At 45.1% G+C, this 57,671-nt stretch carries 53 protein-coding genes and 1 riboswitch (2 of these 54 running past the window's edge); of the genes, 11 read left to right on the forward strand and 42 right to left on the reverse strand.

The window, feature by feature from the left end; genetic code table 11:
- Positions 1-936: the 3' portion of a sugar porter family MFS transporter gene (locus tag MY7_RS17285; protein ID WP_007614880.1), read on the forward strand. The gene continues 453 nt to the left of window position 1, outside the view; 936 of the gene's 1,389 nt are visible here — the last part of the coding sequence; its start codon lies off the left edge, out of view; its stop codon occupies positions 934-936.
- A 42-nt stretch (positions 937-978) separates the two neighbouring features.
- Here the strand turns inward: MY7_RS17285 and htpG are convergent, their stop codons facing one another.
- Complete coding sequence (gene htpG / locus MY7_RS17290; protein WP_007614881.1) at positions 979-2,859, reverse strand: molecular chaperone HtpG; 1,881 nt, start codon at positions 2,857-2,859, stop codon at positions 979-981.
- 171 nt (positions 2,860-3,030) lie between these two features.
- The gene (locus tag MY7_RS19965) at positions 3,031-3,279 is read right to left on the reverse strand and encodes a hypothetical protein (RefSeq protein WP_007614882.1); all 249 of its coding nucleotides are present in this window, start codon (positions 3,277-3,279) and stop codon (positions 3,031-3,033) included.
- Positions 3,280-3,407: 128 nt separating this feature from the next.
- Between MY7_RS19965 and MY7_RS17300 the strand changes: the two genes are divergently transcribed.
- Entirely contained in the window at positions 3,408-4,229 is an 822-nt protein-coding gene (locus MY7_RS17300) for an SDR family oxidoreductase (protein ID WP_014419300.1), read from the forward strand.
- Between the two features lie 56 nt (positions 4,230-4,285).
- Here MY7_RS17300 and MY7_RS17305 read toward each other — a convergent pair whose 3' ends face one another.
- The 4 genes from MY7_RS17305 to MY7_RS17325 form a co-directional block, all read right to left on the reverse strand.
- Positions 4,286-4,885: a response regulator transcription factor gene (locus tag MY7_RS17305; RefSeq protein WP_007614886.1), complete on the reverse strand. Its 600-nt coding sequence runs from the start codon at positions 4,883-4,885 to the stop codon at positions 4,286-4,288.
- Positions 4,882-6,018 (reverse strand): sensor histidine kinase, encoded by a 1,137-nt coding sequence (locus MY7_RS17310; RefSeq protein ID WP_007614888.1) that lies wholly within the window; start codon positions 6,016-6,018, stop codon positions 4,882-4,884. The genes MY7_RS17305 and MY7_RS17310 overlap by 4 nt, the downstream gene beginning before the upstream one ends.
- Before the next feature lie 118 nt (positions 6,019-6,136).
- On the reverse strand, positions 6,137-7,186 hold the full coding sequence (locus tag MY7_RS17315) for a fatty acid desaturase (RefSeq protein ID WP_029325771.1): 1,050 nt from the start codon (positions 7,184-7,186) through the stop codon (positions 6,137-6,139).
- A gap of 245 nt (positions 7,187-7,431) precedes the next feature.
- Positions 7,432-8,589 (reverse strand): TetR/AcrR family transcriptional regulator, encoded by a 1,158-nt coding sequence (locus tag MY7_RS17325; RefSeq protein ID WP_007614892.1) that lies wholly within the window; start codon positions 8,587-8,589, stop codon positions 7,432-7,434.
- A 141-nt stretch (positions 8,590-8,730) separates the two neighbouring features.
- Between MY7_RS17325 and MY7_RS17330 the strand changes: the two genes are divergently transcribed.
- On the forward strand, positions 8,731-10,068 hold the full coding sequence (locus MY7_RS17330) for an aldehyde dehydrogenase family protein (protein WP_007614893.1): 1,338 nt from the start codon (positions 8,731-8,733) through the stop codon (positions 10,066-10,068).
- A 40-nt stretch (positions 10,069-10,108) separates the two neighbouring features.
- Here MY7_RS17330 and MY7_RS17335 read toward each other — a convergent pair whose 3' ends face one another.
- Positions 10,109-11,353 (reverse strand): outer membrane protein assembly factor BamB family protein, encoded by a 1,245-nt coding sequence (locus MY7_RS17335; protein ID WP_007614894.1) that lies wholly within the window; start codon positions 11,351-11,353, stop codon positions 10,109-10,111.
- A gap of 103 nt (positions 11,354-11,456) precedes the next feature.
- Positions 11,457-11,876, reverse strand: a complete 420-nt coding sequence (locus tag MY7_RS17340; RefSeq protein WP_007614895.1) for a DUF5391 family protein — start codon at positions 11,874-11,876, stop codon at positions 11,457-11,459.
- Between the two features lie 142 nt (positions 11,877-12,018).
- Here MY7_RS17340 and MY7_RS17345 point away from each other — a divergent pair, with 142 nt between their 5' ends.
- From MY7_RS17345 to MY7_RS17355, 3 genes are all read left to right on the forward strand, one after another.
- Positions 12,019-12,330, forward strand: a complete 312-nt coding sequence (locus tag MY7_RS17345) for an ArsR/SmtB family transcription factor (protein WP_007407855.1) — start codon at positions 12,019-12,021, stop codon at positions 12,328-12,330.
- A gap of 78 nt (positions 12,331-12,408) precedes the next feature.
- Complete coding sequence (locus tag MY7_RS17350) at positions 12,409-13,575, forward strand: MFS transporter (RefSeq protein WP_007614896.1); 1,167 nt, start codon at positions 12,409-12,411, stop codon at positions 13,573-13,575.
- A 69-nt stretch (positions 13,576-13,644) separates the two neighbouring features.
- Positions 13,645-14,100, forward strand: a complete 456-nt coding sequence (locus MY7_RS17355) for an RDD family protein (RefSeq protein WP_004393190.1) — start codon at positions 13,645-13,647, stop codon at positions 14,098-14,100.
- A 36-nt stretch (positions 14,101-14,136) separates the two neighbouring features.
- On the opposite strand, the gene MY7_RS17360 is transcribed toward MY7_RS17355, so the two are convergent.
- Positions 14,137-14,823 (reverse strand): VOC family protein, encoded by a 687-nt coding sequence (locus MY7_RS17360; RefSeq protein ID WP_029325773.1) that lies wholly within the window; start codon positions 14,821-14,823, stop codon positions 14,137-14,139.
- A gap of 298 nt (positions 14,824-15,121) precedes the next feature.
- Here MY7_RS17360 and ahpC point away from each other — a divergent pair, with 298 nt between their 5' ends.
- Complete coding sequence (gene ahpC / locus MY7_RS17365) at positions 15,122-15,685, forward strand: alkyl hydroperoxide reductase subunit C (RefSeq protein WP_004393188.1); 564 nt, start codon at positions 15,122-15,124, stop codon at positions 15,683-15,685.
- Between the two features lie 13 nt (positions 15,686-15,698).
- The gene (ahpF, locus tag MY7_RS17370; protein ID WP_007614902.1) at positions 15,699-17,228 is read left to right on the forward strand and encodes an alkyl hydroperoxide reductase subunit F; all 1,530 of its coding nucleotides are present in this window, start codon (positions 15,699-15,701) and stop codon (positions 17,226-17,228) included.
- A 91-nt stretch (positions 17,229-17,319) separates the two neighbouring features.
- Here ahpF and MY7_RS17375 read toward each other — a convergent pair whose 3' ends face one another.
- Positions 17,320-18,666, reverse strand: coding sequence for an amino acid permease (locus tag MY7_RS17375; RefSeq protein ID WP_007614904.1), 1,347 nt, complete (start codon positions 18,664-18,666; stop codon positions 17,320-17,322).
- A gap of 145 nt (positions 18,667-18,811) precedes the next feature.
- A riboswitch (glycine riboswitch) is annotated at positions 18,812-18,892 on the reverse strand.
- A 298-nt stretch (positions 18,893-19,190) separates the two neighbouring features.
- Here MY7_RS17375 and fbp point away from each other — a divergent pair.
- Positions 19,191-21,116 carry a fructose-1,6-bisphosphatase gene (gene fbp / locus MY7_RS17380; RefSeq protein ID WP_007614905.1) on the forward strand — a complete coding sequence of 642 codons (1,926 nt, stop codon included), beginning with the start codon at positions 19,191-19,193 and terminating at the stop codon, positions 21,114-21,116.
- A gap of 53 nt (positions 21,117-21,169) precedes the next feature.
- Here the strand turns inward: fbp and MY7_RS17385 are convergent, their stop codons facing one another.
- The 14 genes from MY7_RS17385 to MY7_RS17445 all read right to left on the reverse strand — a co-directional run bounded on the left by MY7_RS17385 (position 21,170) and on the right by MY7_RS17445 (position 37,477).
- Positions 21,170-21,634 carry a (2Fe-2S)-binding protein gene (locus MY7_RS17385; protein WP_007614907.1) on the reverse strand — a complete coding sequence of 155 codons (465 nt, stop codon included), beginning with the start codon at positions 21,632-21,634 and terminating at the stop codon, positions 21,170-21,172.
- Entirely contained in the window at positions 21,627-22,469 is an 843-nt protein-coding gene (locus MY7_RS17390; RefSeq protein ID WP_007614908.1) for an FAD binding domain-containing protein, read from the reverse strand. The genes MY7_RS17385 and MY7_RS17390 overlap by 8 nt, the downstream gene beginning before the upstream one ends.
- Entirely contained in the window at positions 22,456-24,786 is a 2,331-nt protein-coding gene (locus MY7_RS17395) for a xanthine dehydrogenase family protein molybdopterin-binding subunit (protein WP_029325774.1), read from the reverse strand. Before MY7_RS17395 ends, MY7_RS17390 begins: the two co-directional genes overlap by 14 nt.
- A 5-nt stretch (positions 24,787-24,791) precedes the next feature.
- The gene (locus MY7_RS17400) at positions 24,792-25,412 is read right to left on the reverse strand and encodes an NTP transferase domain-containing protein (protein ID WP_007614913.1); all 621 of its coding nucleotides are present in this window, start codon (positions 25,410-25,412) and stop codon (positions 24,792-24,794) included.
- Entirely contained in the window at positions 25,409-26,425 is a 1,017-nt protein-coding gene (locus MY7_RS17405) for an XdhC family protein (protein WP_007614915.1), read from the reverse strand. Before MY7_RS17405 ends, MY7_RS17400 begins: the two co-directional genes overlap by 4 nt.
- Before the next feature lie 69 nt (positions 26,426-26,494).
- Entirely contained in the window at positions 26,495-27,511 is a 1,017-nt protein-coding gene (locus MY7_RS17410; RefSeq protein ID WP_007614917.1) for an FUSC family protein, read from the reverse strand.
- 969 nt (positions 27,512-28,480) lie between these two features.
- The gene (locus MY7_RS17415) at positions 28,481-29,725 is read right to left on the reverse strand and encodes a DNA cytosine methyltransferase (protein ID WP_007614926.1); all 1,245 of its coding nucleotides are present in this window, start codon (positions 29,723-29,725) and stop codon (positions 28,481-28,483) included.
- A 10-nt stretch (positions 29,726-29,735) separates the two neighbouring features.
- Positions 29,736-30,869, reverse strand: coding sequence for a DNA cytosine methyltransferase (locus MY7_RS17420; RefSeq protein WP_007614927.1), 1,134 nt, complete (start codon positions 30,867-30,869; stop codon positions 29,736-29,738).
- 475 nt (positions 30,870-31,344) lie between these two features.
- On the reverse strand, positions 31,345-32,652 hold the full coding sequence (locus tag MY7_RS18910; protein WP_007614929.1) for an HNH endonuclease: 1,308 nt from the start codon (positions 32,650-32,652) through the stop codon (positions 31,345-31,347).
- A 1,599-nt stretch (positions 32,653-34,251) separates the two neighbouring features.
- A complete protein-coding gene (gene rlmH, locus MY7_RS17430; protein WP_007614932.1) occupies positions 34,252-34,731 on the reverse strand; it encodes a 23S rRNA (pseudouridine(1915)-N(3))-methyltransferase RlmH in 480 nt (159 codons plus the stop codon).
- Between the two features lie 80 nt (positions 34,732-34,811).
- Positions 34,812-34,982 carry a CxxH/CxxC protein gene (locus MY7_RS19430; protein WP_004393147.1) on the reverse strand — a complete coding sequence of 57 codons (171 nt, stop codon included), beginning with the start codon at positions 34,980-34,982 and terminating at the stop codon, positions 34,812-34,814.
- 153 nt (positions 34,983-35,135) lie between these two features.
- A complete protein-coding gene (locus MY7_RS20055; protein WP_007614934.1) occupies positions 35,136-35,264 on the reverse strand; it encodes a hypothetical protein in 129 nt (42 codons plus the stop codon).
- A 289-nt stretch (positions 35,265-35,553) separates the two neighbouring features.
- A complete protein-coding gene (locus MY7_RS17440) occupies positions 35,554-36,717 on the reverse strand; it encodes a hypothetical protein (RefSeq protein ID WP_007614936.1) in 1,164 nt (387 codons plus the stop codon).
- A gap of 10 nt (positions 36,718-36,727) precedes the next feature.
- Positions 36,728-37,477, reverse strand: a complete 750-nt coding sequence (locus MY7_RS17445) for a YiiX/YebB-like N1pC/P60 family cysteine hydrolase (protein WP_007614938.1) — start codon at positions 37,475-37,477, stop codon at positions 36,728-36,730.
- 182 nt (positions 37,478-37,659) lie between these two features.
- Here MY7_RS17445 and MY7_RS17450 point away from each other — a divergent pair, with 182 nt between their 5' ends.
- A complete protein-coding gene (locus MY7_RS17450) occupies positions 37,660-38,640 on the forward strand; it encodes an aldo/keto reductase (protein WP_007614942.1) in 981 nt (326 codons plus the stop codon).
- Between the two features lie 29 nt (positions 38,641-38,669).
- On the opposite strand, the gene MY7_RS17455 is transcribed toward MY7_RS17450, so the two are convergent.
- The 8 genes from MY7_RS17455 to MY7_RS17485 form a co-directional block, all read right to left on the reverse strand.
- Positions 38,670-39,143, reverse strand: a complete 474-nt coding sequence (locus tag MY7_RS17455; RefSeq protein ID WP_007614944.1) for a GNAT family N-acetyltransferase — start codon at positions 39,141-39,143, stop codon at positions 38,670-38,672.
- Positions 39,144-39,190: 47 nt separating this feature from the next.
- A complete protein-coding gene (locus MY7_RS20060) occupies positions 39,191-39,325 on the reverse strand; it encodes a hypothetical protein (RefSeq protein WP_007407881.1) in 135 nt (44 codons plus the stop codon).
- Positions 39,312-40,427 carry a response regulator aspartate phosphatase gene (locus MY7_RS17460; RefSeq protein WP_007614945.1) on the reverse strand — a complete coding sequence of 372 codons (1,116 nt, stop codon included), beginning with the start codon at positions 40,425-40,427 and terminating at the stop codon, positions 39,312-39,314. Before MY7_RS17460 ends, MY7_RS20060 begins: the two co-directional genes overlap by 14 nt.
- 130 nt (positions 40,428-40,557) lie before the next feature.
- Positions 40,558-41,448, reverse strand: a complete 891-nt coding sequence (rocF, locus tag MY7_RS17465) for an arginase (protein WP_007407883.1) — start codon at positions 41,446-41,448, stop codon at positions 40,558-40,560.
- Positions 41,449-41,521: 73 nt separating this feature from the next.
- A complete protein-coding gene (locus tag MY7_RS17470; protein ID WP_029325776.1) occupies positions 41,522-42,922 on the reverse strand; it encodes an amino acid permease in 1,401 nt (466 codons plus the stop codon).
- A 223-nt stretch (positions 42,923-43,145) separates the two neighbouring features.
- Positions 43,146-44,351 (reverse strand): ornithine--oxo-acid transaminase, encoded by a 1,206-nt coding sequence (locus tag MY7_RS17475; protein WP_004393130.1) that lies wholly within the window; start codon positions 44,349-44,351, stop codon positions 43,146-43,148.
- A 229-nt stretch (positions 44,352-44,580) separates the two neighbouring features.
- On the reverse strand, positions 44,581-45,216 hold the full coding sequence (locus MY7_RS17480; protein WP_007614949.1) for an SdpI family protein: 636 nt from the start codon (positions 45,214-45,216) through the stop codon (positions 44,581-44,583).
- The gene (locus tag MY7_RS17485; protein ID WP_015240946.1) at positions 45,213-45,500 is read right to left on the reverse strand and encodes an autorepressor SdpR family transcription factor; all 288 of its coding nucleotides are present in this window, start codon (positions 45,498-45,500) and stop codon (positions 45,213-45,215) included. Before MY7_RS17485 ends, MY7_RS17480 begins: the two co-directional genes overlap by 4 nt.
- Before the next feature lie 174 nt (positions 45,501-45,674).
- Here MY7_RS17485 and MY7_RS17490 point away from each other — a divergent pair, with 174 nt between their 5' ends.
- Complete coding sequence (locus MY7_RS17490) at positions 45,675-47,090, forward strand: sigma-54 interaction domain-containing protein (protein WP_007614954.1); 1,416 nt, start codon at positions 45,675-45,677, stop codon at positions 47,088-47,090.
- Positions 47,091-47,131: 41 nt separating this feature from the next.
- Here the strand turns inward: MY7_RS17490 and MY7_RS17495 are convergent, their stop codons facing one another.
- The 10 genes from MY7_RS17495 to MY7_RS17540 all read right to left on the reverse strand — a co-directional run.
- Positions 47,132-47,851 carry a cupin-like domain-containing protein gene (locus MY7_RS17495; RefSeq protein ID WP_007407887.1) on the reverse strand — a complete coding sequence of 240 codons (720 nt, stop codon included), beginning with the start codon at positions 47,849-47,851 and terminating at the stop codon, positions 47,132-47,134.
- Between the two features lie 13 nt (positions 47,852-47,864).
- Complete coding sequence (locus MY7_RS17500; protein ID WP_007614956.1) at positions 47,865-49,490, reverse strand: ABC-F family ATP-binding cassette domain-containing protein; 1,626 nt, start codon at positions 49,488-49,490, stop codon at positions 47,865-47,867.
- A gap of 27 nt (positions 49,491-49,517) precedes the next feature.
- On the reverse strand, positions 49,518-50,708 hold the full coding sequence (locus MY7_RS17505) for an MFS transporter (RefSeq protein ID WP_029325778.1): 1,191 nt from the start codon (positions 50,706-50,708) through the stop codon (positions 49,518-49,520).
- 18 nt (positions 50,709-50,726) lie between these two features.
- The gene (locus tag MY7_RS17510) at positions 50,727-52,049 is read right to left on the reverse strand and encodes a hypothetical protein (RefSeq protein ID WP_007614959.1); all 1,323 of its coding nucleotides are present in this window, start codon (positions 52,047-52,049) and stop codon (positions 50,727-50,729) included.
- Positions 52,046-53,053 (reverse strand): ThiF family adenylyltransferase, encoded by a 1,008-nt coding sequence (locus MY7_RS17515; RefSeq protein ID WP_007614961.1) that lies wholly within the window; start codon positions 53,051-53,053, stop codon positions 52,046-52,048. Before MY7_RS17515 ends, MY7_RS17510 begins: the two co-directional genes overlap by 4 nt.
- Positions 53,054-53,284: 231 nt before the next feature.
- Entirely contained in the window at positions 53,285-54,703 is a 1,419-nt protein-coding gene (locus tag MY7_RS17520) for a sensor histidine kinase (protein ID WP_007614964.1), read from the reverse strand.
- On the reverse strand, positions 54,700-54,912 hold the full coding sequence (locus MY7_RS20195; protein WP_029325780.1) for a winged helix-turn-helix domain-containing protein: 213 nt from the start codon (positions 54,910-54,912) through the stop codon (positions 54,700-54,702). The genes MY7_RS17520 and MY7_RS20195 overlap by 4 nt, the downstream gene beginning before the upstream one ends.
- 526 nt (positions 54,913-55,438) lie before the next feature.
- A complete protein-coding gene (locus tag MY7_RS17530; RefSeq protein WP_007614967.1) occupies positions 55,439-56,635 on the reverse strand; it encodes a S1C family serine protease in 1,197 nt (398 codons plus the stop codon).
- Between the two features lie 86 nt (positions 56,636-56,721).
- Positions 56,722-57,516: an MBL fold metallo-hydrolase gene (locus MY7_RS17535; protein ID WP_007614969.1), complete on the reverse strand. Its 795-nt coding sequence runs from the start codon at positions 57,514-57,516 to the stop codon at positions 56,722-56,724.
- 14 nt (positions 57,517-57,530) lie between these two features.
- On the reverse strand, positions 57,531-57,671 hold the 3' end of the coding sequence (locus MY7_RS17540; protein ID WP_007614971.1) for a two-component system regulatory protein YycI. It continues 699 nt past the right edge of the window; the window shows 141 of its 840 coding nt (coding positions 700-840); its start codon lies off the right edge, out of view; the stop codon is at positions 57,531-57,533.

The raw sequence follows: 57,671 nt of genomic DNA on the forward strand, positions 1-57,671 counted from the left end.
GTGAATTACATATTCACCCCGTTTGAAGCTTGGCGCTGGATGGTCGGTCTCGCCGCAGTACCGGCGGCGCTTTTATTAATCGGAATCGCGTTTATGCCGGAATCTCCGAGATGGCTCGTCAAACGCGGCCGTGAGAAGGAAGCCAGACAAGTCATGGAAATGACTCACGACAAAGAGGATATCGCCGTTGAATTGGCGGAAATGAAACAAGGTGAAGCCGAGAAAAAAGAATCTACACTCGGCTTGCTGAAAGCCAAATGGATCCGCCCTATGCTGCTGATCGGGATCGGCCTTGCCATCTTCCAGCAGGCGGTTGGTATCAACACGGTGATTTACTATGCGCCGACCATCTTTACAAAGGCCGGACTCGGCACTTCGGCGTCCGTTCTCGGCACGATGGGCATCGGTGTCTTAAACGTCATCATGTGTATCACCGCCATGATCTTAATTGACCGGATCGGCCGGAAAAAACTGCTGATGTGGGGAAGTGTCGGCATTACCTTGAGCCTGGCGTCACTATCAGCCATTCTCCTTCTGGCCGGCCTGTCAGCTTCAACGGCATGGCTGACCGTGCTGTTTCTCGGCATCTATATCGTTTTCTACCAGGCGACATGGGGTCCCGTCGTATGGGTTCTGATGCCGGAGCTGTTCCCGTCAAACGCACGCGGAGCCGCAACCGGATTTACGACATTGATTCTGTCGGCAACAAACCTGGTCGTTTCACTGGTATTCCCGCTTATGCTAAGCGCCATGGGCATCGGCTGGGTGTTCGGAATATTCTCAGTCATCTGCCTCTCATCTTTCTTCTTTGCCGCTTACATCGTTCCTGAAACGAAGGGCAGAAGTTTAGAAGAAATCGAAACGCACTTGAAAAAACGGTTCTCCTTAAAGAAGCGCAGCAAACAAAATCAAATTCTTAAACAGCGCACGCTGTAATAAAAAAAGGAATCGCCCCCGCCGGGCGATTCCTTTTTGGCGTCATACCATAACTTTGCAGATGTCATTCGTAAATTCGACCGGATCATGGATCGGCAGCCCTTCAATCAGAAGTGCCTGATTGTACAGCAGGTTTGTGTATAATGCAAGCTTTTCCCGATCTTGTCCGTGGGCGTTCTTTAACGTCTCAAACACTTCGTGATTCGGGTTGATTTCCAGCACTTTTTCCGCTTTGACCTGCTGGCTGTCAGGCATGGCGTTTAACACTTTCTCCATTTCGATCGTCACTTCGCCGTCTGTCGCAAAGCAGACCGGATGGGATTTTAAACGTTTCGATGCTCTGACGTTCTTTACTTTATCCGCAAGAATCTCTTTCATGCTTTCGAACAGGTCTTTATATTCGTTCTCTTCGGCTTCAGTCTGCTTTTCATCCTCATCACTGTCGATGCCTAAGTCGGCGCTGGATACGGATTTGAACTCTTTTTCCTCATAGCTTGTCAGCATTTTGATCGCGAATTCATCAATATCTTCCGTGAAATATAAAATCTCGTAGCCTTTGTCCGCCACCATTTCAGTTTGCGGCAGCTTTTCAATCCGCTCATATGAATCGCCGGACGCGTAATAGATATATTTTTGATCCTCAGGCATTCTGGACACATATTCGTCCAGAGTGACGAGCTTTTTCTCCTTAGATGAATAGAAGAGAAGCAGATCTTTTAATACGTCTTTATTCGCGCCGAAATCATTATAGACGCCGAATTTCAGCTGTCTGCCAAAAGATTCATAGAAAGATTCGTATTTTTCCCTTTTGTTCTTCAGCAGGCTCTTCAGCTCTGCTTTGATTTTTTTATTGATGTTTTTCGCAATCAGCTTCAGCTGGCGGTCGTGCTGCAGCATCTCTCTGGAAATGTTCAGCGACAGATCCTCAGAATCCACCATGCCTTTTACAAAGCTGAAATGGTCCGGAAGCAGGTCGGCACATTTGTTCATGATCAGCACGCCGTTGGAATACAGCTCCAATCCTTTTTCGAATTCCTTCGTATAATAGTCAAACGGCATGTTTTCCGGAATAAACAAAATTGAATTGTAGCGCACCGCTCCATCGACGCTGATATGCACATGGGTCAGCGGTTTATCAAAACCGTAATGCTTCTCGGCGTAAAAAGCCTCGTAATCCTCATCCGTCAGCTCGCTTTTATTTTTTCTCCAGATCGGCACCATGCTGTTGACCGTCTGTTCTTCCTGAACTTCTTCAAATTCGTTCTCGCTGCCCTCTTTCGGCTTGTTGACCGTCTCTTCCATTTTGATCGGGTAGCGGATAAAATCAGAGTACTTTTTCACGATCGCTTTGATGCGGTAGTTTTCTAAAAACTCATCATAGCTTTCATCTTCTGTGTTTTCTTTTATTTTCAAGGTGATTTCCGTTCCGACGGTTTCCTTGTCACACGGCGCGATCGTGTAGCCGGCAGCCCCTTCCGACTCCCATACATACGCCTCGTCACTGCCGAGCGCCTTACTTTTCACCGTGACTTTATCAGCCACCATAAACGCCGCATAAAATCCGACACCGAACTGGCCGATAATGTCATGGCCGTCTTTCGAGTCATTTTCTTGCTTGAAAGCGAGTGAACCGCTTTTCGCAATCGTGCCGAGATGCTGTTCAAGCTCGTCTTTTGTCATCCCGATACCGGTGTCTGTGACGGTGAGCGTTCTCGCTTCTTTGTCCGCCGTCACTTTTATGTAGTAATTGTCTTGATCAAACGTTAATGAATCATCGGTTAACGCCTTGTAATAGATTTTGTCAATCGCATCGCTCGCGTTGGAAATTAACTCGCGGAGAAAAATTTCCTTCTGCGTGTAAATGGAGTTAATCATCATGTCCAGCAATCGCTTGGATTCTGCTTTAAACTTTTTTTTCCGCACTTCAGATCTCTCCTTTAATTATGCTTTGATGTTATGTAAAATCTTTTCAGCATCTATTTATCATATACAGTGACAATTGTCAACTAGGGTTGACAGATGCATATATTGTAAATTTAACATGTTAATGGATTCATTTCACTCATTTTATTAATAAAAAAGAGAGAATGTTGATCATCCTCTCCTCTCTGCTTCTTTCCGGCGGCCGAATTCCTTCTTCATCCATATGTATGACGGGTAGAAAAACAAACTAAATAAGATAAGAGAACCTAAGTTTCGCAAAGACTCATGCAAAACATTTCTTACAGTGAGAGGAAATATGATGTCCTGAAATAGAATAGAGATAACGGTGTAAATCACAAATCCCATAGGAACAATGGCATAACAATAAAACGCTATCTCCTTCTTATGCTGTATCTTCAAAATATGTAAACCTCCCAATGATATATATACATAATATTAACATATTTAATAGGTATTTAGAAACAGGCCTCCATATGTTTATCCCCCTATTCAGCGGGAACAGATATAAAAAAAGGAGGAATCGCAATATGGGAAGATTAACAGACAAAACCGCAATCATCACAGGGGCCGCGACAGGCATCGGACAAGCGACGGCACGGGTTTTCGCCGATGAAGGCGCCCGCGTGATCTGCGGTGACATCAATGAAAGCGAACTGAATGAAACCGTCAGCGCCATCAGAAAAAACGGCGGGGAAGCAGAAGCCTTTCACCTTGATGTATCAGACGAAGAAAACGTAAAGTCTTTTGCGGACGGCATTCAGCGAAAGTACGGAACAATTGATATTCTGTTTAACAATGCCGGTGTTGACCAAGAGGGCGGAAAAGTCCATGAATACCCGGTCGACCTGTTTGACCGGATCATCGCCGTCGATCTGCGCGGCACATTTCTGTGCAGCAAATACCTGATTCCGCTCATGCTCGAAAAAGGAGGCTCCATCATCAACACCTCCTCCATGTCCGGCCGGGCCGCAGACCTTGACCGCTCCGGCTATAACGCCGCAAAAGGCGGAATCACGAACCTGACGAGAGCGATGGCCATTGATTACGCCAGAAGCGGAATCCGCGTCAATTCCTTATCGCCGGGGACGATTGAAACGCCGCTCATTGATAAATTGGCAGGCACGACAGAAGACGAAATGGGCGAAGCGTTCCGTGAAGCCAACAAATGGATCACGCCGCTCGGCCGGCTCGGAAAACCGGAAGAAATGGCAGCCGTCGCGCTCTTCCTCGCTTCAGACGACAGCTCTTACGTCACGGGAGAAGACATCACCGCAGACGGCGGCATCATGGCATACACTTGGCCGGGAAAAATGCTGATTGATAAGAAGTGGAAGGAAGAGACGGAGTAACGGTGAAAAAGAAACAAGCCAGTGCAAAAACACTGGCTGAACAAGCTGAGGGCGGGTTACTTAAACCAGCCCTTTTCCTTTGATCGGGTAATGGCTTCAATTCGATTTTTCACTTCTAATTTATCAAGGATCATCGAAACGTAATTGCGGACTGTGCCGCTTTTGATGCTGAGGGCGTTTGCGATTTCTTTCGTGTTTTTTCCGTCTGCCACAAGCTCGAGCACCTCTTTTTCCCGTTCGGTCAGCGGGTTTTCTTCACTATAGATGTCCTCCATTAATTCAGGTGCGTAGACGCGTCTTCCTTTCATGACGCTGCGGATGGCGCTGACGAGCTCATCGCTCGGGCTGTCCTTGAGCATGTACCCGCTGACGCCTGCTTTTAGCGCCCGCTGAAAATAGCCGGAGCGGGCAAAGGTCGTCAAAATGATGATTTTCACACCGCTGTCCTTGAGCTCTTCTGCCGCTTCAAGACCTGATTTCCCGGGCATTTCGATATCCATCAGACAGATGTCGGGCGCATGTTTTTCCACGAAATCGATGGCATCCTGGCCGCTTGTGCCTTGGCCGACAACCGTCATATCCTCTTCTAAATTCAACAATGAACCGAGTGCGCCGAGCAGCATTTGCTGATCCTCGGCAATGAAGATGTTGATCATCTGCTACCATCCTTTTCTTTTGATTTTGAATCATTCGGGATTCTCATGGTCAGCTTTGTTCCGGCGGCTGTATCGATGGCTAAACTGCCGTTTGCGAATTCAAGACGTTCCCTCATTCCAAGCAGGCCGTGCCCCTTTGAAAAAAAGCGGTCTTCTTTGCATTGAAAGCTGCCGTCATCTTCCACCGTAATGACAACCTCTTTCCAAAGCTGCTGAATGGTGATGCGGCATACTTTGGCGCCGCTGTGTTTCACGACATTGGTGACGGCTTCTTTAATGCACATGCTGACGATGTTTTCGTTCAGCAAAGAGATATGTTTTGGCGCTTCTTTTTCTTCATACACAAATTCAATTCCTGCCGCTTCAAGAATTTGCCGAACATTGCCGAGCTCATCCTTCAATCGGATGCCTTTCATCGATGAGACGATCTTTCTGACCTCATTTAAGGAGGTGCGGGCCGTCTGCTGTACGCTTTTCAGCTCAGTGCGGGCCTGTTCGGGGTCCTTGTAAATCAGCTTTCGGGCGAGGTCGCTTTTCAGTCCGATTAAGGAGAGCTTTTGTCCAAGTGTATCGTGAAGGTCCCGGGCGATTCGCTGCCTTTCTTCCAGCTTCACAAGATCGGCGATTCGCTCATTTGCATATTCTAATTTCTCTTCAAGGCGCTCCCGTGCCTTTCTGCTTCGAATGCTGAGCGGGAGCAGGATGGCACTGATCAGTGTAATGACGATAAACGGAATTTGTGTCAAAAACCACTCTTTTTTCAGAACAAGGCTGAAGTTGACGGCAACCGCCGCACTGATAATATGAATGTAATATAAGATGTAAAATGGAACTTTGTCTCGGATATGGCCGATGAAGTAGGCGATAAAGAAGGCGAAATAAATATAACTGAACAGCATGGCTGAGCCGGTCGAAATGCCGATCAGAAGAAGCGCCCATAAGTAAAGCGGCCAGCCTTTTGCAACAAATGCAAAGCGGTATGCACCAAAGAAAACAAGTGTGAAAATGATCCCGGCCACGATGACAAAGGTAGAAGAGCTTTTAAAAATAAAATAAAAAGGCAAGATGAAAAAAATCGTCCATATATAAGGAGAAATCCCATTCAGTTTTTGAAATTTAAAATACTTCTTCATCTTTGTTCCACCTTCTGCTGCTTGTGTCTACCATCACTTTATCAAAACACCGCCTTCATTGCATCCTCACGCATGAAGAGAAGGCTCTTTCTGATAAGAGAAAGAGCCGCGCGTTATATCAGGCATTTTTCTTTAAAGGTTCTTTCGGCACCGGTTGGGGCGCCGGTTTTTTCCGCGCCTCCCGAAAGGTGACAAATTGCTTTTCGTCCTCATCCCACAAACGGAATTTCATGGATTCAAGACTTGTTTTAAGCGTAATGGTCGGTACGTTTTTTAAAGGCTCGTGCCCCTCATGAGCGGCTTCCAGCTTGTAGTTCGGCACTTTCGGGCTTAAGTGGTGGACATGATGGTAGCCGATATTGCCCGTCAGCCATTGCAAAAGCTTCGGAAGCTTGTAAAAGGAGCTTCCTTCTACCGCGGCCTGCACATAATCCCAATGCTCATCTGCTTCAAAATAAGAATCCTCAAACGTGTGCTGAACATAAAAGAGCCAGACGCCGATTGACCCCGAAATAAGGAAAATCGGACCCTGAACAAGCAAAAAGTTTTCCCAGCCGAAAAGCAGGCACGTCGCAGCAGCCAATAAGACAATCGCCGCGTTCGTGAAATAGGTGTTCCAGCGCTCCTTGCGGCGGGCGCCTTTTACATTGAAACGGTTTTTAATCAGAAATACGTAAATCGGTCCGAGAATAAACATAATAAACGGATTGCGATAAAGTCTGTAGCGTACTTTTGTCCAGGCTGAGGCTTCGTTGTATTCCTTGACGGTCATCATCCAAATATCGCCGGTTCCCCGTTTATCTAAGTTACTGCTTGTCGCATGATGAATGGAGTGGCTGCGTTGCCATTGAAGGAACGGAAACAGTGTCAGCACACCTGAAATAAACCCGAACAGCCGGTTCAGCTTCTTTTGTTTGAAAAAGGATTGATGGCAGCAGTCGTGGAAAATAATAAAGATTCTTGTCAAAAATCCCGCTGCTATAACAGTAAAGGCGAGGGTCAGAAGATAGGAGACATTGAGGCTGAAGTAAGCAAGAAACCAAAGGGCAAAAAACGGCACAAACGTGTTGAAAAGCTGATTGACACTATGCTTTGTATCGGCACCGGAAAATGCAGCAACCTGCTTTTTTAAAGATGCTTGTTTTTGAGTTGCGGTGTGATTGGTCATGAATGTCATATCCCCTTTTTTTTATTATGATTCCAAGTATACCGAGGCGCCAGACGCTTTTGTAGTAGCAGCCATCATGCCCCGAATATGACATTTGTCATGTTTGGCGGCAGAATGCTGATCAGGCGGCATATGGAAGGTATCTTTTTTAAGGGATAAAGCCAGACACTTCATATCGGCACTTCTCAAAGAAAACAGCAAAAAAGAACCCGGCCTGTTTTCGGCCGAGTTCTTTTTCATCATCCTCACAGCAAAATCACCCGATACTTCTTTACATCCAAAAACTGCAGAAACTCCCGGGCCAGCATGTCCGGCGCGTGGTCTTTTCCTTCATGAAGACGATATTGAATCAAACCGACGAGCATGGACGCGACATAGTATGCATAGAGCTTTTTGCCCGCCTGAATGTGCAGAGGCTGATGAAGATAAAACGATTGCAGCGCCCTGAACATTTCCGGGATGACGTCAGGCACTCCGGAACCCTCTCTCAAAAAATGGACGAGCGGCAGGCCGTCCGACAGTGCCGAAAAGAGACGGACGAGCGCGGCTTCCGCTTCTTCCATGGAGCAATCGGCTGGCTCTCCTTTTACCGTCAATAATCCGATCAGATCCCGGCATGATTGATGGATGATCGTTTTCAGCAATGCTTCTTTGTTGGCGTAATGGTCATAAAAAGTGGCACGGCGGAGGTTGCTTTGACGGGCAATATCGGAAATCGTGATCGCCGCGTACTCTTTTTTTTCCGCCATTAAGCCGATCATGGCTTCTTGCAAGGCCTGCCTCGTTCGGGTCACCCGGCGGTCGGCGGGCTTTTTTTCTTCTTGTTCCGGCACCCGGCGGCCGAACAGCCAGTAAAACCGTTTTTGAGAAATCAAATCCCACACCTGTCCGCTGATCGCTTCCGGGGATGCCCCGGGCTCCTCATTCAGCCAGTACAACACAATGGCATATGTGTATAACGCGCGGTAATGAATGTACATATCCTGTTCAGTCGGTGAGAAATCCGCATTGACCGGTGACAGCAGCACATCATGCCGGAACACATCTTTTAAAAAAGCATGAAAGTGAAAATACGGCATTTTATGACGGTCCATCATCGTTTGAAAAAACTCCCGATGCCGGTCAACAAAAGACAGGGTCGGATGCACTTTTTGCCATCCGCCATGTAAATGAAGCACATCTTTATTCTTCAGCGAATCATAAAGCGCTTCGCTCAGTCCGTCTTTCATTTCTTCCTCTATATCCTCTAAAATCGCATATTTATCCTCGTAATAAAGGTACAGTGTCCCCCGGCTCACATGCGCCCGTTCGGCGATGTCCTTCATGGTCACACGGCGGATATCCCGCTCTCCAAGCATGGCCAAAAGCGCTTGTTTGATGTCAGTTGTCACAGAATCCGGCATAAGAGACACTCCTTTCATTAGACAGATCACCGCAATTTGTACGGTAACGTATAGATGCGTTTACGCTGTCTTTGCCGCAAAAACACATCACATTATAATAGGCCCTGAAGAAACAAAAAAGCAACCAGAGGAGGAAGACCGATGGATCAGCATATAAAAGCAGACATCAAACGCGTCTTTGAGCTTCAGAAAAAAAATCAAAAAACGCTGCGTGCTTCAACAGCCGGGCAGCGCAGAGAAAAGCTTCAGCGCTTTTTAGATGCCGTCACCGCACATGAAGAAGAAATCATCGAGGCGATCAGACGGGACGTCCGCAAGCCTTATCATGAGGTGAAAAGAGCGGAAACGCAGGGAACGATCAAGGCGATTAAAGATAATATGAACAATCTCGACACCTGGATGGCGCCGAAACGCGTCGGCTCATCCGTCAGCCCCGACGCTGACGGCGTATTAATGTATGAGCCAAAAGGCGTCACCTTAATTCTCGGCCCATGGAATTATCCGTTTATGCTGACGATGGCTCCGCTTGCGGCTGCCATTGCGGCCGGCAACAGCGCGATTGTGAAGCTGTCTGATTTTACGATGGAGACGAGCCATATCGCCGCGACAGTTATTCGCGAGGCATTTCACGAAGAAGAAGTCGCCATTTTTGAAGGTGAGGTCGATGTCGCGACAGAACTGCTCGACCAGCCGTTTGACCACATTTTCTTCACCGGAAGCACGAATGTCGGTAAAATCGTCATGACGGCAGCCGCGAAGCACTTGTCGTCCGTCACGCTTGAGCTTGGCGGAAAAAGCCCGACGATCATCGACAGCGGCTATGATTTGATGGACGCGGCGAAAAAAATCGCTGTCGGAAAATTTGTCAATGCGGGGCAAACATGTATCGCACCTGACTATCTCCTTATGAAGAAAGAAGTGCAGAGCACCTTTACAGATCTCCTGCAAACCATTGTCAATGCAGGTTTTATGGAGGATGATCATACGGTTGACCGCAATAAATTCACGCAGATTGTCAACGACCGCAACTTTAACCGTGTCAAAGCTCTGTATGATGATGCCATTGAAAAAGGGGCGAAAACGGCGTTCGGCGGCGTATTCGATGCGCATGACCGCACGATTTCTCCGACCGTGCTGACAAACGTCACGCCTGATATGAAGATCATGCAGGAAGAAATCTTCGCACCGATTCTGCCGATTATGAATTACGAAGATATCAGTGAAGCCGTTGATTACATCACTGAACGGGACAAGCCGCTTGCCTTGTATGTATTCAGCCATAATCAGGAGCTGATCGATTATGTTCTGCAGCATACGACGTCCGGCAATGCTTCTGTCAATGATGTCGTCGTTCATTTCACTGACGTCAACCTTCCGTTCGGCGGTGTCAATACGAGCGGGATCGGTTCATATCACGGTGTGTACGGCTTTAAAGAATTCTCTCATGAAAAAGGCGTATTTATTCAAGCCTCTAAATAAAAAAAGAATCCGCGCAGATGACGCGGATTCTTTTTTTATATTAATTTGCCCCGAATGCGAGCAGTTTCGTATAAGTGCCGACATAGAGCGTGCCGTCTTCAGCCAGAACCGGGGAGGAAATGACATTGCTGTCTGTTTGATAGCGCCATTTTTCATTACCGTCAGCGTCAACCGCATAGACATTTTTATCGTCAGAACCGAAGTACACATTGCCGTCCGCATCAATCAGCGGCGCCGTTCTCACAGGCCCGTCCGTATAGAAAGACCAGTTCATATTGCCGGTTTTGCTGATGGAAAACAGCTCCCCGCTTCCGGAACCGATATACACATTGCCGTTATGGTCGATCGCTAATGAAGAGCTGGAGAAACCGTTTAATGGGAACGTCCACTTTACAGCACCCGTTGATGTATAGGCGTATAAGTTGCCGTCCTGGTTTCCGGCGTAAACGGTGCCGTCTCTATCAATAACCGGATAGCCTTTAAACCCGTTGGACGTCGTTTTTGACCATTTCACTTGGCCCGTTCCGGAATTGATCGCGTAAAAGATATTATTGTACGTTGCCGTATACAGCGTGCCGTTTGATGCTAACACGGGAGCGGAGCCGACCACGCCGTTTGTTTTAAACTTCCACTTTTGCGTCCATGTCGAAGGCGACGTCGGTTTAATCGCATAGATATAGTTATCCAGCGTCGACACATACAGCGTGCCGTCAGAGCCGATAGCCGCATCGGAACTAGGCGCTCCGCTCAGCGGAACCGATGTTAAAATGTTTCCGGTTTCTTTGTCGATGAAATATAGTTTTTTATCGTGAGAAGGAAGATAAATGACACCGTTTGTTCCGAGCACCGGAGTCAGCGTATAGGTCGTCCCGAGGTTTTCCGTCACCCATTTCACAGTACCGTCCGGATGATACGCCGTCAGCTTCCCGTCTTTTGATTGAATAAATACGGTGCCGTCTCCGTCAACCGCGGCTCCCGCACCGTTTTGAGGATTGGCCGGAACATTCTTTTCCCATTTTAATGCGCCATCGGCAGTGCTTGCAAACCGGCTTTCTCTTGACCAGTTGAACATCGTCGGAGACATCGCCTGCGCGTCATACCGTCCCGCCAAGAAACCGGATGCCGCATGATTTTGTTTAAATACCGTTTCCGCGGCTTGAGCAGCCGCCGGATGCAGCCATTTTGCCCCCGGCAGATCAGTAACCGCTCCCACAGATAAAGCCGCAGCAACCGCAGCGCCGGCCGCCAATGTTTTCACTCGCAATGAAGCTGTCTTTTTTTTCAATGTCAGTTCCTCCCGTTTCTATTAAAAGCTGCTATACCACTTTGATCATACCATAATTAACCTATGAAATATTTGTATTTTCGGTAGATTTATAGAACAAATGTCACATAGCCTGCTGATGCTTCGGGGATGATCGAAACGCGGCAATATACCACACCACATTGACGATAAAAGCCGCGCCTGACCAAACGAAAAGGCCGTAATAAAGAGACAGCTCCTGCCCTAAGGAAATTGCGGTCAATAACGTCACCAACAAGACAGCCGCGCAAATGATAAGCCCGATTCCGCAAAAAACGGCCATGATGATTTTCATGACACGAATACCGAGAATATACAAAATGAGCGGGACCGCATATATCACAAGGATCTGGCCGACGGCGGCCCACATGCCCGCGGAATTAAAACGATTCGCGTTCGGCCCCGTTTCCGCAAGCGGAGAAAGCGAGACGAGGACCGGCAATAAACAAAACAGCAGAGCGGAAAGCAAGGTCACCGCAACCGCACCTTTTTTCTTTTGATTCATGTGAATATCCTCCTGACAATAACCCGGCTTTTTTACCGGTAATCTGATAATATGTTATATTTTAGCACGATTTTTACTTAATTTGAGAATGTTTTGTTAAAAACGAATTTACAAATCCAGAAAAATAGATATAATAAACGTTATGGAACCAATATTGATTCATAAAGCGCTATCTAACAAAACACGAAGTGATATTATGACGTGGCTTAAACACCCGGAGGACCATTTTGATGAAAGACCTTATCTTGATCAGGGACTCAGTTTCCGCACCGGAATTTGCGTCGGTGATATTCAGGCAAAGTCGGGGCTTGCGCAGTCCGTCATCTCCAGCTACCTGCTGACCATGCAAAAAGCCGGCCTGCTGGAATCCGAACGAATCGGAAAATGGACCTATTACAGAAGGAATGAAAAACAAATTAAAGCCTTTGCTGACTATGTTCAGCACCAGCTATAACCATGAAAGGAGGGCTTTTTTTGTTCTAACATATCTATTTTTCTGTATATGTAGTTATAAAAGGAGGCATACATAACAATGAAACAAAGCAGTTCCATCTTCATTCTGTTTTTGGCATTAGGGGTTTTCGGAATTATCACGACCGAAATGGGCATTATCGGCGTTCTTCCGCAAGTGGCGGACAGATTTCATATTTCTGCTTCAAAAGCGGGGTGGCTTGTCAGTATTTTCGCGTTCATCGTTGCTGTGTCGGGACCGTTTTTGACCTTGCTTGCTTCAGGTATAAACCGGAAATACATTCTGCTTTTGGCGGTGCTGATGTTTGCCGTTTCAAATGCGGTCTACGCGTATACGGCGCATTTCAGTGTCATGCTGGCGTTTCGGATCATTCCGGCTTTATGCCACCCGGTGTTCTTTTCTGTATCGCTTGCGGCCGCGGCCCGGCTTGTCCCCGCCGGCCAATCCGGAAAAGCCGTAACGAAAGTCTTTTCAGGCATCACCGCCGGCTTTGCGTTCGGCGTGCCTTTCACGTCTTATCTGGCGGATCGTCTCTCCCTTGAAGCCGCCTTCTTATTCGGCGCTATCATCAGTATCATCGCGTTCACGGGCATTCTTCTCTTTTTGCCATCCATGCCGGTCACAGAAAACATGTCTTTCAGAAGCCAGCTCGGCATCCTTCGCAAACCGGCTTTGTGGCTCAATATCGCTGCCGTCACCTGTCTCTTTGCGGCCATGTTTTCTGTCTACAGCTATTTTGCGGAGTACCTCGGACGGGTGTCCCATATGAATGGTACATGGGTCAGCTTCATGCTGATGGGCTTCGGAGTGATTATGATAGCCGGGAATTTCGTCTTCGGCGCTTTGTTATATAAAAATATGAAGAAGACCGTCATCCTGTTTCCGCTTCTTTATACAGCCGCCTACTTGCTCATATACGGGTTTGGGACGTCTTTCGCGCCGATGGCCGTCCTCGTCTTTATATGGGGCGCCGTTCATTCCGGCGGTCTCATTGTCAGCCAGACATGGCTTACTGCGGAAGCAAAGGAGGCGCCCGAATTCGGCAACAGCCTGTTTGTCTCCTTTTCCAACCTCGGCATCACCATCGGAACGGCGGCGGGCGGCTGGTTTATTTCACATTTGGGAGTACATCAGCTGATGTGGTGCGGCATCATATTTGCCCTTCTGGCTTTCGGGCTGATCATGGGACGCTTGGCATGGGGAAAGAGGCTGCTCGCAGAAGCTTAAGCTCCGTTGCAAAATCCGGAATGATTACGTATAATATTCCAGATTAAAGCAAGGGAGAGAAAAAGATACATGGAAAGACCGGCAGGATTTTGGATTCGGTTTCTGGCTTACGTCATTGATCAAATCATCATAGGAATTCCGATTTTTATCATTCAATTTATGGTCTCTTTTTTATTTGCGGCAGGCGTTGCGGCGGCTGACCCCTTCATGACCGAAAATCAGTTTAACATCTCTTTTCTGGTGTTCGGCGTCATCCCGATTCTTGTGAGCTCTTTTGTGATCAGTATCTTATATTTCAGCCTGCTCACGGCCTCAAAGATGCAGGGGACCCTGGGAAAAGCATTGCTCGGCCTTAAGGTCGTCAATGAAGATGGCGGACGGATTTCCATCGGCCAGGCCTTCGGACGCGCTTTCGCATATATCATATCTAAGCTCATTCTTTATATCGGATTCATCATGGGCGCCTTCGGAGAGAAAAAAACGCTGCACGACATCATGTGCAGCACCCGTGTTGTCTATAAATAATGTCTCCAAGTCCGGGCCTTTTGAGCCCGGGCTTTTTTATGACGGCTGTGCCCGCCTGATGTCAATGCCGCCCTTTCCGTCAGCCTCAATGCGGATCGTCCCGTTCACAATGACAGACAGCGGATGGAACTCCGCATGCTGATCAGAAAAAATCCAGCGGCGGCCGCTCGGCCCTAAAAGCAAAAACGCCCCATCATTGTAATCACCCATAAAATGAAACCCGTTTTCCCTAAGAGGCGCATGCTTTCTCACCGGAATGCCGAAACGCTGCAGCTCCCTCCCGGTTGATACGACCTCGGCAGCCGTCAGATTCACCTCGCCGATATTCAGAACGGACTCAATCGAAAAACGTTCCGCGCTTGGCGGCGATGTTTCTCTCGCGATGAATTCCGCCAGATTGTTGGACGGATCTTTGAAATAAATGGAACGCGCCTGGATATGAGAGAAATACACCTCATCCTCCCCATCTTCCGTTTGAAAAACGACTTTATCCTTTATCCACGCCTTCGCCTCATCAAAACGATTATTCGGAATGTTAAACGCGAAATGATACGTCGGATGAGAGTGAGAATCGGCGCGCCTGAATTCCAACTCACTTTCTCCCGCCTTGATAGTAAACGAATCACCGGACTCATCAATTAAAGAAAAACCTAACACCCGTTCATAGAAGTGTTTCGTCTCCTCCAACGCACAACTGTACAAAGTAATGTTATTTATTTGCATGATCATACCCCCTTTGGTTTATACTGCCATATAGAAGGGTTGATTCCTACTGTTTCGATTCACCAATTGAGAATCTCCCGCCCGCCCGGTGCTAAACAGGACAAACAGCGCCAAACCGCTTATACCAGGCGTTTTTAAACGTCTAAAGCAAAAAAAGCAGAAAATAATACCCCATATAGCTTGACAAAAAATAAATGTTATTTAATAATCTATATATAATTAGAATTATTATTGAAAGATAAAGTGAATGCTTTGTCTTTTTAATATATTTCAAATCACATTTCAGGAGGAAGATATTATGTCTTTAATCGGAAAAGAAGTACTGCCATTCGAAGCAAAAGCTTTCAAAAACGGTGAATTCATCGATGTAACAAACGAAGATTTGAAAGGTCAATGGAGCGTTTTCTGCTTCTACCCAGCGGATTTCTCTTTCGTTTGCCCGACTGAACTTGAAGATCTTCAAGGACAATACGCTGCACTGAAAGAATTAGGTGTTGAAGTATACTCTGTTTCCACAGATACTCACTTCGTACACAAAGGCTGGCATGACAGCTCTGAAAAAATCGGTAAAATCACTTACGCAATGATCGGGGACCCATCTCAAACGATCTCCCGCAACTTCGACGTTCTTGACGAAGAAACTGGTCTTGCTGACCGCGGAACATTCATTATCGATCCTGATGGCGTCATCCAAACAGTTGAAATCAATGCAGGCGGTATCGGCCGTGACGCAAGCAACCTAGTAAACAAAGTAAAAGCGGCTCAATACGTTCGTCAAAACCCAGGTGAAGTCTGCCCGGCTAAATGGGAAGAAGGCGGCGAAACACTTACACCTAGCCTTGATTTGGTAGGTAAAATCTAAGGAGTGCATTCCATTGGTACTTGATGCAAATATCAAAGCACAATTAAATCAATACATGCAGCTAATTGAGAACGACATTGTTCTCAAAGTAAGCGCCGGTGACGATGACACTTCTAAGGACATGCTGGCTCTCGTTGACGAGCTGGCTTCCATGTCATCTAAAATTTCAGTTGAAAAAACTGAATTAAACAGAACACCGAGCTTCAGCGTTAATCGTACCGGAGAAGACACAGGCGTTACATTCGCCGGTGTTCCTCTCGGCCACGAATTTACATCATTAGTGCTGGCATTGCTTCAAGTCAGCGGCAGAGCGCCTAAGGCTGATCAAAAGGTCATTGACCAGATTAAGAACATCAGCGGAGAATACCGCTTCGAGTCTTATATCAGCCTGACGTGCCACAACTGCCCTGATGTCGTCCAAGCATTAAACATGATGAGCGTGCTCAACCCGAATATCACTCATACAATGATTGACGGCGCGGCATTCAAAGAAGAAGTAGAAAGCAAAAACATCATGGCTGTTCCGACTGTTTTCTTAAACGGTGAATCTTTCGGAAGCGGCCGTATGACCATCGAAGAGATTCTCGCAAAAATGGGCAGCGGCGCAGATGCGTCTGAGTTTGCCGACAAAGAGCCGTTTGACGTTCTTGTTGTCGGCGGCGGACCTGCCGGCGCAAGCGCGGCGATCTACACGGCGCGTAAAGGCATCCGCACCGGTGTCGTCGCTGAACGCTTCGGCGGCCAGGTACTCGACACCATGAGCATCGAAAACTTCATCAGCGTCAAAGCGACTGAAGGACCGAAGCTCGCCGCAAGCCTTGAAGAGCACGTGAAAGATTATGATATTGACGTCATGAACCTTCAGCGCGCGAAACGTCTTGAGAAAAAAGATCTGTTCGAACTTGAACTTGAAAACGGCGCTGTACTGAAAAGTAAAACAGTGATCCTTTCAACAGGTGCCCGCTGGCGCAATGTCAACGTACCTGGTGAGCAAGAGTTCAAAAACAAAGGTGTCGCTTACTGCCCGCACTGTGACGGACCATTGTTTGAAGGTAAAGACGTAGCGGTTATCGGCGGCGGAAACTCCGGAATCGAAGCGGCGATTGACCTTGCAGGTATCGTCAATCACGTGACTGTGCTGGAGTTCGCGCCTGAACTGAAAGCAGACGAAGTCCTGCAAAAACGTCTTTACAGCCTGCCAAACGTCACTGTGCACAAAAATGCACAAACGAAAGAAATCACAGGCGACCAAAACGTAAACGGCATTACGTTCGTTGACCGTGAAACAGGCGAAGAAAAACACGTTGAACTTCAAGGTGTATTCGTCCAAATCGGTCTCGTGCCTAATACAGAATGGTTAGACGAAACTGTCGAACGCAACCGCATCGGCGAAATCATCGTCGATAAGAGCGGCGCGACAAGCGTTCCCGGCCTATTTGCCGCAGGGGACTGCACAGACGGCCCGTACAACCAAATCATTATCTCCATGGGATCAGGTGCAACTGCCGCTTTAGGCGCATTTGATTATTTGATCCGGAATTAATGTAAAAAGCGCTATCCTGCTTACACGGCAGGATAGCGCTTTTTTTATATTAAAACGGCATACTGCATGGCAGTACACCGTCTGAAGCAATTCAATCTGTCTTTCTCCCTCTCGCCCGATAGATGAGAAATAATCCAATAAACCACAGCGGCGTCAGCAGCAAAGCCGGGCGCGTCGCATCCGCAAACAGCATAATCACCAGAATGACGGCAAACAGCGCCAGCACGGCGTAATTGATAAACGGCGCAAACGGCGCCTTGAAAGACGAGCTTGCATGTAAGTCCGGACGGGTTTTCCTGTATCTGATATGACAGACCAGAATCACGCCCCACACCCAAATGAAACAAATCGCGCTGATGGTTGTCACGATGCCAAAAGCCGCTTCCGGTATCAATTTGCTTAAAAGAGCGCCAGCTGACAGCACAATAACCGATATCCATAATGCGCGGCTCGGCACATGATTTTTATTCAGCTTCGCAAAACTTGCAGGCGCTTGTTTCGTTTTGCTTAAGTTATACAAAATCCGGCTTGTTGAAAACATCCCGCTGTTACAAGCAGAAGCGGCAGAGGTTAATACGACAAAATTAATGATTCCCGCGGCTAACGGGATGCCGACCAGACTGAAGGTCTTTACAAAAGGACTTTCCGCCGCATTCAGCTGCATCCACGGGTTAATACATAAAAGAATGAGCAATGCCCCGACGTAGAAAAATAAAATCCGTAAAGGAATTTTATTGATAGCGGACGGAATATTTTTTTTCGGATTTGACGTTTCCGCCGCCGACACACCCACTAATTCCACACCGACATAGGCGAAGATCACCATCTGGAACGAAAGCAAAAAGCCTGAAAATCCGTTCGGAAACAAGCCGCCGTGCTCCCACAGATTCGCCGCTGAAACCGTTCCGGTATGCGTTTTGAACCCAATCACCAGCAGAACTACACCGATGACAATTAACGCGAGAATCGTGACTACCTTAATCAAGGCGAACCAAAACTCCAATTCTCCAAAAATCTTAACCGTTAACAGATTAAGCCCTAATAAAATGAGCAAACAGATAAGTGCCGGAATCCACTGCGGAATATCAAACCAATATTTCACATACACACCGACGGCGATCACATCCGCCATAGCCGTCATAATCCAGCAAAACCAGTAGGTCCAGCCGGTGACAAACGCTGCACGCGGCCCTAAGTACGCCTCGGCAATATCCGTTAATGATTGGTAGCCCGCTTTAGATAACAGCAGTTCTCCCAGCGCCCGCATGACGAAAAAAAGCGCAATACCTACAATAAAATACGCAAAGATGATAGAAGGACCCGCCAGCTGAATCGCCTTACCGGACCCTAAAAACAATCCGGTGCCGATCGTGCCGCCAATGGCGATCAGCTGCACGTGCCGATTCGATAAGTCCCTCTTTAGCTCTCGCTGCTCCACATCTGACTCCTCCTTACCTCTCTAGTGAACGACGAGCAAAAAAAGCCAATAAAAAAAGAGATTGGATGCCCTCCAATCTCATGGTCATAAGAATATCAAATTATATCTGCGCCGCTGACAATCAACAGCATGACAAATACATATTCGGTACTCTTCTGTCCTTTTGCCTGAGATTGTGAACCCTTCGGCGCCGCGGAAAACCCGCGGTCTCTCCAGAAGCCGCTCCTGCTGTAGTGCGACCCACAGCAATCATAGCCTGCTACGTATTGAGTTTCTGATAGAAATACCTATCAGCTAACTTTTTATTTTAATGGAAGTTGAATTCATTGTCAATAGGGGGATGAGCTCACGGCGTTATCCCGGTCCAATTTTCGATGCCTGAAGCGCCGTATTTTCCGTTTTCATTGTCTCAAAAAGGCGTTATGCGGTACTATCATATAAGGTCTAATGATGTAAACTTTATGTCATACTTTAAATTCACCTTACCATACAATGGCTCGTAAATAAAAAGGGGATGGACGAGATTGGAAACCAAATATTTAGATCTGCTCGCACAAAAATACGATTGTGAAGAAAAAGTGGTCACGGAAATCATTAATCTGAAAGCGATACTGAACCTGCCGAAAGGAACCGAGCATTTCGTCAGTGATCTGCACGGGGAGTATCAGGCATTCCAGCACGTGCTGCGAAACGGTTCAGGAAGAGTAAAAGAGAAGATCCGCGATATTTTCAGCGGCGTCATTTACGATAGAGAAATTGATGAACTGGCGGCTTTGGTCTATTACCCTGAGGACAAACTGAAGCTGATCAAACATGACTTTGATACGAAAGAGGCATTAAATGAGTGGTATAAAGAAACGATTCATCGGATGATTAAGCTCGTTTCTTATTGTTCTTCCAAGTACACCCGCTCCAAATTGCGCAAAGCACTGCCCGCCCAATTTGCTTATATTTCTGAAGAGCTGCTGTACAAAACAGAACAAGCCGCCAACAAAGAACAATACTATTCCGAAATCATAGAACAGATCATTGCGCTCGGTCAGGCCGATAAGCTGATCACCGGCCTTGCCTACAGCACGCAGCGATTGGTGGTCGACCATCTGCATGTTGTCGGCGATATTTACGACCGCGGACCGCAGCCGGATAAAATCATGGAAGAACTGATCAACTATCATTCAGTGGATATTCAATGGGGGAATCATGATGTTCTCTGGATAGGCGCTTATTCCGGCTCAAAAGTATGTCTGGCAAACATTATCCGCATCTGTGCCCGCTATGACAATCTGGATATTATTGAAGACGTTTACGGCATCAATCTGAGACCGCTATTGAACCTTGCCGAAAAATATTACGATGATAACCCGTCTTTCCGCCCGAAAGCGGACGAAAACAGACCGGAAGATGAGATTAAACAAATCACAAAAATTCATCAGGCGATCGCGATGATCCAATTCAAGCTTGAGAGCCCGATTATTAAGAGACGGCCGAACTTTAATATGGAGGAACGGCTGTTACTGGAAAAGATCGATTATGACCGCAATGAAATCACACTGAACGGAAAAACATATCAACTGGAAAACACCTGCTTTGCGACGGTGAATCCTAAACAGCCTGATGAGCTGTTAGAAGAAGAAGCAGAAGTCATGGACAAGCTGCTGTTCTCTGTTCAGAACTCCGAAAAGCTGGGCCGCCATATGAATTTTATGATGAAAAAAGGCAGCCTTTATCTAAAATATAACGGCAACCTGCTGATTCACGGCTGTATTCCCGTCGATGAAAACGGCAGCATGGAAACGATGATGATAGAGGATAAAGCTTATGCAGGCCGTGAGCTGCTAGATGTTTTTGAACGGTTCTTACGGGAAGCGTTTGCCCATCCGGAAGAAACCGATGATCTGGCGACAGATATGACGTGGTACTTATGGACAGGCGAATACTCCTCCCTCTTCGGAAAACGCGCCATGACAACCTTTGAGCGGTATTTCATTAAAGAGAAGGAAACGCATAAAGAAAAGAAAAACCCGTATTACTATTTGCGTGAAGACGAAGCAACCTGCCGGAACATCCTGAAGGAATTCGGCCTCAACCCGGATCACGGCCATATCATCAACGGCCATACACCGGTAAAAGAAATCGAAGGCGAAGATCCGATCAAGGCAAACGGAAAAATGATCGTCATCGACGGCGGCTTCTCCAAAGCCTACCAATCCACAACAGGCATCGCCGGCTACACGCTTTTATACAACTCCTACGGCATGCAGCTCGTCGCCCATAAACACTTTAACTCCAAGGCCGAAGTGCTGAACACCGGAACCGACGTCTTAACAGTGAAACGATTAGTCGACAAAGAGCTGGAGCGGAAGAAAGTGAAAGAAACAAACGTCGGTGAAGAACTGATGAAAGAAGTGGCGATTTTGGAGAAACTGCGGGAGTATCGGTATATGAAGTGAAGAATATGGAGTTCAGGGATGATTCTCTGGGCTCTTTTTTTTACGGTTACGAACTAAGAAGTCCCTTTCCCTGTATGTAAAACGGATTTAACCGCTTCTTCAATCTCCCTATAACCGGTACATCTGCAAATATTGGACTCCAGCCAATTTTTTATCGTGTCATCACTTGCATTCGGCTCAGTATTCACTAAAGCATGACAATTCATGAGAAAACCCGGTGTGCAATAACCGCATTGAAACGCAAATTTTTCAATAAAAGCCTTTTGAATCGGTGTATTGATCAGTCCTTCAATTGTCGTAATGTCCTTTCCTTCCCCTTCTGCCGCAAGCATTAAGCAAGATTTCATCGGCACCCCGTCCGTTAATACCGTACAGGCGCCGCAATCCCCATTTAAGCAGCCCGGCTTTGCACCAGTTAATCCGAGACGAAGACGAAGAGCAAATAACAAAGTATCAGCCGGTCTGACCGTAATCTGTCTTTCGTCGCCATTTACTTTCAACGTAATAGGATCAGACATTTGGACCTCCTTCTAATTCCCGTAAGGCATCTAAAATTGTATTTTGCAAGACAAATATTCGGTATTCACTTGAGCCTTCTGCGTCATCAAGAACGGGTTTGGGTACATACTGTAAAGACCTGCGTACTCTTTCTTCTGCTGATCGGCTTTTATCGTTAAGCACAGCCTCCATTTCAGCAGAACGAAACGGAAATGGACATACGCCGCTGAAGGCCATTCTGATCTCATCATCTTTTTTCAGCGCACAGACTGTCACCAATGGATACCCGACATTCCACTGCTGTCTTCTTTTGATACTGACAAATGGCAGGTCAACATACGCTCGATCGACAACGACATGAAATAAAAAATCTCCTTTTCGCAATTGTATTTCCCTGTTAAATACTTTATTTATAGGATGGTAATGAATCCCCGCTCTCCCTGCAATCCCTAGCAAACTATCAGAAATCAGCAACGGCAGCACGGCCTCACGGTAATAGATGCCCCCGCAAATGTTTCCGCCCAGGCTGATCTTATTTCGAGTCGTCCGATCCGCAATTTCACTTACCGTTTTACTTAATAGCGGAAATGGATTTTCTTCCTCCAGTTTCGTTAATGATACGCCTGCTCCGATCACCAGATCATGTTCATAAAAGCGGATGGTTTGAAATCCCGGAAGCGCGTTCATATCTATCACCGCATCCGTATAGATGATATTCAGCCTTCCTAACGTGATAATTTCCGTGCCGCCGGAATAATACATTGGTGTTTTCTTTTCGGCCGCAAGAGAGTGAAATAGATTGATTGTTTCTTGAATGGTCTTCGGTTTAAAATAATCAAAATCAAACGGTATCATCTTTCCACCCCTCTTGCGTTCTCCATAATTGTTCGGGAATGAGAGGAAGTTGATTCAATTGGACACCTAAAGCGGCGGAAAGGCAATTTCCTAATGCTGCCGGCATCCCCAACAGTCCGTGTTCCCCGCCGCCGCGCGCTCCATAAGGCGCAATCACATGCGGGGTTTCAACAAATTCAATGATATATTCAGGCTGCTCTCCATAGTGAAGGGGGCGGTATGTTCTAAGCTGAGGATTTAATACTCTTCCATATGGATCAAATACAAAGGTTTCTCTTCCTCCAAATGCGATTCCCATACTCATCCCCCCCATCACTTGACCCCTTGCAGCTTTTTCATTCAGTACAGTTCCTATATCCACAACAGAATAGGCTTTTGTAATTCGGTACGTATAATCCCGTTTATCCAACTCAACTTCAATTCCCTGAGCACCTACAGCCCATTCGGGTCCCGGCTTTCCTCTTCCCGTTTCCCGGTCTAAATTCGTCATCCGGGTTAATGTGTAATTGCCGCTCGCAATGATTTGGCCGCCAATGGTATTTCCATTTGGAAACGTATATCCGTAAGCAATGTCTTTTATTTCAACATGTACAGAAGGATGATCTATAAAATAAACCTTTCCGTCGGCCACTTCCAATTCCTCGACAGGAACCCGCAACACACATGATGCCACGTCCTTAAGCTTTCGAATGGCTTCCTCCGCTGCATTCAGTACGGCATTTCCGGCCATTAACGTCCCTCTGCTCCCCACGGTTTTCCAATGCTCGGGTGTTGTTTGTGTATCTATAAGCATTTTTACGTGAATTTTGCTTATATCCATTTTCATTCGTTCCGCCAGGATTTGGGCTAGCACTGTTTTTGTCCCTGTTCCAATTTCCACTACGCCTGACATCAAGTTAATGCTTCCATCGGGATTAAAGGTTAAAAGAACCCCGGACGTTGCATTTGTATCAAATGTTGAGGTTTTCCAAATACAGCTGATTCCCTTCGCCCGTATCTTCCGGCCGTCGATTTCAATTCGCTGTCCCTCGTCCCAATTCATTAATTCCTTTAATCTTTCAATGCACTTCGGCACATTTCCGACCGTGCTTGAATTGAGAAGAACTTGAGTCGGTGTGGTGTCACCGGGGCGAATGGCATTTTTATAGCGGAGTTCTAATGGGTCCATGTTCAGCTTTTCCGCCAATACATCCATCGTCCGCTCAAAGGCAAATAACACTTCAGCATGGCTGTAGCCCCTGAATGCACTTGGATATGGATGATTCGTATACATACAATATGAATCACACCGTATATGATCTATGGCGTACGGACCCGTACAATCAACCACCGCAGCCCGGCTGATGTCCACTCCTTTATCAGAATACGCTCCGCCATCAAATAAAAACTGAATGTCTGCCGCCTTTAAGATTCCATCCTTTGTAGCCCCTAATTTGACAATAGCATCCAACCCTATATGAACGGGAGATGTGATCAGATCCTCTTCTCTCGTATTAAATAATTTGACGGGCCGGCCTCCGACTGCTTTTGATGCCAAATAGGCAATCACCTCTAACTGAACGGCTGCTTTTCCCCCGTACGCTCCTCCTACTAAAGGCGTTTTGACGATAACCTTTCCGGGTTCGATTCCAAAGTACCACTGCATTAATTTTTTAATGGCAAAAGGAGCTTGAGAGGATGTGGTAATGATAATCTCCTCATCCGCCCGAATTTCAGCAATCGAGCATCTTGTCTCCATCGCAGCGTGATCAGAAGGGTTAAAGGAAATCTGGAATTCTGCTGTCACATCACTTTCCCTAAACCCGTCTTCAATATTTCCTTTTCTAACCTTATCCAGGTTTGCGATATTTGTCTTCGGAACCGGGAATACACCTTTTGTCTTCTCATAGCGGTCCGCATGTTCATGGACGAGTGGCGCATCCTTTTGAAAGGCCTCACGGGGGGAATTGACGACGGGAAGAGGTTTATAGGATACTTTGATGGCATCCGCTGCCTTTTTAGCTGTAATCGGATTTTCCGCAACAACAACAGCAACCGGCTCACCATGGTATCTGACCCTTTTATAAGCAATCGGCGATCTGTCTTTAATTTCCTCACCTGCAAGCGGAAAAGGTTCATCACCCAATATCGCTCTCACGCCGGGAATCTTCCAAGCTTCTGAAAAGTCCATAGACACAATATCGGCATGCGCATATGGACTGATCAGCATTTTTGCGTGTAATGTGCCTGTTTCTTGAAAATCATCCGTATATTTCGCTTTACCCGTCACTTTTTCAAGGGCCTCTTTTCGAATGACACTCTTCCCGATATACTCCAACTCATTCACTCCTCGAATTTATTCAGCAGCAGCGTATAATCTTCAGCTGTATCGACGTCATAAAAAAGCAAAGGGTCTTGAAAGCTGATCATTTTTCCCGTATTGATCATACTTTCACGGATGACATGCCGGGCGCCCTGATCTCCCTTTAACTGATGCAATACCGGAAAACATTGATTTGAGAATAAAATGGGGGGCATAGGAAGATGATGATTTTCAGCGGCGATAAATGAATAACGGCGCTCCTTTTGATAGGAATCAATTAACGTATTGATGATATCTGCGGTGACAAACGGCTGATCTGCAAGGAGAATGATAACGGCGTCAGCCTCATACTCTGCCGCTTTTTTTACACCGCATTGTATAGAATGGCTTTGGCCCTTACCCGCTTGCTCACATTCTGCCTGGCTCCACTTATTTGATATGGGATCTAAAAAGAAAAAATCCGAAAGCCAATGCAGTGAATCTCCCTTTCTCGTAATAACAAAAATATGATCTAATTCAGATAACAAGGCATTTTTAAGAGCCATACCTCCAAGGGAAACTCCATTGAGAAATAAACTGCGCTTATCCGTCCCCATGCGTCTGCTTGTACCGGCTGCCAGGTAAATGGCTGCTGTTTTCATAAGCGAGACCTTTGTTTTCGCATTTTTTGAATCATCTCGCCGACAATACTTACAGCAATTTCCTCAGGGCCTTGTGCCCCGATGGGAAGGCCGATAGGGGAATGAATATCCTCCGGAATCTCAGCTCCGCCTAACAGCCGCTCGGTGCGCCTTCTGGGGCCTAATACGCCTTTATAAAACACATTCTCGTTTTTTAATGTATGTAAAATGATCTGATCTTTTTGAAAGCTGTGTGTCATAATGACAACAAAATCCCTTTTTGTCATGCTCAGACCTTCCATGACTTCTTCCGGTGCTCCTGTAATCAAACGGCCGGCTTCAGGAAAATGGCCGTGATGACATAAAGCGGGGCGCCAGTCAATCACCGTCACATGAAAGCCCGCACGAGCCGCCAACGAAACTAACGGCTTCGCATCTTCCCCTGCTCCGAAGACATATAAACAAGGTTTTGGCACCATCTGATGGATAAAAAATAAATCAGAGGTATGTTCATCCCTTTTGATTCCCTTTTCTGTCTGTCTCAGTTTTTGAATACAGCCTTGTTCCATAACATCCCCGGTTCCAAACACGCTGCCGTCTTCAGCTATATACAGATCTTCCTTCGGCTCTAACGTTTCAGTGAATCGTTTCACTCGGGTCACAGACTTTTTTTCATCTAAGCATGACTTGACTGTCATCAGATGTCGTTCCAATTCCCCTTTTACAGGCTCAAGCAAAACCGTCAAAACACCATTACAGCCAATGCCCTGTCCCCAGGATAAATCGTCTTCCGCGCTCATATCAAAGCGGACAATCAACGGCTCTCCTGCAGTCCAGACCTGTTCCGACCGTTCAACGAGATCTTCTTCCAGACAACCGGCGGATAACATTCCGACTCTTGTTTTGTCCCCTAACATTAACATGGAGGCCCCTTCTTTCTTATAAGCGGACCCCTCTGTTTTAATGATGGTAGCCAGTACCTTAGGTTTTGCAGAATTCGCGATGACATCCAAAATCCGGTGTATATCATCCATTTGATTTCCCCCGTTTTTACCTGATCATATCTGCATCTGTATAACCATATTCTTTTTTTCCGGAAAACATTACAAACGCTTCAGCAATTTCTTCGTTTCTAAAAAAAAAGAGTCTTTATAGACCTTATGACCGGGCGGCGGGTGCGACAGCATGTCGGAACGGAGAGATTCCAATAACACGCTCTGTTCCTTCTGTTTCCAATTGTCTGTTTCACCATGCTGTATGCCTTTAAAACCCGCAAAGTATTCACTTAACACTTGTAAATCATTCCCCAGCTCCCTTTTGTCACTTGAAGATAAAGCTCCTTCTTTTTCCCATTCTTTTAACGTTTTCACTATATTTGATAGATACTCAAATCCGGCGTTCAACTTTTGCATCTCTATTTGATAGCTTGAAATGATGTTCTTATGTTTTTTTCTGACGGGGTTGAATTTTAAGCTGTCAGAGGCTGTTTGCAGCATCTCTTTTGCCGTATGCAGCTCCTGCAGAAGCTTGTTCATTTTATATTCCATAAGGTTCCCTTTTCCTTGTCCCCACTCTGATTGCACCCATTTGGAGAGGTCTGAAAGTGTGCCGGAAAGCTGACGAGCCAATGTTTGAAAAGAGTCCGCTGCCTTTTTTGTGTAGTCCGGCGGAAAAAGGAACATGTGAACCAGAATGGCGATGATGACGCCGATCACCGTATCGATTATTCGGTCGAATGCATAATCTTTAGAGTTCCGTTCAAACGTAAAGACCAACAAAATGGTGAGCGCTACCTGATGTAAAACCGTTACATCTATTCGTAACCACTTCGCAATGTAAGTACCGCCTAATAGGAACAGCCCCAGCATCCAGCCATTCATTGGCAAGTGACTGACAAGAAAGGACGTTAGCATGATCCCAATCGCAGTTCCCGCAATACGATGAAAAGAAAAGCGAATCGACTGATCTATCGTTGGCTGCAAACATAAGATAACAGACAGAGGCGCTAAATACGGGTGATCAGAGCCCGCCAGTTTTGCCGCTTCCCAAGCAACCGCAGAGGCAATCGCCATCTTCCAAACCAAAGATGTTTTGTTTTGGATTTTTTCACTTTTCATCATACGCCCCCTCCTTTCAGAAACCTTTTCCACTAGGTTTCCGTGACGGAAAGGGATTTATACTGTCGTATGGAAAATGCGGAAAGAAGCTGTTGTTTGCAATAAAGGTGCTTCTCTGAGCTCTTCTGTACGGTTTCTCCCCTCCTTGATAACTTCGCATCAGATATGAACCCTGCTCCCCTATGACTTTCGAAGGGAAACATACAAACCGTGTTAGTTAATGTGATGAAATTGGGTGAATTTTTTATCATTTTATATGGTAAGGGTTTAAGAAGCAGAATGCCTTTGTTAGTATGGCAACCAAAGGAGGAGGATCAATTATGCAAAGCAAAATGAAGCTAACCGCAGTGAAACTGGCAGCCTTGGTATTCCTAGTAGGTGCCTTTGTCCTCCCGGTTTTACCCCATGCTGCGGCAAGCGACTCCTTCTCTTATCATAAAAAATGCTACTCTCTCTAATTAACTTTACCGAAACTATATTGACATGTTTTGCTGATGTTGTTTTCATTTAACATCTCTCTTTTTGTAATAATAAAAACAGAACGTTCCAAAGACCCTTTGTTTTGGAACGTTCTGTTACTTAATCAAATATAAAATATGTATTTATTTTACTTAACGATAACGATACGGACCTACTACCTCCTATTTGCTGTTATATATTGGTTTGAGGCTTGGCATATTCATCTTATATACATTTGATTTACCCTACAACTATCAACAAAGATATTGATAAATTATCCATTGTCTTCTAGGAGCTTCAATTTTAAGATTTGTCCTTGTAGACGCTTTTTAATAACACGGATCGAAAAAATCCCATCTAACTTACCACTAACGAAAAGCTCTCATATTCCCGTTTGTGTGATGTTGTATGTATTAAATATGGAAAGATTCATTATTCACAGACATTTGATGGTGGTAACAACTTAAATATTTCAAAGAAAATAGAATAATACTTAAAAAAGGAATGATTAATTCAAATCATTCCTTTTTCTTTAAATAGATCGTATATAGCACTAGCTAATCTCTTACTGAACTCGGGTGGAACTGCATTCCCAATCATTTCATAATTTTGAACCATACTACCTATAAATTCAAAGTTGTCATCAAAGGTTTGTAGTCTAGCTGCTTCCCTAACGGTTATTGACCTAGACTGAATGGGGTCTGGGTGAATATGTCTAAGTCCATCTTTTTTCAAATGAGCTGGTATTGTATTACTAGGCTGATCCCATCTTAGCACGTAATATTTATGAATATTTGAAGTTTTACCTGTTTTCTCGGTATAAAGCTTTTTTAAATTTTCAGTCGAGAGATATTTATTATTTCCTTTATTAATATCTTCTGCCAATATCCTGAATATATCCATATCTCTTCTATTATGGTATCTTGGGTAATGCCCATTATAATTCGATTCAGGTGGGACATGTGAATATTTCCGACGTCCTAATTTATAGTCTTCTGGTGAAGGTACTAACTTAGGAAGCTTTCCTATTGCATCACGAACTGTATAAATTTTTTCAGATTTATATCTAGTTAGAATTTCGTTGTAAAAAAACTGAAGTGTTTTTTGATTTTCTGTCTTATTCCCACCAAAATACCTTCTATTTAAACCAATTAGTATTACCCTTTTCCTTTTTTGCGGAACACCAAATTGAGTTAAATCAAGTAAAGCTTGACCTTTAATATCGTCAATAATGTCAAAGCCATATTCATTGAATCCTCGCTTTATTTTATCAACTATATTTTCACCATCTGGAGCTGCCGACAACATACCTTCAACATTTTCAAAGACAATCAATTTAGGGTTGTAGACTTTAACAACTTTTAAGTAACTTTCGAAAAGATAGTTCCTATAATCATTTGTCATACCATATTTATCTTGTATCCTACCTGCAACTGAATATGCTTGACAAGGAGGGCCACCAACAATTAAATCTATTTTCCTATTATTTACTATAGAGTCTAGACCAACATGCGATCCATAAACCTCATCATCTTTCCATCCCTTTATTAATTCTTCTGTTCGTTGAATGTCAAAATGAAGAACTCTTTTTTCAGCATCCTCATAATTATATGTTTTTTTTAATCTATTTATTAGAGTATCACAGGCATATTTTTGCCATTCAACACTAGCAACTGTGTAGTAATGCTTCGTTTTTTCAAAGCCGTCTAAGAGTCCTCCACACCCAACAAATAACTCTAATGTATTTAGTTTAGTCATAATATCACCTTTATATATTCAATTCCAAGTTCAATTGTTCTAAGTCTTTAACTTTTCTACGCCCGCTTTTCACATCATCAAAATGTCGAAGTATGGCTTTGGCCAAATTGAGGGATAAAAGAGGTGGTACCGCATTTCCTACCTGTCTATTTTGTTGAGTTCTAGTGCCTATAAAGACAAAATCATCCCTAAAGGATTGTAATCTTGCATTTTCTCTAACTGTTGGCACTCTATTATACTTGTAGTGAAAGTGATTTCTGTGACCAGTATCAATTGTTCGTGAAGGCTTTTTACTGTGATATCGAGTCCAAGCTTCATTGAACTTTCTGCTATCACCAATACCAGGAGGTAAATCCTTATGATTGCCACCCTCAGGGACTTGACTTATAACCCATTTAACATGTTCCGTATGATTTGTAGCAACATGATTATGAAGCTTTTTACTGTTTTGTCTCATGAATTCTTGATATAGCGATTGAGGTTTCTTTTCATAGTTATCAACCTCTTCTCCAAACTCTTCATCTCTACTTGGTAAATCACTAATCGCTTCACTACAGGTTACATATCTTTCTGGTGTATGAGTTGGTTCTGGAAATTCAAAAGATCCATATCCCTTTTCTATTCCCACAAAAAACATTCTTTTTCTCATCTGTGGTACACCGTAATCAGCTGCTAATAAAGGTTTAGGTGAAACTGACACATTATATCCCATATCCTCAAAAGTATTTATTATTTGCTGCTTAACAATACCATTATATAATGTTGCAATCCCCGGTACATTTTCAATCAAAAATGCTTTAGGTTTAAATCTTCTTACAGCTTTAACGACTGCTAAGTAAAGGGTGTTTCGTGTATCGTTTATATCTCGTGATCCTGTTAATGAAAATCCTTGACAAGGTGGCCCTCCGATAACAATGTCAACTTTTTGGTCCCCAATTTTATCAGCAATTTCTTCTATAGCCTCATCTTTGGAAAGATCGGCCAATAAAACATCTGACGTTTCATGATTATATTTAAAGGTTTTTAACGCTGCTTCTTCAAAATCCACACCAAGCATGACATTATAACCAGCATCTAGAAATCCCTGTGATAAACCCCCACAACCACAAAATAGATCTAGTACATTTAATTGTTTTTCACTCATAGATCTATCCTCCATTCTACGAACGTATATTCCCTTTTATTTTAAATTTTTTTTATTATATATGCAATAGCCAAAGCTTTATAATAACACTTTTCGACATCATTTTGACACTAATAAATGAAAAAGAGGTTGTTAATCCTTTCCACCCAGTATTTGAGTAATACTTTTATTCCATCAAACAGATTTACAGCAACTTCATAAATTCCTTCGTGAATGGTTAATCATTAGAAAGGAATTCCGAATTTAACTTCATTCTTTTCCGACTCTTCACTCCAAAGATCTCATTGCTAATATTGATTCCTCTCACTTTAAGTTGAACTTCTGCATCCTATCACCTCTCTTATACTATCTTTTCATTCCCACTATAACAATGGGATATAGTTGGAACATAAGAACAACATTTTTATAATATATATTTAAAACGAGAGTCGAACGCGCTTCAAAAATACCATAAGTTGTATACAAAATATTGTATTTACCATTTATTTATAAACTTTCCATAAATATGATCTCTATGGTATTTAATCATTTCTAAATTGGGCCATAGAGTCTTATCTTGTGGCAAAAGTAATTTTTTTCGATCAATTTCCTGTAAAATCTTATTCTCTTGCATCTTTTCATGCACCTGAATAGTGAAATCATCATTTATTGCAAAGAAACCACGATCAAACGCCCAATGAAGATCTAAGGAAAGTGAGAGTCCGTTAGTAGGATTATCTGATCCTCCATATTCTTTCCCTTTAATGTGAGCAGCTTGAACATTTAGTGTATCCCCATATACAATAGATTGCCCCGTAACAGCACATTTGAAATTGTAGGCTTCCAACACTGCTTTACGGAAACGACGATCCCTTTTTATTTTCTTAAGAATGGTTACAGTGCGATCTATACCATCCGTCTCCAAACTTTTCTTTAATAGTTCAGCTAATGCTTCCGGGGACAATATTGTTGGAAGCTCTACACCCAGTCTCTCATCTATTACTTCTCCATTATCTAATGGACTGGATTCTAAACTTGGCAACTCAGTCCCCTCAAACATTTCCGTGAATGTAACGCCTTTAGAAATAAGCTCTAATGATGGAATCAAAGCAGATAAACTTCTTCCTACTTTATATTTTTTGATCAAATCCATGATCTCATTATAATTTGGACTTTCAGGATGAATACACCCAACTATATAGTCCTCACTTGAATTAGGGGATTCAATCATTAGAATAATATCATCAGGATCTAAATACTTGATGTAGCCAGAATACATGCGATATTCGTTTCGGCCATTAGGTTTTGATTCAACAATTTTACTGTTATGGTAATCATAATTAAAATTATGAACCTTTCCACTATTACTTTCTTTAACAGTAAATTTCTTTTTCGGATTTAGTTCTGATATGGTTAATTCTCCGAAAAAATCTTTGGCAACTTGTTGAGCTATTAATGCAAAAGAACCTGCCCTTTCACCATTGGGACGAATACCCAATTCGTTAGATTGTAGTACTTTTCCAAAAACTAACCCGCTCTCTTTCATTTTTAGCTTTTCATATTTACCTTTCACATTTTGATACACTTTTTTTCTAGCAATTGGTGTTAGAAGGTGACCCTTTTTTTCTAAGAGTCCAATAAATTTGCTTGGATTCATAATTTCCTTCAACATCAAATGACTATCAGTAAGGTCCTCTTCTTTTTCAAGGTCAATCTCAAGAACCTTGGATAGTTGGTTCTTTGAAATGTTATAAAAACCAGTAATTTCAGTTATTAATAGCAAGCTTTCTTTGACAGATACCATATAAAGCGCCTCCTCATATCATTAAACACATAAAAAAAGAATTAAACAGCTGTTAATTAAGATTATACTCAATAAAGCTGTTTTAATTCAATTTTTTTATTAATTATTACCTTTTTGTTGTATAATCCAGTTTTATTTGTTCAACTATACAACTAAGAGACTTTTAAAAAAACACCAACATTTATTCAATTGATGTTAAAATAGAAAAAATTCCTTTTAAGGCTAAAATCTTTTCAAAACGGAATTAAGGATGGGGTAATAACTTATGATGGAAATAGAAGAACTAACAGATGAAAAATTAATAGGGGCGTATGGATTCGTAATAAACCAATTAAAAAAAAGAAAAAGATAATTAGAAGCAAAAACTACACCTTTCCCCATTAATACTAATAGCGTCAATGTTTTGAGTACTAACAGGAGCAAATTGTAACTTAGGTAGTCCTACAGTCCTGCTGTAGTAATTAATAGCATAATATTCACCAAGATCACCTAAGATGGCTTAAATGAACCAAATTCAATTATGCCTGAACCACCAAAGTTTGAGTATGTAATAATTGTAATAATCAATGAAAACTATCTGTTGGATAAACTCATTGAATTGAATTGGGGTCAGTTTTTAAAATACAGAAAGTGGCGTAGTAGAGTCAGAGCCTGGAACCTGTCTATAACCCAGAAGCTAATAAACGATACAAAAGTAATTTATTTAAGACCATAAAAGGGAGAAACTGAGTATCTCCCTTTTTAAATAACTATTTAAGAGTCCAACTTCAAGGTGAGGTACTTACTACTAAATATGGACAAACCTCAAGATTAATGTCATATTCAATTCTCTCTAAACCATTTGGAACGCCCTCTTGAAAAATGCTCGAGGTTAGCATGGGAACATTTTCATCCACGGTCCCAAAGACTCGATCAGTAGATCTATCTATTGATCGAGTCTTCGGGGCCATTTTTTTCATTTGTTAAATAATTCCTAAGTCTCGGCCAGTAATACCATTCTGCTCTATCAATCCTAGGCAACCATTCCACACGATATAATTGCCTATCCTCAACCATGTGTACGTCTCGAACATCCATTACCTCCTCTGATTGAAACTTTGTCAAAACTTGCAGCTTATATTCTTCTGGAATTGAAGAGCTAGCCGCTACTTCTTCATTTGAACAATCATCGCTATTCTGACATAGGAAACTAATGACGCTGACATTCGCCTCTCTATATCAAATAAGTTTTTATAACTATTTCTACACAAGGGTTAGTCGTTACCCCTAATTTCAGGAATTAATATGTACAGGGTGTAGCTAGCTAGAGCTTTTTTAAAAGAACTGTTGGTAATATCAAGCTATATTATCTAATAACTAGAATCATGCACACAATAAAAAAATTTTAGGTTTTATGTATCCATAAGAGAAATTTGATTACAAAATAGAAAAAAAGAAGGTTGCAAATACCTTTAACATAAAAAAGAACCTACCAACTAGTTTTGCTTCTAAAGAAAATTGTAAAATCAAATAAGTTATCTATTGATCAAAAATATCCCTTAAAAAACTCGTGAATGGTAGGTTCTTTCCTCGTTACTATTAGATTGTAAAAACCATCACTCACTTATGATAAGGCTCCCCACGATTAATCCGAAACGCCCGATAAATCTGCTCCACTAAAATCAGCCGCATGAGCTGATGAGGAAATGTCATTTTTGAGAATGACAGTTTGTCGTCTGCGCGCTTCATCACTGCGTCGCTCAATCCTAGTGAGCCGCCGATGATGAAGGTGATTTTGCTTTTTCCATATGTCGCCAGCTTATCTATTGTATCGGCCAGTTCTTCGGATGTTTTCATTTTTCCTTCGATGGCGAGGGCGATGACGTGGGTGTCCGGGCTGATTTTGGCCAGGATGCGTTCGCCTTCTTTGTCTTTGACGATTTTCATGTCTTGGTCGCTCAGGTTTTCCGGAGCTTTTTCGTCCGGGAGTTCGATGATGTCGATTTTTGCGTAGGCTGAGAGTCGTTTTTTGTATTCTTCAATGCCTTGCTTGAGGTATTTTTCTTTTAGTTTTCCGATGGTCACAATATTGATATTCACAGGTCATCCCCACTTTAGAAACAAGTTATTCATATATATTGTCCACAATTGTGGATATCTTTTCTGTATTTTGTGTAGGATCATTCGTTCCCTACTAGATATGTTGCAGTGTCCCCACATAATTCACAGGCTGTGGATAAACTGTTAGTATGTTCGATTTTTCTGATTTCGGGCGGAAGCTCATGATCATCTATGTACATGTCCAGCACGGTTTCGATATGTTCTTCACAAGAATAATAAGCGGTTTTCATAGTTACGTCCTCCGGTTTTCTTTTGCACGCGGCAATTGTTCTCTTTTCAATATAACCTATTTATACACATGTTAGTAGTGCTTCGGGCTGAGTTTTATCCACAATTCGGCAAATCACGCGCAAAAAGAGCCGGTGTTTTCAGCATCCGGCTGTTTACGTGTTTTCTCTTTTTTCTAAGCGAAGGACGAACAGAATTCCTAATAGACACACCAGCAGTGTAGAGCATACATCTATCCAGTCCAGCTTTCCGTCATTTAAAAACGCGGCAAGCTTTTTCTTCATCGGCTCCCTCCTATATTCCTCTATCTCTATGTTCGGTCGGCTTTTCTCTTGTTATATAGCCTTATCATAAGGGTCACAACGATATATACAATCATAATCAATGCCCCGTTACTCACATCAGGGTATCCAATCAACATATTCATTATGACAAAAACAATGGTTATACAAATGACGGACAACAATAAGAAGAGACTGAATGATTTCAAATGAACACCTTCTTTCCCGTAGTAACGTTTCATTATAAAAAGCTTACCAAAAGCGGCAAGCTCTTCCGAAATGTTTATACTCTTCAAAACCCACCCATCACCTGCACATCATACAGCTTGAGATGGCTTTTCGGCGTGACGATGTTTTTTAAATTTGGAATGGCCAGATCGTTAAGCTTTTTGCCCGTTTTCAGGTCGAAGGATTCGATTTTGGCGGGCTTTTTGTAGCTGTACGTGAACAGATACAGCTTTCCGTTTTGATGGGTCAGCTCCTTGAAGTCGGCCTTCATTCGTGATGGGGGGAGGGTGAAGGCTTTTTTGCTTTTTCCGGTCTTAGGGTTGATGCGGTAGACGGTTCCGAAGCCGTCAACGAAATAGAAGCTGCGCTGCTCCATGAAAAAGCTTTTTTTGAAGCTGAACGGCATGGAGTCATAGATCGTCTGTTCGTCATTTTTATAAGCGGCGATGTCATACGTTTTGATGGCGCCGCTGTTTTTCATGACTTTCACCATTTGATAGATGTGATCGGCTTTTTCCCCTCTGGTGACAAAGCAGACGGCGCTGTCGTCGGCGGCGAGCTGGGATTCGACAGACGTGCCTTCTTTATACGGCCATGTCGCGATTGATGTTGTATGGAGCTTTTCTTTATCGGCCTGAATGTCTTGGACGTGATAGCCTTTTTCGTCATCTGTCGGCGTGAGTGCGAAAAGATGATCTTTAAAAAAGCCTGAAGCGCGGATATAGTGCGGGATGACGTCTTGCTTCCACCTGCCGTCAATCTGGCGGTACAGCTCTGAACGGTAGCTGCCGCCGCTCTTGTCGTAGCCCGAATTATACAGCGTGTAAAAGCCTTTCGCCCGTTCGATATATCCCGCGCTGTCTCCCGTATGCTGGTACGCTCTTTTATACGTGTGAAGGCCGCCCTGAACGGTGTAGATTCCTTTTTTGTCCTCCAGCAGGACGCTTTCGTCATGCACTTTGGCCGAGCCGAGCTCAAGCCCCTTCATTTGATAAGAAGAGAGCCGTCCTTTTTCATCGGCGAAGAGGGCGTAGCTTTTTCCGCCGCCGAACGTGTCTTGGTCAGCCGCAGTGGAGAAATACAGCAGCGCCTCTTTATCTTTCAGAAAATCAGGGTCATTTAATGTGTTTCTCGCGACCTCCGCAGGATCTTCCGTGCGGAAATAGATGAAGCATAAGACCGCTGCGGCGGCGATGATCATTAAGGATATCCAGATGATTTTTTTCACGTTGTTCTCCTTAGTGAATGGTCAGAATCGTGGTTGTGTAGGACGAGCTTGTGATGTCGCGCGGATATACGCCTAAGCCGCCGTTAGAGTCGATATCAATCCCGGCTTTTAAAAGGAATGCCGACCACAGCAGTTTTGAGCAGTTTTTGGCGCCTTCATGGCCCGTATTTCTGTTATTGACGAAGTTGAAGGAGTATTCATCACCCACTCTTGATACGGCCCAGTCAGCGGCGGCTTGTTTTTGAGAGTCGGTGACTTTTACGGTCTGGACGATTGAATTGTCTTCGACTTCTCTGCCGTTATAAGCAATCTGGCGGACGCCGTCTCCCGGCACGGATTCAACAATTTTATCAGCGGATGAATACATGCCGACATGCCCGTGGTTGTAATAAGCGGTGTATGAGTTCGTGTAATAAATATTGCCTTTTGTGCTTTTCGGAAGTTTTTTTGTGCCTGATGATCCGCCCATTGCAGAGAGTCCTTCTTTGGAAGCGATTATATTTCCTTGCACCTTGTCTGCCGTGATTTCTTGATGAAACTGCTTGAGAATTGCTTCTGTTGAAACGTGCTTCTGTTTGGCAAGCTCTTTGGCGGATTGGAGAACGTCTTGAGGAGTCGTGCCCTGCTGAAGGTCTGCGATTTCTTTTGCGTAGCGGGCTGCTTCTGTTTCTTTCGCTTTTACATTCAAACCGGAGAACGACAGAACCATGGTGAATGACAGGGCAAACGGGAGGACGGCTTTGAACAGCTTTTTACACATATTACTTCGCCTCTTTTCTTTGAGTATAATTTTTCCACATTTTCATTATATGACGAAATTGTGATAAAAAAATATACAATTTACAGATTTTTAAAAATTTTATAACAATATGTAAATCATATGCATAAATCATTTTCAAATATCAGGAAATCCGGTTATCATACAAGAAAGGGGGAGGACATATGAAGGACAGAACGATCGGTTCGATGCGGGTTTCCACAATGGGGTTAGGGTGCATGGGTATGTCGGAATACTATGGCAGCCAGAGTGAAGAAGAGTCGATTTCCACACTGCATCATGCCGTTCATCTCGGCGTGAATTTGTTTGATACGGCTGATCAATATGGATTGGGTGCGAATGAAGAACTTGTCGGCAGAGCGCTCGCCCCATTCAGAAAGGAGCTGTGCCTCGCGACGAAATTCGGTTATGTCCGAAGTGAAAAGGGTGAGTTTATCGAAATTAACGGACGGCCCGATTATGTGAAAAAAGCGTGTGACGCCAGTCTGAAACGCCTTGGGACGGATTATATCGACCTTTATTATCTGCACCGGGTTGATCCGCGGGTGCCGATTGAAGAAACTGTCGGCGCCATGAAGGAGCTGATAGACGAAGGAAAGGTGAGGTATATCGGTTTGTCAGAGGCTTCCGCAAAAACAATCAGGCGCGCCGTCCGCATTCACCCGATTGCCGCGCTTCAATCGGAATATTCTTTATGGAGCAGGGAAGCGGAGGAGCATGTGCTGCCCGCCTGCCGTGAGCTCGGCATCTCATTTGTGCCTTACAGTCCGCTCGGCAGAGGTTTTCTTTCCGGAAAGATGACGTCGACCGAGCAGCTGGATGCCGATGATTACAGAAGAAGAACGCCGAGATTCCAGGGAGACAATTTGGCGGTGAATATAGGGCTCGTCCAAAAACTTACCGCCATTGCCCGGGAAATGAATATTACCGCGCCTCAGCTTGCGCTCGCATGGGTTCTCGCAAACGGCGATGATCTCATTCCGATCCCGGGCACAAAAAAGAAACACTACTTGGAAGAGAACCTCGCCGCTCTCGACATTGTGCTTCCCGAGGATGTGAAGGCGCGGTTGGATGAGATGTTTCCGATCGGCACCGCGGCCGGCGAGCGTTATCCGGAACAAATGATGACATTGTTAGATGAATAACAAAAGAGGCCCATCGTGCGGGCCCCTTTTCATGACAGCTTTTTGCTCATGATGACATCCGTCTCCAGAAATCCCGTCTTCTCATACAGCTTCCGCGCCGTTTCGTTATGAGCGAACACATGGAGAGAAATCTTGCGGACACCCAGGTCTTTGGCTTTGTCCTCCAGCCTTGCGAGTGCCTCTTTCGCATAGCCTTTGCCGCGGAAAGGCGGATGAAGGCCGAAATCATAAATAAACGCGTCCTGCTGCGGATGGTCCGGATCGGCGTGCAGCCACAGCCAGCCGGCATTTTCCTTTCCGTCCAATGTCAGCGTCCATAAATAGTGATCGGCCGTCTCCAAGCCGTCAGGAAGCAGGTCTTCAAACGCCAGCTTCGCTAACTCCGGCGCTTCGTCAGGCAACCACGTTCCCGCTTTTACCTTTTCTTCAGCGTAATGCTTGGTTGAATGGGCGAGATAGGACTGAAATTCTTGTCCTGTCATCGGCTGCAGCGTGATAGCCATTGAATCACTCCTTACAAAACACGGACTGAAAGCGGTATCATGAAGTATTATCCGAAGGCTCCGTTTTCTGCGGGTTTTATGATTTGTTCGGCTTGTGCCGTTGAACCAGTTTGCGCAAATAATCCAATCGAAATGAGACTTGCCAAGGCTGCTGAGAGTACAATGAATTTACATGTTTTCATTACGAATCCCCTCCGTCAATCTCAAAATTTGGTCATTGGCATCAATTGATTCTTGAAAATACTTCGCCGCCAATTTGTAATTCTCCTGTTTTTTAAAATGCGCCGCGGCCTGATACGACAAATCGGAAACGTCACTCCACAGCTCTTTCCTTCTTAACTCGGCGAAAGCTGATTCAAGCGCTTCTTCATTGTGGTCAATAAAGACATGCTGTAAGATGCGCAGCTTTTGGGTGTATACGGGCTCGTTTTTTTCTTCAGCGGCATTCAGCGCTTTGTGCAGCCAAAACCGGCCCTCATCCGTCTTTTCCTGCTTCAATAACACTCTGGCCAGCATGTACAGACTCCGCACCGAATATGCTGATCGCAAATGCTCCTTTTGATCGAGAGCCGTTTCAAACTCGACCCGCGCCTCCTCAAGCTTTTCCTGTCTTTCATAGCAAATGCCTGCGTTAAAGTGGGCAAGCGCCTCAATATGCGGATCGCCCGCTTTGGCGGCTTGATGAACCGCCGTCTGCAGGAGCTCTTCGGCTTTCTGATAGTGAAACAAGTCCATTCTGTTACAGCCGATCACCATTAAACACTGTGCTTCTCTGACCGCGTACATTTCATTGGCTTTGTAGATCTCCAACGCTTTTTCCGCGTGGTTCATCGCAAAGTAGTTTTGGCGGATTTCATAGTAGGCAATCGCCACTTGATAATTAAACTCGGCTCTTTCAATCTCATTCGGTATGTGCCGGAGCCTGCTTTCAGCAATCCGGTAAAAATTTATTGCGTTCATAAACCGTTTACGGTAAAACTCGTGCATACCGGAAAAGAAATAATAATAGTATTGAATCATCTGGTCTGTTTTTTCTTTATCGGCGTTCAGCTGGATCGTTTTTAAAATGCCGTCTGTTTTCTCATACTCTTCCATCAAAAGCTTATAGCGGGAATCAATTAAATTAAAATAAAGGAGCACCGTTTGATTTTGTGTCATATTTTGCAGATCCGTAAGCAGTTGTTCTCTTAACGCCTCAGCCGATTCGGTGTTGTGCTTTTTGATTTCCTCATACCAGTCACTGATTTTTTTCGCAACTGTTTCGTGGGCCATCACTTCAGCCATCTGTCAGGACACCTCCCTTTCCCATTTTGTGTAATAAATATATCATATTTACAGTCCTGAAAAGAGGGTGAAAGCCTGCTAGTTTCCTCGTGGCAACAAAAAAACCCCCGCAAGTGCGGAGGCGCATATTTTATAATAGTTTTTTTCCTAACAAAGATTCCACCAGCTCAACCGCTGTTTTGCCGGTTTTGTTTTTGTGATCGAGGATCGGGTTGACTTCAACAAATTCAGCTGAAGTAATGATGTCGGCATCATACAGCATTTCCATTGCCAAGTGGCTTTCACGGTAGCTGATGCCGCCGACGACAGGCGTGCCTACGCCGGGTGCGTCGCTCGGATCAAGGCCGTCGAGGTCAAGGCTGAGGTGAACGCCGTCACAGTCTGACAAGTAGTCAATCGTCTCTTCAATGACCTTTGTCATGCCGAGGCGGTCAATCTCATGCATCGTATAGACCTTCATGCCTGTTTCCTTAATGTATTCACGCTCGCCTTCATCAAGCGATCTCGCGCCGATGATGACGACGTTCTCCGGCTTGATTTTCGGGGCATAGCCGCCCAGGTTCACCAATGTGTCGTGCCCGACGCCGAGGCTGACGGCCAACGGCATTCCGTGAATATTGCCTGAAGGCGATGTTTCCAGAGTGTTTAAGTCGCCGTGCGCGTCGTACCAGATGACGCCGAGCTGTTTATAGTGCTTTGCCGTTCCTGTCAGCGTTCCGATCGCGATGCTGTGATCGCCGCCCAAGACGAGAGGGAACCGCTCATTCTCAATGACGCTGTCCACCTTTTGGGCGAGCTGCTCGTTCCCCGAGAGCACAGAGTTCAAATTTTTCAGCTCTTCATCATTTTTGAGTTTTTCACGATTGACGGGGATGTCGCCTAAGTCTTCCACCGCATACCCCATGTCAGATAACCGTTCAATGAGATGCGCGTAGCGGATGGCGCTCGGGCCCATGTCCACTCCGCGTCGTGCTTGTCCTAAATCCATCGGCATTCCAATAACTGAGATATTCTTGTTCATCCGTTTTTCCACCTCAACATGTTGTATGTTGTCCTGTGCGGGTTTCTCAAAGATGACTTGGACACGAAAAGATTTAAAGCTCTATCTGTTTTTCTGACTGCTTACGCTTTTTTACATACAGATGATAAACGATAACGCACACCGCCATGAACGGGATGCCGCAATAAAGGGCGAGCCGCTGTTCTGAATCAAATGCGAGACTGATCAGAACAACCGTATTTAACGTCAGCCCGATAATAGGCAGCACCGGGTACAGCGGTGTTTTAAACTTCAGGTCTTCCACTTTGCCGCCTTCGCGGATGTATTTCCGTCTGAACATCAGCTGCGACAGGGAAATCGTAATCCAGCCGACCTGCGCGCTTAGTCCGGCTAATGATAAGAGAAACATATAAACGACTTCCGGCGCAGCCACCTTAGACAGCAGGGACAGGCAGGCGACGGCCAGCGTCACGATCAGAGCGTTCATCGGCACGCCGCGTTTATTTATTTTGCCGAGCGATTTAAAAGCTTGTCCTTCGTTCGCCATAGCATATAGGATACGCGTCGATGCAAACAGGCCTGAGTTGGCCACTGAGAGCAGCGCAATTAAGATAACAAAGTTCATAATATCGGCCGCATATGGAATACCGATTTGTTCAAATACCACGACAAACGGGCTTTCGACCACTCCCGCCTGCTTCCACGGAATCATCCCGGCAATGACGATGATGGAGAGAACGAAAAAGACAAGCGTTCTCCATACCGTCTGCCGGATAGAGCGCGGAATCGTTTTCTCGGGATTTTCACTTTCTCCCGCGGCAACCCCGATCAGCTCCGTTCCCTGGAACGCGAAGTTTACGGTAATCATCGTAATAAGCATAGCCTTAATGCCGTTCGGAAACAATCCATCCTCATAAAAATGAGAGAAGAAAGGAGCCTGCTCGCCGTGTTTCATGTCAATCAGGCCGAACATGGCGGCGCCGCCCAAAATAATAAACAGCAGAATGACTAAAATTTTAATACCGGAAAACCAAAATTCCGACTCAGCGAACGCTTTTGTGGTAATGGCGTTCAAAAGAAACATCAGTCCGACAAACACGAGGCACCACACCCATACGGGAACATGCGGAAACCAGCGGAGCATCAATTGTCCCGCAGATAAAAACTCAATGGCGCATGTCACCGCCCAGCCGAGCCAGTACAGCCAGCCGAATGCGAAACCGAAAGCGGGGCTGATGAATTTGGTTGCGTACGTCTGAAACGACCCTGATACAGGAAGGGCAACCGCAAGCTCGCCTAAGCAGAGCATTGTCAAAAACATAATAAAACCGCCGACCAGATAAGACAGAACCGCGCCCAGCGGTCCCGCCTGGTTAATTGTAAATCCGGTACTCAGGAAAAACCCGGTGCCGATCACTCCGCCCAAAGAAATCATAAACAAATGGCGTGATTTCATTGTGCGCTGAAGCTGATTCTCTTTTTGATTTGTATTCACTATTCTGCACCCCTTCAGCAACTTGTATTGGAACCAAGCCGGTGCTTTGAAACCGATTTGCTGTCCAAAGAGCCTCTATTTGTATATGAATGTTATATGAAATTCATTTTCGTACATAAAGATACATTATACTAAAATACTGTCGCCGCGCAAATAGAGTGTGCTGAATTTTTTATTTGTAAATTCCATACAAGCCGAGGGAAAGCATTGCCGCATCAAGGTTTTACGCGTTTTGAAGCACGTTTGTGATCTTTTGGATCGCCCAGTCCAAGTCTTCCTTGGAAATCATTAACGGCGGTGCAAAACGGATCACGGTATCATGTGTTTCTTTGCATAAAAGCCCTTCGCCTTTCAGCTTTTCACAATAAGGGCGGGCCGCTTCAGTCAGTTCAACGCCGATAAACAGGCCGCGTCCGCGCACGTCTTTTATGATCGGGTTATCGATTTTCTCAAGCTCTTCTTTAAAATAACGGCCAAGCTGAAGGGAACGCTCTGCCAGCCCTTCTTCCTCAAGGACTTCAAGAGATGCGAGCGATACTGCGCAAGCGAGCGGGTTTCCGCCGAAAGTCGAGCCGTGGGAGCCCGGGTTAAACACGCCGAGAATGTCACGGTTCGCCGCGATGCACGAAATCGGGAAGACGCCCCCGCCGAGTGCTTTGCCTAAGATGAACATATCCGGTACGATATTTTCCCAGTCAACCGCGAATGTTTTCCCTGTGCGGCCGAGTCCCGTCTGAATTTCATCAGCGATCAGAAGTACATTTTCTTCCTTACAAATGGCGGCCGCTTCTTGTAAAAATCCTTCCGGCGGGATGACGATGCCCGCTTCTCCCTGAATCGGTTCGAATAAGAAAGCGGCTGTGTTCGGCGTAATCGCCCGGCGCAGCGCTTCTGCGTCTCCGTATGGAATTAATTTTATACCCGGAAGCATAGGTCCGAAACCGCGTTTATACTCATCTTCTGAAGAAAGGGATACCGCAAGCATCGTTCTGCCGTGGAAGTTGCCGATACACGCAATGATTTCCGCCTGATTATCCGCTACCCCTTTGACCTCATATGCCCAGCGTCTCGCCGCTTTGACAGCGGATTCAACGGCTTCTGCCCCCGTATTCATCGGCAGAATCATATCTTTTCCTGTCAGCTTGGCTGTTTTCTCATAAAACGGACCGAGCTGATCATTATGGAACGCGCGTGACGTCAGAGTGATTTTATCCGCCTGATCCTTCAGCGCCTGAATGATCTTCGGATGTCTGTGCCCCTGGTTCACCGCAGAATAAGCACTCAGCATATCCATATATTGATTACCTTCAGGGTCTTTTACCCAAACACCCTGCGCTTCGGAAATAACAATCGGCAGAGGATGATAGTTGTTCGCGCCGTAATGTGAAGTTTGGCTGATAATTTCTTGAGATTTTGTGAAAGCTGACATAATCTGATTCCCCCTTGTTTTGTAATCATTCAACATTAGATCTTGCTTTCCCTTTTTATAAAGCAAGTTCCGTGCCAATCCGAAAAAACGGGATGTTTCGCCAGCATTCTTTCTTTTCCCGCAAAATTTTCCGGCAGTTTGCGTGCAAACTTCAGCCAAGCGCAAAATTTTTTTGCGTTTCCCGCTGACAAAATAGGAGCAATCCAATTAGATTGCTCCTATTCAACAATTATTTATTCAATTGTCTCTGATATACAATGTAAGAATATAGTAAAGATAATATGATACAGCCGATCGCAGACATGAAAATGACTGACACTCTATACACCGGCGGCAAAAAAGCTGCAAGCATCATGAGCATGCCAGCTGAGACAAAAAGTTTCGAACTAACCCTGTGTGTATCCTTCCAAACTCTTTCACTGCTCAGCGTCCAAGGTGTTCTTATCCCTAAAAAGAAATTAGGCTTAACGATCTGAATGAAGTTTCCAAACACCATGAAAATGACTCCCACTATAAAGTTTCCTAAATAAGATATAGGGAGATCATATCCCAGGCCGGTCAAGATGGTCATCAGATTAATGACAAACAGAACCGCAAACATTGTATTAAATATAGCCATATATGGCCGGATAAATGTTTTGTAGTTATTTTTAGGATCAATCTTAGGGATGATAACCATTAAAATATATAGAATAATCATGATGCCAATAAGCATCATCATCGCATTAGCTTTCGTTTGGTAATCATTTGCACTTCCGTTTAATCCCCAGTGTGTCGCCAAATTGTCTGGTAAAGATGAAAATGTGCAAACCCATGTGAAAACAGTTAAAACTATGATTCCTGCTGAAAAGAGATATTTTTTCATGATTCCCCGCCTTTCTTATTATCATGTTCTGAATCAGTCAGAGAAAAGAACCAGCCTATAAGATCCTGTAATACAGTGGTATTTAATGAATACATAATAAATTGGCCTTTCCTCTCATCGTGAACCAAATCAGTATTTTTCAATATGGTAAGATGATGAGAAATACTGGGTTTTGACATGTCGAAGTGTTCCGCAATTTCACCAGCTGTCATGTCTTGTTTCTTTAATAAGTCCAAAATTCTTCTCCTTGTAGGATCGGCCAGTGCTTTAAAAGCTTTATTCAAAAACTTTCCCCCTCTCATACGTACATAATTTAGATATTTAAGTATATATCTAAATATCAATCATTTCCCTAAAAAAGTCAATGGTTTTATTACCTCAATTTCCATTTATTTTTAAACATCGTCCAAGTGCAAAATTCTTTTGCGTTTCCCGTTCGATTTATTTTAAAATAATGAATGTTAAGACGATTGAGAGGGGGAATTGACCTGCACACAACCAGCGAATTTTACACACTCGTGTTACAAAGCATTCTGGAAGAGATTGATGTCGGGCTGCATGTGGTGGACGAGAAGGGCAGCACCGTCATTTACAATAAGAAAATGATGCAAATTGAAGATATGGATGAACGGGACGTCCTGCATAAAAACCTGACTGATGTATTTATGTTTTCCAATCAGCAGGACAGCACGCTCGTTCAGGCCCTTCAAGAAGGCAAAACGATTAAAAACGTAAAGCAAAGCTATTTCAATAACAAAGGCCAGGAAATCACGACGATCAACCACACCTTCCCGATTGTGCAAAACGGCGAGATCAAGGGCGCCGTGGAAATCGCCAAGGACGTCACCAAGCTCGAACGGCTGATCAGGGAGAACATGCATAGGAAAGAACAGAACAGCTACACGTTTGACAGTATTCTCGGCAACAGCTCGGTTATTCGGGAAGTCATCGAAAACGCAAAACGGGCAACCCGCACATCATCATCGGTGCTTTTGGCCGGCGAGACGGGAACGGGCAAGGAACTGTTCGCCCAAAGCATTCACAACGGCAGCCAGCGCTCAGGCGCCCCGTTCATCTCACAAAACTGCGCCGCCCTGCCGGACAGCCTGGTCGAAAGTATTTTATTCGGCACGAAAAAAGGCGCCTTTACCGGAGCCATCGACCAGCCCGGCTTATTTGAGCAGGCGCAGGGAGGCACTCTGCTCCTTGATGAGATCAACTCGCTCAATCTCAGCCTGCAGGCAAAACTGCTCCGCGCCCTTCAGGAAAAGAAAATCAGGCGCATCGGATCAGCTCAGGACAAACCGATTGACGTCCGCATTATCGCCACGATGAATGAAGACCCGATCACCGCCATTTCAGAAGAGCGGCTGCGCAAAGATTTATACTACCGCTTAAGCGTTGTCACGCTGATCATTCCCCCGCTCCGGGAGCGCAAGGAGGATATTCTGCCTCTGGCCGAAGTCTTTATCCAGAAAAACAATCACCTGTTTCAAATGCATGTCGATTCGATCAGTGACGATGTGCAGCGATTCTTCCTGGAATATGACTGGCCGGGCAACATTCGCGAGCTTGAACATATGATTGAAGGCGCCATGAACTTTATGACGGATGAAACGACGATTACGGCGGCTCACCTGCCTTACCAATACCGGATGAAAATCAAACCCGCTGACACGGAAAGCAAAGCCGCCGCAAGCACCCAGCCCGGCACAGATTTAAAAGACAAAATGGAAAACTTCGAAAAATACATGATCGAAAAAACCCTGAGAAAACACGGCAATAACATATCCAAAACGGCAAACGAGCTCGGAATCAGCAGACAGAGCCTGCAATACCGCCTGAAAAAATTCGGTCTGGACCGGATGAAATGAATCCATACAAAAAAAGGCTGAGATGCTCCTCAGCCTTTCGTTTATATCTGATTGGCAAGCCGCTCTCCGGTAAACCAAAAGTTCTCACTCACTGCCAATGTATGTTCCGTATTCTCGACTTGATGCCACCAATGGCGCGGCGCGTAAATGATTTCTCCCGCCTTTTGTCTGAAGCGGATCGGAGACGCCTTTTGCACCAGCGGTTTTTGCTCAATGTCTTTTTCATCAAAGACATTGATATTTCCTTCGTACAAATAGGGAGAGTCGTCCGGATGATAGAAGATCCATTCCTTCTCCCCGAAAATGACGCCGTTCCACGCGTGCGTGTTGTTAAAATCCTGATGCAGCGGCGTGCCTGTCTGCTTAGAGCCGAGAAAGAACCATTTCCAGTCCCGTCCCGTTTCTTCATCCGCTCTCAATGTGTCTTTTGTAAAATACTCGGGTGCGGAATAGACAAGGTCTAAGTCATTTTGGTTCAGCTGCGTAAAATTCCAGTCACAGTACCATTTGTCATCATTCTGATCAATGTACTCGATATAGTTGGAAAGCTTTACTTGTTTAAACGTTTTGACCCCTTCGATATCTGATTTCCGGATGGTGACCATTCTGTCTCCATAGTGTTCGTCAATGTATTCAAGCGTCCACGGCCTGCATTCCCAGTGATCCATTGCCCCCGTCAAAATAAAAGGTTTCTTATCAGCATACTCGCTTACAAAAAGATCGTACGATAACTCATTGATTGTCAGTCTGTCAATGGTCATATCCATTCCCCTTTTATTCGGCAATCTGCCGTTTTTTTTGTTTGGCGTAACTGTATGGACCTGAAAAGATGGTGACGTTTTGATTCTCAAGCCAGAAAATCTTGTTGAACTTCTCCAGCAGGTTTCTGTCGTGAGAAACGCAGATGATGGTGCCTTGAAACTGCATCAGGCTGTTTTCGAGAATTTCCTGAGATTCAATATCCAAGTGGTTGGTCGGCTCATCCAGGATCAGGACATTCAGCTTTTTTTCCATTAAGATGGACAGCTTCAACCTGATTCTCTCACCGCCTGACAGGACGGAAAGTTTTTTAAAGACTGACGACCCGTAAAATCCGTACTTGGCCAGCATATTCCGGGCCATGCCCTCTTCAGTCAGCAGATTTTCTTTAAAGAATTGCAGAATCGTCTGACTCGAATCTCCGACATGGCTCTTTTGATCAATGTAGCCTATTTTAAGATTTTCCCCCACTTTAATGGTGCCGTCCGACAGTTCTCTTTCCCCGATGATGCAGCGGATCAGCGTTGTTTTGCCGACGCCGTTTCTGCCGACGATGCCGATTCTGTCTTTATGCTTTATGCGCAGGTTCACATTTTGATATAAAAGGGAAGATCCGTTGGTCACCTTTCCGTTTTCAATGAACACAATATCTTTTGAACCGGCGCCCGCTTCCTGAAATGCGTTTTTTAATTTTTGCTCCGTCCGGACCGGCTTATTGATCAGCTCAATCCTTTTCAGCGCTTTTTCCATATTATTCGCGCGTCTGTGCAGGCCGACAGACGGCGGATTTGAGCGGTTGGCCCAATCTCTCAGCTGGGCGATGGATTCCTTCATCTTCTGTATTTTTCTCTGCTGTTCTTCATATTTCTCAAACTGGGCGATGATGAATTCTTCCCGCTTTTTCAAGTATTCGCTGAAGCCGTAAGGCCAAATCTTCACCTCGGTATCGTCAATCTCGAGCACCTTCATCGCCGTTTGGTCGGCAAACGTTTTATCGTGGGTCGTAAACAGAATGGTTTTGTTCGATTTTTTAATAAACCCTTCAAGCCACTCAATCGCATGGACGTCCAAATGGTTGGTCGGCTCGTCCAGCAATATAACGTCGTCGTTGCGGATTAAAATTTCGGCAAGGCCGGCTTTTGTTTTTTCGCCGCCGCTCAGCTTTGAAAACGGCTGATCCTTTAATTCGCTGAGGCTGAGCCCGTTGCATACCTCGTCAATCATCGCGTGCATCTGGTAGCCGTTGTTCCGCTCAAATGTTTCCGTATATTGACTGTACTTTTCCAATAAAGCAGTCAGCTCGTCATCACTCATCGGTTCCGAAAGCTTCAGCTCAATGGCCTTCATTTCCTTCTGGATCGCCGCGAGAGCTTCAAATGATTTTTCCAGATATTGATACAACGTCAGGTCCTCATGGGGATCAGCGATCTGCTTCAGCAAACCGACCTTCGCCCCTTTGTTGATCGCAATCGTTCCTTCATCTGCCTCAAGCTCTCCGGAAAGCACCCTGAACAGCGTGCTTTTGCCGGAACCGTTCGGCCCGGCCACAAGCACTTTCTCGCCTTCATTGATGAAAAAAGATACTTGTTTGAAAATCGTATCTCCCGCTAAATTTACCGTAAGATTATGAATATTCAGCAACTCACATCATCCCTTTGTCATTCTGGTTCAAAGCTCGACTTTATTCTGGATGGCGACGCTCGCTTTCAGTTTGTAAAAGCTGAGCATCATAAACAGCGACAATAAGATGGATAATACCCCGATTGCGGTCAGCAGCAAAGCTGAATCAAAATAGTCCGTTAAGAATCCGATAAACGGAAAGGCAATGAACATGAAGAGCGAGGTCATCAAACTGATAATGGACAGCAGCGTGGCTCTCGTTCTGGACGGAATCTCATTATTCACCACCTGACTGGATACGGGTTCTATCACATCATAGAGCGCGTTAATGACGACAAAAGCTGCAATCGTCACGTACAGACTGCCCGATGGTATAAACAGATAAGCCGCCCCGATGATGCAGAATGTCAGCAGAAGCACGCGCCTCGGCGTGAATTTTTCCGCCGGCTTGGAAGAAAAGATGGAGCACAGCGCCTGCAAGATGGACAGTCCCGCAAAAATAATGGATATATTGCGCACGGACAGCCCTTCCTGACTTAACAGATCTTGTCCGTACATATAAAAAACCGATGTAATCGCAAAGAAAACGGAGAGTGACAGCACCAAATATTTAAAGGCTTTGTTCAGCCTGAAGAAATCTTTGACTTCTTTTAAGATGTCACCGACCGTCTGCGTTTCGTGTTCACTGTTTTCAAATTTGATTTCCGTCAGCTGTGTAATGACCGCCATTGCAATCAGCTGAGTGACAATCCCGGCGATAAACACATATGACCATGATATTTCCTGCAAGTAGCCGCCGATGCCCATGGCTATCGCAAGACCGATTATGACAAGTCCGTTATAGTTTCCGATGGATTTGCCGTACCACTTTTCTTTCCCTTGTTCTTTCAGTGAATCAAACAAAAAGGCGTGATCCGTTCCTGATATAAACGTCAGCCCGATACCGTATATAATATGGGCGATGAAGAGGGCGATGAAGTTATGGAAGCTCAGGAACATCACCAAATAGATAATGACCATAAAATGGCCGAGCAAGAGCGATTTTTTTCTCCCGATTCTATCCGAGATGACGCCGCTCGGCACTTCCGCCAGAAACATCGCCAAATTCAGGACCGATTGCAGGATGCCCACTAGAAACAATGAATAATTCATGCTTGTTAAATATAAAATCCAAATTCCCCGTTCGAAAAAGAAGTTTCCGAAAAAACCGGAGAAGTAAAGCAAATTTCGATTCCGCAAATGAATACCCCTTTCCAGCTATCTGCATTTAACATCATGAACAGAAAGGAGCCCGTCAGTCTTTACACTAAAACCCTCTATACATGGATCTTGCAGATACAGACTTTTCCCAAAACAAATTGGGCAATAATGAGTTGTATTCTCGAATAACCCAAAAAGTTCCTTCTTTTTTTCAGATCCTATGGCATCAACGATCGTTTTTTTCTTCTCTGGATCGCTGATGTCGCGGATAAAATATTTGATGTAGCTCAGCTCATGCATGTAAGCCGGCAGGAACAAATGGAGCTCAATATCAAACCCGCTTTTATCCATATGGTAATAATCATTGAAATGACCGACCTGGGAGACGGATACGTCCGCTCCGGCCCGCCGAAACAGATCAGCCAGCCTTTCAATGATCTCTCCGTTGGGATAATAATCGGCATAAACGATTCGGATCGGCTCTTCTTTTGTCAAAAGGGGCGGATCTTTCTGCGGTGTCCTCCCGCTTTCCCATATACCGATCAGTGAATCAGTCGGTGTGATGATATGCCCCAAATCCCCGGCCAGCTTTTGTCTATCAAAATAATGCTGAATGAAAGTTCTCAGCATGTCGTCCTTTACCTTGAAGGTAAATAACATCGGCAAATGATTTTCTTTAAAATCAGCATACTGCCGATACCTCATGTTTGAATGATGAAACTGGGTGTGGCAGGTCACGTCCGTTTGATTCGCTTCGTACAGCCCGATGCTTTTTTCCAGATCATCATTCAAAATAAATTGGATAGTCTGAACCGTGCGGTGATCCGCGGGCGTCATTTTATATTGCGGATTCCGCTCAAATTCCAGCCCCTTCTCAAACGTACGCTTGAATCGGTACGGGCCGTTTTCCAGCACGCCGCCCCCGGCGGTCCCCGGAATCAGAAAGCTGCTCTGCAAAACAGCTTCTATTTCATCAGACGGCTCGTCCAAGGTGACTTCAAAGCGTTTTTCACCCGTTACGTTCACCCCGAGCTGATCGGATGAGACGAGGCCTTTTACATACGGAACGGCCTGTTTTATGTTCAGGAAACTGCCAAGATGGGGGCTTTGATTTTCTTTCGTCAGATGATAGATGATCGTTTGAACCACACCCTCGGCGTCACCTAAATAGTCCGGGTGAATGTCCACCTGACAGGTGCGGGGATCTTTGCGGATGATCCGGCAGTTATAGCCGTCCTGCAGACTTTCATACATAATGCTGCAAATCATCTTGCTTGTGTAATCCTGCGTATCTAATGGGTTCAAGCGTATCGGGCTTGTGTCGATTTCTATTTTCAGAGGGTCGCCCGGTTTTCTCGCCGTACGATGCATCGTCTTCATAAAGCGCTTTCCTTTTGAGAAAGCTTCGTTTCTGTAATATGAAGGCCGTCAAAGTCCAGGCCGATGCGGGTATTCAGGGATTTCGGGCTTCCGCCTGCAAGGTATGTGATAATGTCATGAGACATAAACGAGGATATAATACCGTTTGTCGCTCCTAAGGAACCTTTGATCGGTTCATCAGGGTAACAGTTCAGAAGTCCGGCCGGCATGTTTTTTTCATAGGTGACGCCGGATTGATAGGATTCAGGCGTAAGCAGAGGCCCCCATTGGCCGCTGAAGCTGCCGACACCCCCGGTCATAAATGCAATATTCCGCTCCTTGCAATACCGGTAAACCCATTCAGAAATGTTATGGGGTTTGTCAGCGGCATTTATGACGATATCAATTTCATACGGATCTAACACACGCAGGTCCTGCGGCTGTGTAATTTCCTTATGGTAAAGTGCTGCGTCCGCATGGGGATTGATACCCGCAATATAATCTCTGCATTCTGAGATCTTTAATTTGCCTACAGAAGATTTATTATAGACGAATTGTCTGTTCAGGTTATGTACTGATACGGCATCGAAATCAATGAGAATAAAATGCTGCATGCCCGCCGCCAAAAGGTTTTGAAGAATGATCGTTCCGACGCCCCCCAGACCCACGATCGCTGCCCTGCTGCCGTCTAATCTCTTTTGGATCAGATTGGGGTTTTGGTTGTATTTCTCAAAATGGTAGAGCTGCTTTTCAGTGATGCGGCCTTCACGGCCGTTTTGCCATGGCTCTATTAAAGCATCCAATTTCATTAATGCATCGAAAAACTGGTTTCCCGCTTCCTCTCCCAGAAGATCAGAAAGCTCTTGTTTTTCACAGCCGGTGATCAGTCGTTCAACCGCCTCTTTGATCTCACTCGTATGCGCAAGCTTAATCGCCTTTCGATTTTGAATGATAATATGTGCCGTGTAGGTCAGCACCTGCACGCTGTCTTTAAACTTCCAGCGCTTACAGTCCGTTGACATCATGACATACCCCCTGAAAGATAATAACTCCCCAATGAGGGGAGTCACGGCTTTACTAGCAGCGATGCACCAAGCTTGCTGTTTCTGTATCAAGATCAAGTTCTTCAATCTTCATCAGTACACACCCCCTTTACCAATAACTAGATATTATCACCAATATTGGAAAAGGACAAGTTATTTTTAGAAAATTTAGAATTTACATATAAATTGTGATATTTCTTCCTGCTTCCCGGTTTATCCCGGCAGCCGGATGATGAACACGGAGCCTTTTCCCTGCTCACTTTTCACTTCAATTGTTCCGTTATGGCTGTCGATAATGGTTTTTGTAATGGCAAGACCCAGCCCCGCGCCGCCGGATTGACGGGATCGGGAGGTTTCCGCCCTGTAAAACCGGTCAAACAAATGAGGCACATGCTCCGGAGCGATTCCCGTTCCGTTATCCGCAATCATAAGCATGATTCCTCCGTCTTTCTGCAGGGAGACGGTGATGACACCCGTGTCTTCATCCGTATGCTGCACCGCATTGTAAAAGAGATTGAGAATGACCTGCTTCATTTTGTCTTTGTCAAAAATGGCTTCTATCTTTTGATTGACAAAGAACTCGAGCTTCCGGTTTCTCGCGAGCAGCTTCAGCTGAGCCTCCATTTCCAAAATGACGTCTCCCAATGCGCCTTTTTTCATTTCAAAGCTCGGCACCCGGTCAATCTTCGCGAGAAACAGAAGATCCTCTATCAGCTTATTCGCCCTGGCGGATTCCGCGTACATGCTTTGAAGCGCTTTTTCTTTCTGCTCCGGCTTTTCCGCCGCTCCGCGTATTAATATTTCGATAAAGCCGTGGATGGAGGTAAGCGGCGTTCTCAGCTCATGTGATGCGTCTGATACAAACTGCCGGATTCGTTCCTTCGCTTCTTTTTCCGCCTGAAAAGAGGTTTCAATCCGTTCCAGCATCTGATTGATGGAGATGCCCAATGACTCAATTTCGGCCTGCTTCCTATCGATCGGCAGCCGTTTATCGAGACTGCCGGCATGAATGTCACCCATCATATGCACAATGCGGGACAGCGGCTTGAGTGTGAGCCGGATCACCGGCAGGAAAACAAACAGTCCGATGACCAAAGCCGCAAAGGAAAGCACCGCGAAAATGCTGATCTGGCGGAAAAGCGAATCATTCAGAGGCTGGGTCAGCGTGCTCATCTGCACAACTCCCGCCTGCCTTCCGTCAACGGAAATCGCTTGAAACACGACGATGATTTCCTCCCCCGCCTTATTGTGAGCCACTTGATAGTGAAGCGCCATTGTATCTGTCAGCGCATCCTGATACACGTTTTTCGGGAAAGAAGGAGCGGCCCCCGCGTGCGGGTCTTCTGATAAAACAGACATCTTGTATGATTGATTGATAAAAGCAACCGTCACCCCGGGGTAAATCAAATTCGGTTGAGCCGGTGTTTCGGAACGGGCAAGGGTTTTGATTGACCTCCATACGCTTTGATCCATTGAATTGATATAACTCTGAATGCTGATCGCCTGATTTTCATACATCGTCCGTGTCATAAACATGTATTGTGTGCCGCCGATGAAACATAACAGCAAGGCCAAAATCGCCAGTGACCTGAACAGGAGCTGGAATCGCAGGGTTCTGTACAGCCGTTTCATGCCAGATCCACCCTGTACCCGGCGCCCCGAACCGTGCGAATCACCTTGTGTTCTTTGTCCTTCAGCTTTTCGCGCAAAGAACGGATGTACACCTCGACGATATTGTCTTCTCCGAGGACCGTTCCGTGATGAAGCCCCATCGTTAAAGAATCAATGAGTGCAGACTCGCTGTCTGCACTCATCAGCTTGATGCCTTTCAACTTCTCCATGATGCAGTCTCTCCTTAGATGTATCAGCCTGTGTTTATTTTTTTCGCTTCCCCTTCTATTATTCGCTTTTATCTGAAACAAAACGGAATCTAAGCTGAATTGGTGAAAGTAAACGCTCACAACGGAGCCATCTGCAAATAACAACAAATAAGCTGCCGACAGTTTCATCTGCCGCTTCAATTCAGCATCACCAGTCTGTTTCAATCACAAAGTTCTAAATTCATGTCTGCCTTTTTCTAAATATACCCATTTTCAACTGAACGTGTTGTAACCCGCGTTCAGTTCTTTTTTATAGCTTCTGAAAAAAGGCATAAAAAAAGCGCCCTGAAAAAGGACGTTTGATATGACATGTTTCATGTTCTTAAATTCTGCATTCTAAAATAATTCTTCCTTCACATTCACCTTCAATTTCATTCAATACGATGATCACATCAGCCGTTTTCATGTGTTTCACCTCCCGTTTTCACAATAGTATAATATTAACAAATAAATTAATAAAAAACAGCCCAGATTCCGGGCTGTTTTTTTATTTCTGTAATCGATCCGCTTCTGTCAGTTTGACTTCCGCTGTTTTTTTCTTTCCCGAACGGTAGAACGTGATGTTCACACGGTCGCCGATCTTTTTGCGATACAGGCGCTCACGGAGATCAACAACGTCATTGACCTTATGTCCGTCGAACCCGGTAATCACGTCGAGCTTTTTCAAACCCGCTTTTCCGGCCGGTGAAAACGCGTCGACACCCATAATGACCGCCCCGGTTTTAACGCCTTTCGGAAGTTTCAGCGTCTGGCTCCAATGGTAGCTCGCAATATCCGTTAAGGATTTCATCTCAATACCGAGAAAAGGCCGTCTGACTTCTCCGTATTTTTCTAAATCCTGAATAACGGGAATGACAAGCTTTGACGGGATGGACAGGCCAATTCCTTCAACGGCGGATTCAGCGATCTTCATTGAGTTGATGCCGACCACCTTGCCCGATATATCCATCAAAGCGCCGCCGCTGTTGCCGGGGTTAATCGCGGCATCGGTCTGCAGCACTTCCGCATTCCAATCCGGCTGTCCGTCGCCGTTTGAGTCAACAGGCACCGCCCTTTCCGTGCCTGAAATGATCCCCTGTGTCACTGATCCCGCAAATTCAAGCCCGAGCGGATTTCCGATCGCAATGACCGGTTCTCCGACTTTGACCTGATCAGAATTGCCGAACTGGGCGGCCGATTTGATTTTATCAGACTTCACCTTCAGTACGGCGAGATCCATCAGACGGTCGCTCCCGATCAGCTCAGCAGGCACGCGTGAGCCATCCTTCAGGCTGATCTCAATCTCAGTCGCACCTTCAATGACATGGTGATTGGTTACGATATAAGAAGTGTTTCCGTTCTTTTTGTAAATGACGCCGGACCCGCTTCCCGCTTCGCCGCCCTCTCCCCAAATATCGGTCTTTTGGATATTGAGAACACCGACTACCGAATCTGATACACGGCTGACCATATTCGTGACAGCGTCATTGACATTTACATTGACTGTTTTCACCTGTTCGCTGCCGAGACGCTGGCTGGTGCTTTTGCTGCTTTCCCCATGGTCTCCGCCTGTCCAGTACGGCAGCAGGAATGCCATAAGCGCGGCCCCAACGATGACGCCGATCAGACTTGATAGAAAGTACCCTCTCTTGCTGCGGCGAGGCTGTTCGGAGGCGTACTGTTCATCATCGCGATTATAATCCACCCTATCTCAAATCCTTTCAAGAGTACTCGATTTGCTTATAGTGTGGGTCAGATCGCGGATTAATAATCATGATTCATTTGGAAAAATTACACGGCGCACAGCGGCGTCGGGATTTTCGGATCGGTATCAAATAACTGAAACGTTTCCCCGGCGACAAATCCTTTCGCAGCCAATGTCTGCTGCACGGACATTCTCGCCAGTTCCTTCATATTGTTGTCTTGGCTCAGATGCGCCAAATAGATGCGCGATGTGCCGTCGCCTATGACATCAGTCATGGCGAGCGCCGCATCTTCATTGGAGACGTGGCCGACATCGCTTAAAATCCGCCGCTTAATGCTCCATGGGTATCTGCCCATTTGCAGCATGCCGACATCATGGTTGCTTTCAAACACAAACACATTGGCCGAACGGATAATGCCTTTCATTCTGTCGCTCACATACCCGGTGTCCGTCATCAGCGCGAGCTTTCTGCCTTGGTAGTGGAAAACATAAAACATCGGCTCGGCCGCGTCATGAGAGACGCCGAATGACTCAACATCAAGCCCGCCGAAGGATTTCACGCTTTCCATCGGGAACAAAAACTTTTGTCCGGTATCCAGCTTGCCGATCTGATTTTCCATCGCTTTCCACGTCTTTTCATTGGCGTAGACGGGAAGTCCGTACTTTCTCGCAATGACGCCGAGCCCTTTAATATGGTCGCTATGCTCGTGAGTGACAAAAATGCCGTCGACGTCGTCTATCTTGCGGCCGATTCTCTCCATCAGCCCGTCCATCGCTTTACCGCTCAGGCCGGCATCTACCAGAAAAGAGTGCTCATCTGTCTCCAGATAAAACGCATTTCCGGTACTCCCGCTCGCAAGCACGCTAAATTGCAAGCCCATTGTGTCTCACTCCATTATTTATTTTGATTGTTATCAATGACTGTACTTTCCAATGCGTTCACAGTGTACGTTTGCAGTGTCTTTTTCTTCGTCCCTTTTGACTTATCTTCGATTGTAATTCTCCATACCGGCGCCAGCACCTGCGTACTTGTCAG

It is taken from the genome of Bacillus sp. 5B6 (genome assembly GCF_000259405.1).
Classification (GTDB): Bacteria; Bacillota; Bacilli; order Bacillales; family Bacillaceae; genus Bacillus; species Bacillus velezensis.

Bases quoted from the DNA above. Each gene is read 5' to 3' on its own strand.
- MY7_RS17300 (WP_014419300.1), top strand. From the start codon at position 3,408: ATGGGAAGATTAACAGACAAAACCGCAATCATCACAGGGGCCGCGACA.
- MY7_RS17305 (WP_007614886.1), bottom strand. From the start codon at position 4,885: ATGATCAACATCTTCATTGCCGAGGATCAGCAAATGCTGCTCGGCGCA.
- MY7_RS17310 (WP_007614888.1), bottom strand. From the start codon at position 6,018: ATGAAGAAGTATTTTAAATTTCAAAAACTGAATGGGATTTCTCCTTAT.
- MY7_RS17315 (WP_029325771.1), bottom strand. From the start codon at position 7,186: ATGACCAATCACACCGCAACTCAAAAACAAGCATCTTTAAAAAAGCAG.
- MY7_RS17325 (WP_007614892.1), bottom strand. From the start codon at position 8,589: ATGCCGGATTCTGTGACAACTGACATCAAACAAGCGCTTTTGGCCATG.
- MY7_RS17330 (WP_007614893.1), top strand. From the start codon at position 8,731: ATGGATCAGCATATAAAAGCAGACATCAAACGCGTCTTTGAGCTTCAG.
- MY7_RS17340 (WP_007614895.1), bottom strand. From the start codon at position 11,876: ATGAATCAAAAGAAAAAAGGTGCGGTTGCGGTGACCTTGCTTTCCGCT.
- MY7_RS17345 (WP_007407855.1), top strand. From the start codon at position 12,019: ATGGAACCAATATTGATTCATAAAGCGCTATCTAACAAAACACGAAGT.
- MY7_RS17350 (WP_007614896.1), top strand. From the start codon at position 12,409: ATGAAACAAAGCAGTTCCATCTTCATTCTGTTTTTGGCATTAGGGGTT.
- MY7_RS17355 (WP_004393190.1), top strand. From the start codon at position 13,645: ATGGAAAGACCGGCAGGATTTTGGATTCGGTTTCTGGCTTACGTCATT.
- MY7_RS17360 (WP_029325773.1), bottom strand. From the start codon at position 14,823: ATGCAAATAAATAACATTACTTTGTACAGTTGTGCGTTGGAGGAGACG.
- ahpC (WP_004393188.1), top strand. From the start codon at position 15,122: ATGTCTTTAATCGGAAAAGAAGTACTGCCATTCGAAGCAAAAGCTTTC.
- MY7_RS17385 (WP_007614907.1), bottom strand. From the start codon at position 21,634: ATGTCTGATCCTATTACGTTGAAAGTAAATGGCGACGAAAGACAGATT.
- MY7_RS17390 (WP_007614908.1), bottom strand. From the start codon at position 22,469: ATGATACCGTTTGATTTTGATTATTTTAAACCGAAGACCATTCAAGAA.
- MY7_RS17400 (WP_007614913.1), bottom strand. From the start codon at position 25,412: ATGAAAACAGCAGCCATTTACCTGGCAGCCGGTACAAGCAGACGCATG.
- MY7_RS17405 (WP_007614915.1), bottom strand. From the start codon at position 26,425: ATGGATGATATACACCGGATTTTGGATGTCATCGCGAATTCTGCAAAA.
- MY7_RS17410 (WP_007614917.1), bottom strand. From the start codon at position 27,511: ATGATGAAAAGTGAAAAAATCCAAAACAAAACATCTTTGGTTTGGAAG.
- MY7_RS17415 (WP_007614926.1), bottom strand. From the start codon at position 29,725: ATGACTAAACTAAATACATTAGAGTTATTTGTTGGGTGTGGAGGACTC.
- MY7_RS17420 (WP_007614927.1), bottom strand. From the start codon at position 30,869: ATGAGTGAAAAACAATTAAATGTACTAGATCTATTTTGTGGTTGTGGG.
- MY7_RS18910 (WP_007614929.1), bottom strand. From the start codon at position 32,652: ATGGTATCTGTCAAAGAAAGCTTGCTATTAATAACTGAAATTACTGGT.
- MY7_RS19430 (WP_004393147.1), bottom strand. From the start codon at position 34,982: ATGAAAACCGCTTATTATTCTTGTGAAGAACATATCGAAACCGTGCTG.
- MY7_RS20055 (WP_007614934.1), bottom strand. From the start codon at position 35,264: ATGAAGAAAAAGCTTGCCGCGTTTTTAAATGACGGAAAGCTGGACTGG.
- MY7_RS17445 (WP_007614938.1), bottom strand. From the start codon at position 37,477: ATGTGTAAAAAGCTGTTCAAAGCCGTCCTCCCGTTTGCCCTGTCATTC.
- MY7_RS17450 (WP_007614942.1), top strand. From the start codon at position 37,660: ATGAAGGACAGAACGATCGGTTCGATGCGGGTTTCCACAATGGGGTTA.
- MY7_RS17455 (WP_007614944.1), bottom strand. From the start codon at position 39,143: ATGGCTATCACGCTGCAGCCGATGACAGGACAAGAATTTCAGTCCTAT.
- MY7_RS20060 (WP_007407881.1), bottom strand. From the start codon at position 39,325: ATGAAAACATGTAAATTCATTGTACTCTCAGCAGCCTTGGCAAGTCTC.
- MY7_RS17460 (WP_007614945.1), bottom strand. From the start codon at position 40,427: ATGGCTGAAGTGATGGCCCACGAAACAGTTGCGAAAAAAATCAGTGAC.
- rocF (WP_007407883.1), bottom strand. From the start codon at position 41,448: ATGAACAAGAATATCTCAGTTATTGGAATGCCGATGGATTTAGGACAA.
- MY7_RS17475 (WP_004393130.1), bottom strand. From the start codon at position 44,351: ATGTCAGCTTTCACAAAATCTCAAGAAATTATCAGCCAAACTTCACAT.
- MY7_RS17480 (WP_007614949.1), bottom strand. From the start codon at position 45,216: ATGAAAAAATATCTCTTTTCAGCAGGAATCATAGTTTTAACTGTTTTC.
- MY7_RS17490 (WP_007614954.1), top strand. From the start codon at position 45,675: ATGTTAAGACGATTGAGAGGGGGAATTGACCTGCACACAACCAGCGAA.
- MY7_RS17495 (WP_007407887.1), bottom strand. From the start codon at position 47,851: ATGACCATTGACAGACTGACAATCAATGAGTTATCGTACGATCTTTTT.
- MY7_RS17510 (WP_007614959.1), bottom strand. From the start codon at position 52,049: ATGAAGACGATGCATCGTACGGCGAGAAAACCGGGCGACCCTCTGAAA.
- MY7_RS17515 (WP_007614961.1), bottom strand. From the start codon at position 53,053: ATGATGTCAACGGACTGTAAGCGCTGGAAGTTTAAAGACAGCGTGCAG.
- MY7_RS17520 (WP_007614964.1), bottom strand. From the start codon at position 54,703: ATGAAACGGCTGTACAGAACCCTGCGATTCCAGCTCCTGTTCAGGTCA.
- MY7_RS20195 (WP_029325780.1), bottom strand. From the start codon at position 54,912: ATGGAGAAGTTGAAAGGCATCAAGCTGATGAGTGCAGACAGCGAGTCT.
- MY7_RS17535 (WP_007614969.1), bottom strand. From the start codon at position 57,516: ATGGGCTTGCAATTTAGCGTGCTTGCGAGCGGGAGTACCGGAAATGCG.